A 44,084-nucleotide genomic window follows, 5' to 3' on the forward strand; every position below is an offset into this window, starting at 1 on the left:
GTATTACGTGGGTATAATATTTCTGATGGTACTCCTGAAACGTGTTTAGGAATATTTAGACCAAAAATATCATCTTTAACAAATTCAGAATTTTTGATTTCTCCACTTATTGCACGACGAATCATTGAGCGTGTATGTTTTAAGTCCATTCTAGAACCTACACCATACTCTCCACCAGTCCAGCCAGTGTTCACTAAGTAAACATCTACATCATGTTCGTCAATTAATTTACCAAGTAATTCTGCATATTCTGTCGCATGTAATGGTAAGAATGGAGAGCCGAAACAAGTTGAGAATACAGGTTGTGGACTCGTTACGCCTCTTTCTGTTCCTGCTAATTTAGATGTAAATCCACTTAAGAAGTGATACATCGCTTGTGATTTATCTAATTTTGAAATTGGAGGTAATACACCAAATGCATCTGCTGTTAAGAAGATGATTGTATTTGGATGACCTGCAATTGATGGTGTTACAATATTATCTATAAAATCGATAGGGTATGCTGCTCTAGTATTTTCAGTTAATGAAGTGTCGTTGTAATCAACTGATCCACAAGATTTAACACCTACATTTTCTAATACTGTACCATATCGAATTGCATCATAAATTTGTGGTTCTTTTTCTCGACTAAGGCTTACTGTTTTAGCGTAACAGCCTCCTTCGATATTGAAGACTCCATTCTCATTCCAACCGTGTTCGTCGTCTCCGATAAGTTTTCTATTTGGATCAGCAGATAAAGTTGTTTTACCTGTTCCAGATAGACCGAAGAATAAAGCGACATCTTTGTTATAACCAACATTAGCTGAGCAATGCATGCTCATAATGCCTTTTTTAGGTAACAAGTAGTTCATAACTGAGAATATACCTTTTTTCATTTCACCAGCATATTCAGTACCACCAATTAATATAACGCGATGTTTGAATGAAGTGATAATAAATGTTTCAGAGTTTGTGCCGTCCTTTTCTGGATTTGCTTTAAATCCAGGTGCACTGATAACAGTAAAGTTAGGATTAATATTAAGTGCATCTTCTTTAGTTTCAGGACGTATAAACATATTTTGAGCAAATAGATTATGCCAAGGTAACTCATTAATCACACGTAAATCTAAGCGTGATGATTCATCTGCACCAGCATATCCATTGAAGACATAAAGTTGTGATTTTTGGTTTAAATAGTCAATAACTTGATCATATAAATTTAAGAAGCTATTTTCTGAGATAGGTTGATTGATTGTTCCCCAATCAATATCTTGTTCTGTATCTGCTTCTTTTACAATAAATTTATCTTTAGGTGAACGTCCGGTATATTTCCCTGTTTCCATTCTAATAGCACCAGATTCAGTTAATACCCCTTCACCAGATTCTAGAATATGACTATATAATTCAGTTCTAGAGAGTTGTTTGTGTGTAGTTTCCTTATTAAGAAGGTTAGAAAGTTCGATTGATTCTGTAATTGACTGTATTGCCATAAATGACGACCCCCATGTCTTATATTAGTGTTGTAAGCATTTTCATGGAATTAGTATAACACATTAAAATATATAGTCTATACTAATAGGAAAATTTATTTTAAAAATTTATGACAATTGAATTATATTTCGTTGCATTGACATAATCAGAAAACTCTAGTATTATCGTCTTTGACGGATTCTCTTATCCTGAGTGGTGGAGGGACATGGACCCAATGAAACCCAGCAACCTCTTTCTATTTGAAAGAAAGGTGCCAAACCGTTTGCAGACCAATATTGTCTGAACGATAAGAGCGAATGGACGAGTGTGCCTTCTCTCTATTTTTATTGAGAGAGGGCACTTTTTATTTGCGCAGAGAAAGAGACCGTACAACATTATTTAAAGGAGATTTTTTATGTTAAAGAATAGAAGACTCTTCACATCTGAATCAGTAACAGAAGGGCATCCAGATAAGATTGCGGATCAAATTTCTGACGCAATTTTGGACGAATTATTAAAAGGTGACCCTAAAGCTAGAGTCGCTTGCGAAACAACAGTAACAACAGGTATGGCTTTAATTGCAGGTGAAATTTCAACTTCAACATATGTTGATATACCTAAAGTAGTAAGACAAACTGTAAAAGATATAGGATATACGAGAGCAAAATATGGCTATGATTTTCAAACAATGGCAATTTTAACTGCAATTGATGAACAATCTCCAGATATAGCGCAAGGTGTAGATTGTGCGTTAGAAGATAGAGATGACTTAACAGATAGAGAAATTGAGTCTATTGGTGCAGGAGACCAAGGGCTTATGTTCGGATATGCAACAAATGAAACAGAAACTTATATGCCGTTACCAGGTTATTTAGCACATCAATTAGCTAAACGATTAACAGATGTTCGTAAAGAAGGCACTTTAGATTATTTACGTCCAGATGGTAAGACACAAGTAACAGTTGAATATGACGAGAATGATAAACCTGTAAGAGTTGATACAATTGTTATTTCTTCACAACATCATGAAAAAATTGAACTAGAAAAAATACAACAAGATATTAAAGATCATGTTATTTACCCAATCGTTCCTAAAGAATTATTAGATGATGAAACTAAATTCTTTATTAATCCAACAGGTAGATTTGTAATTGGTGGACCACAAGGTGATGCAGGATTAACTGGAAGAAAAATTATCGTAGATACATACGGTGGTTATGCTAGACATGGCGGTGGATGTTTCAGTGGGAAAGATCCAACTAAAGTGGATAGATCAGGAGCTTATGCAGCGCGTTATGTAGCTAAAAATATTGTCGCTAGTGGACTTGCAGACAAATGTGAAGTTCAGTTAGCATATGCAATAGGCGTGGCTCAGCCAGTTTCAATATCAATAGAAACATTTGGAACTGGTAAAGTTGAAGAAACAACTTTAGTAGAAAAAATTAGAGAAGTATTTGACTTAAGACCTGCAGGCATTATACAAATGCTGAATTTAAGACAACCTATTTATAAAAAAACTGCAGCATATGGACATTTTGGAAGAACAGATGTTCAATTACCTTGGGAAGAATTAGATAAAGTAGACTTATTAAAAGATTTACTTAAATAAACTAAAAAGCACTGTATAAAAAATTACCTTTTTATACAGTGCTTTTTTAATTTCTGCAAACATTGGACTTTGCTTATAGGTTTTGTACATGTTATTTAAAGTGTTTTTATTGGAAATTAAATTAATTTACTATTAAAGTGAGGAATAACTATTCAAATGTACGAAGTATTAAAAAATATAATGGGATAATTAATATATTTTATGATAAATACTGAATTAATTTGAATTTTTTACTATAATAGAAGTAATACTTATGAAAGGGAGCGATCTGCAATTATGAGTCAATTAGAACCGATTCATTATGGATTAATCGCAGCAGTTGTTATTGCGATATTATTTATTATATTATTCTTTGTTTCGTTAAAACAAAAGAAAAAATCTTTGACTAAGATTCAAGAATCTCATAAACAACAAAACGAGTCGCTAAAATCTGAGCACAAAGAGAAGTTAGATCATGAAAGAGTAGAGAATAAAAAGGTTCTAACTAAACAAAAAGAATCACATCAACAAGAAATTTCACAAAAAGAAAGAGAAATTGACTCATTAAAGTTATTTTCCAAGAATGAAGGGGAATATATAACTGATAGACATTTATTAGAATTAAGAGATCAACTTGTAAATGAACGTAGAATTAGACCTGAAGATATGCATATAATGGCTAATATATTTTTACCTAAAGATCCTTTAGGCAAAGTAAGACAAATAGACCATTTAGTATTAACTAGAACAGGCATTTATGTTATTGACTCAAATTTAGTAAGTGGTCACATCTATCACGGTATTACAGAACAGCAGTTTAATGATTTTCCAGTATTAGGACAAGTTTTTGGAACTTTGGATTTAAATCCAAATAAAGAACAAACGTTATTACTAGAAAAACAATCAAATAATAAAACTGCAGCATTTCATTCATATACTGATGAAGTTAAAGAAGTTGATGGTACAACAGAAGAATTACAACGACAACTGGAACTTAAATATACACCAACACCAATCATATACTTCCATCCTAATGAAGTGAGTGAAGCTACTATAAGTAATTACTCACAAGATCCTAACATTAAAGTGTTAGTAGGAGAAAAACAACTACAACATTTCTTTAATAAATTTGTCTTCCATGGTAGATTCCAATATAGTGTGGAAGACCTTGAAAGAATTATGGATGAAATTGAAAAGTTTAATCCTTAGAAACAAAGCGCTGCATATTATGTAGCGCTATTTTTATATAAAAAAGGTGGAATATAAAATGGGAAATGAAGAATTTGATGTTAAGAATCCGGCAACTGGTGAAGTGATTGAAACGCTAAAAAATAATAGTGAAGATGAAATTAATGAAAAAATTAAACGTTCACATGAAGTATTCCAAGATTATAAGAAGAAACCTGCCCACGATAGAAGTGCTTTATTGTATAAATGGTATGAATTGATTTTAAAAAACATAGATGAAATTGCTTTAACTATGACTAAGGAAAGTGGAAAGCCTTTAAAAGAATCTAAAGGTGAGGTTAAATATGCGACTGATTATATATTATGGTTTGCTGAAGAAGCAAAACGTACTTATGGTAGAACAATACCAGAACATGTAGATAATAAGAGATTAATTGTAACGAGAGCGCCTGTTGGAGTCGTCGCTAGTATAACTCCTTGGAATTTCCCAGCAGCAATGATGACTAGAAAGGCAGCTCCGGCATTAGCAGCAGGATGTACATTTATATGTAAACCTGCACAGGATACGCCACTTACGACTATGAAATTAGTTGATTTAGCTCATGAAGCTGGTTTTGAAAAAGATGTAATTCAATATGTAAATGGAACAGGTAAAGATATAGGGAAAATATTTACTAAGCATCCATTGATTTCAAAAATAACATACACTGGATCTACACCAGTTGGTAAGCAATTAATGGAACAATCGAGTTCTACACTTAAAAAAGTGACTTTAGAACTAGGAGGTCACGCGCCACTTATAGTCCATGAAGATGCAGACATTGATAAAGCAGTTAAAGGAACAATTGCTTCAAAATTTAGAAATGCGGGTCAAACTTGTGTCTGTGCAAATAGAATTTATGTTCATGAATCCATTAAAGATTCATTTGAAGAGTCATTAAGATCAGAAGTAAGTAAATTAAAAGTAGGTAATGGCCAAGATGAATCTACAGATATTGGACCGGTTATTAATGCAGATGGATTTGAAAAAATAAAATCTCATATAGACGATGCAACAAGTAAAGGTGCACGAATCGTAACAGGAGGAGATAGCTATAGAGATGGTGGTTATTATATAACACCTACAGTACTTGCAGATGTAACTGACGATATGCAAATTATGGTTGAGGAAACATTTGGACCGGTAGCACCAATTACAACATATAAAGAAATTGATGAAGTTATTCAAAAAGCTAACGATACGCCATTTGGACTTGCAGCATATTTCTTTACAGAGAACTATAGTATTGGTATACAATTGTATGAGAACTTAGATTATGGTGTAATTGGATGGAATGATGGTGGCCCAAGTGCTGCTCATATACCATTCGGAGGCATGAAAGAAAGTGGCTTTGGACGAGAAGGCGGTTCTGAAGGTATAGAACCTTACCTTGAGACTAAAGTCGTTTCAATATTAATCTAAGTATTTAAGGAAACCAGGAGGCAATATAATGACACAGAAATTAGTTGAGTTTTATAACGGTAATAGCATACCAGCGCTAGGATTAGGTACATTTAGAGTGGAAAATAATGATGAATGTCGAGAAGCTGTTAAACATGCAATAATTAGTGGCTATAAACATATTGATACTGCACAAACTTATCAAAACGAAGAAAAAGTAGGTCAAGGTATTAAAGAAGGTTTAGAGGAAGCTGGTTTAAACAGAGAAGATTTGTTTATCACAACTAAACTTTGGATGTCAGATTATGGTAGAGAAAATGTACAATCAGCATATGAAGCTTCATTAAAGAGATTAGGTTTAGATTATGTTGATTTATATTTAATCCATTGGCCAGGTCAAGATAAAGCTTTGATTTCTGAAACATGGAAAGCCATGGAAGATCTATATAATGAAGGGAAAATTAAAAATATAGGTGTAAGTAATTTCCATGTCAATCATTTAGAAGAATTGTTGCAAGAAGCTTCTATAAAACCAGTGATTAATCAAATCGAATGTCACCCTTATTTAATTCAAAAAGATTTGAGAACATACTTAGAAGCTCAAAAAATTGTAGCACAATCATGGTCTCCATTAATGAATGGGCAAATATTAGAAGATGAAGTTGTTAAAGAAATAGCAAATGAATTAGGTAAAACACCTGCACAAGTCATTATAAGATGGAATATTGATGAGAATATCGTTGTTATACCAAAATCAGTGACACCATCTCGAATAGAAGAAAATTTAAATGTATTTGATTTTGAATTATCAGATAGCCAATTATCAAGATTAAATGCTTTAAATAAAGATGAAAGAATTGGTCCAGACCCAGAATCTTTCACAGGTAAATAAAATAAATCAGAGCTTAGGATATATTTGTCCTAGAAAATTTTATAAGAGCAGAAATTCAATTTTAACAATGAATTTCTGCTCTTATTTTTTATGAAAATCATATTGGGAAATTTAGACTTTGTTGATATTTATTTATGCGCATGCTTACACTTCTTTCGACTTGTGTGAATATAGATACCCTTAGTTACACTTCTTTCGACTTGTGTGACTATGGACATCTTTGCTAACACTTCTACTGACTTGTGTTAACATAGGCATCCTTATTTACACTTCTTTCCACTTATGTGACTATGGATATCCTTGCTTACACTTTTCTCAACTTATGTAAATATAGACACTTAAGATTAATTGCCTTTGACATAAATGTCCTAGCATTTTAATGATAATCATTTAGCTAACTCTTAGAAAAACCTGTTTTCTATATAAAATAAATATTTGCAACGATTTTGTAAGTGCGGACGCCTGAGGGAATAGTATGAGTGAGAGACTACAGGCTCGAGCCATACCCCTAGGCAAGCATGTACGTACAAAATCGTAAGATTGTATAAAAAGGTAGGCAAGCATGCACGAACAAAATCGTAAGATTGTATTTAAATATGATAGCCTAAATAACAAGAACCAATCGAAAGTATAATTGTTAATAATAAATAGATTATAAGCTTTTTATATGATTTTAATAAATATTGTTCATAAATTTCTAAAATATGTGTTGAAAAAGTAGTGAATCCTCCACAAAATCCTAACGCAATTATTGCATAACTTAATGAGCTTGAATTTAAATACTGTGCAACAAAACCTATCATTAAACTACCAAGAATGTTAACGACTAAAGTTGCTATAGGAAATGAATAGGCAAAATATTTAGTAAGCGTAACATTAACAAACTGTCTACATACTGCGCCAATACCTGAACTTATCATAATGTATATAAGTGTCATGAATGTTTTGATCCTTTCTTATAACCTAGTGCTATAAAGATAAATCCAAGTAATATGCTAGTGATTAAATATAGACTGGCCAATAGAAAATGACCATTTTCTAATAAAACGACAGTATCTAAACTGAGTGAAGAATATGTAGTGAAAGCACCAATAAATCCAGTTGTTATCATTTTTTTGATATTTGGATGTGCTTTAAAATAATTTATAAAGTAAGTTGAACAAATACCCATTAGAAAAGCACCGATTACATTTATAAGTAGAGTTGAGAAAGGGAATGTAGTATTTGAAATGACCAATGATGCTAAATACCTTAAACCTCCACCAAAAGCACCGCCTATAAATATAGCTAAATAATTCATATAAACCTCCTCATTAAAAAAAGAGAAACATAATGTTTCTCTTAAATTATTCCAAAGAATTTAATTATAACGACAATGTGATAAATAATGACGATGAATAGAACAATTGGTAATAGTTTATTTAATTTAGAAATTGTTTTGTGTTCATCAGTTTGATGCTTTATTGACTTATCAGTAGTAATAACTGCAATAAGTATCAAAATACCGTTTAAAATACTACTTATTAACACAAGTGAAACTAAGGATCCAAACATTGTTTCAATAAGTGGATTCTGCGCACTTAAAAATAAGCTTATAATTATGAGTACAACTGATATATATAAATAGCGTTTAGCTTTATCCATGATGCCCTCCAAAAATTCCATATAATCGTCAATATTAACATACAAGTTATTTTATTGCATCTAATAATTGCATTACTTCTTGAAAATCATCCATCTTTTTACAGTGACTAGGGATAATGAAAAACGGTGGCTCCATCTCTTTTTTTAAATCTATTAACTTAGAGTGAGTTTCAATGAAAAGTTCACCGTTATAAGCATTACGCAATAATCTTTTAGTTGGTAAAACATTTTTTTCAATATTTGAGCGACACCAAGCAGCATCACTACACATAAAAATAATTAAATTTGAAAACTCCAGCATTAATCCGAACTGTCCTGGCATTGCACCTGGTAGATTGTAACTAACAATTGCATCTTGATTAAATACTTTATAACCTTTGCCTAAAATAGGATGTTCAGTCTGTACAAAGTCTTCTATAAATTCAATGCGTTCTTTAAAATCATCAGGCATTACGTGAAAACTTAATTGAAGATTATTATTAGATACTTGTTGAGTAATGAAGTCATGGTAAGCTTCGTTTGAAGTAATGATAGTAGCATTTTTAAAAGCATTTAAATAGCCAATATGGTGGCTAGCAAAGTTAGTAATTATGCAATAATCTATTTCATCAGGGTGCACATGATCCTTTAATAATTGACTAGGCAAGGTTTCGAATATTTTGTAGTCTTGTCTATGAAAAAGCTTTAAAGTTTTTAAGTCTGTACTTGGTTTAACATGTTCAGAAAAGCCAGTATTTATTAATATTTTAAAATCATTTATCTCTAAATAATATGAGAAGATATAGTACCGTTCAACTAGACTTTTATTACTACTATTGATGACTGCTTCGTCACCTAAAAAGGATCCAGTTGTATATAGCTTGAAGTGTTTAATAGTTTCTAAGTTCTCAGCCATCAAAATACACCACCTAAGTAATTGGTTTTATATTACTTACAATTATTTTTAAATTTATATTTATGGTAATTATGACATAAAACGACTTAAAAAACATTTATAATAACTCAAGAAATGTTATTTAAATCAAATAACTTAGTAAGCGATTGCAAAATGTGGTACGATAAATTCACATAAGTTAGAAAGGAATGAATTTCATGAGTAATCTTAAAGTAGAGGTATTTGCAGATGGTGCAGACATCGAGGAAATGAAGCAAGCGTATAAGAATAAAGAAGTAGACGGTTTTACAACTAATCCTAGTTTAATGAAAAAAGCTGGCGTTACAGATTATAAAACATTTGCTGAAGAAGTAGTTAAAGCAATTCCAGATGCTTCAATATCATTTGAAGTATTTGCAGATGATATAGAAACAATGGCTAAAGAAGCTGAAATATTAAAACAATATGGTGAAAATGTATTCGTTAAAATCCCAGTTGTAAATACTCAAGGTGAATCAATGATTCCACTCATTAAACAGCTTTCTGAAAATAACGTAAAAGTAAACGTAACAGCTGTTTATACAATAGAGCAAGTAAAAGAAATAGTAGATGTAATCAAACCAGGTGTTGAAACGTACGTATCAGTATTTGCTGGTAGAATTGCAGACACAGGTGTAGATCCATTACCATTAATGAAAGAATCAGAAAAAGTTTGTCACAGTAAAGAAGGCGTTAAATTGCTATGGGCTAGTTGTAGAGAATTATTCAATGTAGTCCAAGCTGATGAAATCGGTGTAGATATCATCACTTGTCCAAAAGACGTAGTAGCAAAAGTACCAAACATTGGTAGAGATGTTAATGAATTATCAGTGGATACTGTAAAAGGATTCGCTAAAGATATTAAAGCAAGTGGATTAAGCATTCTTTAATCAAGAGATTTAAAAGCAAGTCACTTTTAGTGGCTTGTTTTTTTATTTTTGATTTTTTAAAATAGGTATACCTAAAACATAAATAAGCAAAATAATTTATATTATTTTACTATAACTAATTCATTACTTTGTATTAAATTTTGTTATATAATCAAACTTCAGTGAAAAAATGGAGTGTTGAATATGGCTAACAATTTGAGAATTGCACAAAGAGGGGCATATATAAGTTTAGTAACATATATAATTTTATCAATTTTAAAATACTTTGTAGGTACAACTTATAATTCATCAGCATTAAGAGCGGATAGTTTAAATAATTTAACAGATATTTTTGTTTCAGTTGCAGTTATTATAGGTTTGAAAATTTCAATCAAGCCTGCAGATAAAAACCATCCTTATGGACATATGAAAACTGAAAACATTACAACGTTAATCGTATCATTCATCATCATGTTCGTAGGTATTGAAGTTATATCTACTAATATCCCTAAAATAATACAGGGTGATTATAGTGAGCCAAGTACATTAACAATTTGGGTAAGTATGTTGAGTGGTGTTATTATGTTTTGCGTATATTTGTTTAACTCAAAATTATCTAAAAAAACAAAAAGTACTTCATTAAATTCTGCTGCTAAAGATAATTTATCAGATGCAATAGTCAGTATTGGAACAGGAATAGGGCTAATATTTACTCAATTTGGATTTCCAATAGTCGATGTAATTTTAGCAGTTATACTAGGAGCCATTATTGTTTATACAGGTTTTACAATATTCAAAGAATCTATTTTTACGTTAAGCGACGGCTTTCATGAACAAGATTTAAATAATTATATAGAAGAAATTGAAGATATCCCAGGTGTAATTGGTATTCCATCCATAAAAGGAAGATATCATGGGAATAGTGTATTTTTAGATGTAACAATCGTTGTAGATAAAAATTTAACACTCGATGAAGCCCATGATATATGTGATTTAGTCGAAAATCAATTGCGTGAAGCAGGTGTTTATTCTTCATATGTACATGCTGAACCAAATTTGTAAAATAATATATTTGTAATTTAATTTCATTTTAATATAAATAAGTATGATAATATAAAAGTATTGGTATTGAAAATATCTAAAGGGGATGTTATTCATGCAAATACTAGGTAAAGGCTTTGAAAATGATCATCATTATTTTCATGTGATAACAGATCAAAATCATTTAATTAAAGTACGTGTTCCAGATGATATGGACGATAATGATTTGAAAAATTTGTTAGAAGCGGTATGTAGTGATTATGATGAAAGTAATAACTAAAACTAATCTTCATTTAATGATGATTTTTAAATCCATAAAATGAATGCCTACAAAGTTTGAGCTTTGTAGGCATTTTCTATATTTAATTTCTTATTTTTGAGAAATTTTCTTTTGCTTTTTCCAGATAAAGTATTCAACAATACCGACGACTATTAGTGACGCTCCAAATAAAGGCATTATGATTCCTAAAACTATTAAAAACACTATTAGACCATATGGTATGCTGCCTTTCAATTGTGGTGGTGCACTGAATGAGCTGGCATTTTTTCGTTTCATCCATGTCAGGAATCCAAATATAATTCCTGCAATAAATGTTAGACATACTATTAAATTAATAATTTTATTAGCAGTACCAAATAAATGTCCTTCATGTAATGGTATACCAAAGCTAAACCATTTGCCGACGATTCCATAATCTTCGTAGTCTACTTGACCTAAGCGTTTTCCAGAGTATTGATCGAAGTATGCTGTTGTTTCTTCTTTAGGTGCAACGTCTAAACCAGTCACTCCAGTATTACTGCTTTTAGAAACTGTAAACACACCTTTATCATCTGCTGGATACACGATTGAAAATGGTTTTTTTACTTTAGCATTTTCAGCTTGCGATATAATACTTTCAAGACTTTGCTGTCCTTCTGCTCCTATTACACTGCTAGTTGCTCCATGATGATCTGCATGTGGATCTTTTTTTGATGATGGTTTTTCTTTATTTCTTGTTGCCCAAGGTAGTTCATTATCTTCAGATTCAGGTGGCGTAGCTTTTAACGCTGAATAACCTAATTTAGGATGTTCTTCAGCAAACTGATTTATCTGTTTCCCCATAAATGCTGACCAAGGTAATCCTGTTAAGACGATGATAAAAATAGGAATAGCTATAATCAATCCTATTATGGCATGTATTCGTCTATTAAATAGAAATGAAGTTTTCTTTTTTGTTTTTTTCAATACGTTAGATTTAAAAGTTAAATACACGCCGGATATAATCATGAATATTGTCCAACATGCTGCTAACTCTACTAAGTAATTTACAAAACTTCCTCCAACCATAAGTGAACTATGTGTTTCTCTTAACACATTAGAATATGTAAATTTTGCATTTTGATTAGCAACTCTTTGGTTATGTTCATCTAAGAATATGTATCTTGATTCACCATCTTCATTTCCAATAGTTACTCTATTATTATATGGCTCGTCCATAATACTTATTTTTTGTATTTCATAGCCTTTGTATACATCTCTTATCTCTTGTATAGCATCATCTAATGATTGATGTCCTTTAGTATGACTATCTGAAAAGAACTCATCTTGGTAAATATTATTTTCTACATTTGTATAAAATAAATAACCAATACCTGTAAGAGAGAGTGTTAATAATAATGGTGTAATAAAGAAAGCAGCGTAAAAATGTAATCTTCTTATAGGACTAAAAATTTTATGCATAATTTAAACCTCAATTTCAAATTAATAATGTAACAATTTAAAGGTATAATTTTTTATATTGAATTACAATAAGATATATAAGTTAATTATGAACCTTTGGTGAAAATAGGATAAATATGTAATAAATGACTTGAAAATGTAATATTAAAATACTCAAAAAATTCAGTATAAAATGTTAAAATTGATGAAACAGGATGAGGTGAGTGAGTATGTTAAGTAATTTAAAATTATACAACGATAAAAAAGATCGTAAACAAATAATTAAACAATTCTATAATGGTTTGAATCAAGAAAATTTCCATGAAGCTGTAACAAGTTTAGAAGAGAGAAAACATAAAGTTTTCCCACATGGTGCAGTATATTTTAAAAATGATTTACCCACAGAAAAACAAAACGAACTAAACTTAAGCAAATCAGATGGTTTGTTTATAATTGATAATGATGGAACTCAAGAGGCTGCAATAATTCCATTACAAGTCATAGTGCAATTTCTTGCTTCAAATAGAGAGCAAATAGCGAAAGATAAAGCGCTTAGTCTAATCCAATTAGAAAATATTATCGATCGTTTAGAATTGACACTTAAATCAGAAGAATTATAATTATTATAAAAGGCTGGACAATTTAATCGTCTCAGCCTCTTTATTTTTTAGAACGGAGTGAAGAATATGTACGAAGCAATTATATTTGATTTTGACGGCACAATTATAGATACAGAAATAAACTTATTTAACACTTTAAATAAACATATTATTAATAAAAATAACGAACCAATAAGTTTAGAAGAATACAAAAGTTCTATAGGTTCTGTTTCTAAAGAATTAGATAATAAAATCCTAAATGCACTAGGTTCTGAGTTAGCTTTAGAAGAAATGTTTAAAGATCATTATGAAGGAACAAAATCACTATCTATGAAACCAGTTGTTAAAGACTTGATTGAATATGGACATAAAAACCATTTGAAAATGGGGATAGCAACAAGTAGTTATAAAGAACATATTATGCCAAACGTTTTAAGGTTAGAATTAGATGAATATATTGATGTTGTAAAAGGGCGTGAAGATGTTGCATTTGTAAAACCAAATCCAGAACTATATATTCAAGCAGCACATGATCTTCAAGTTAAACCAAATAAATGCTTAGCAATTGAAGATACAACAAATGGGGCACAAGCGGCTATTGATGCTGGTATGGATGTGATTGTCATTACACATGAAATAACAGAAGATTTGAATTTTGATGATTTAAAGATATTAAATAAAGATATAGAAGCAAAAGAAATTATAGACCTCTATTTATAGAAAGCATACTGTTGTCTAAATGTATGAGGTGTCATATTTCGATGCTTTTTAAATAATTTTGTAAAATGAGCTTGATCACAGAAACCATAATCAATTGCGATATGTGCAATTGATTTTTGTGGATTATTAAGTAATTCAACTGAAGCCTCAAATAGTCTAACAATCATAAAGTCTTTGTGATAGCAACAATGAATATTTTTAGGTTTTAATTTTTGTTCTGTTAAATCCATAACTTCATTTATACTTTTTGACAAAATATTTAATATCGTAATAATACTAAATGAAATTTGAGTGTTTAAACTTGAGGCATTAAAAGGTGATTGTTGAGCTAAAAGGTGTAGATGTTTTTTTGTTGTAGCGTCATTTTTTAAATAAGATAGTTTAGAATAATCTATTGATAATAAACGAGGGTAAATATTATTTGCCAACGTTAAAATCAGAAAATAATTTAATGTGAGAATAATTACAGAACCAGATAAAGCATTGATATAACTATATTCATCAAAAGGTACGATACAACAAAAACCTTTTTTTAAATGAGATATTTTGTTTAATGAGTGATAGAACACTTGAATTTCTCCATCTGTTACGTAAATTATTGATAAATGCTCATAATTATAAATATATATATCCTCATTATGAATTTGATTCACTTCAAATGTAAACATTATATAATTCCCTTCATAGTCTGATTTCTAAAAATTTAACAACGCTTACTTTATTTAATGTTATAATTATAATATTAATGACTTTTTAGAGGTGTACAATGAATAATGAACAATACAAATCCATAGTTTATAAAAAATTATGGTTTATAAATAAAAAAGAAAAAAATATAGCTAAAGAAAAGTTAAATGTTAATGGAGAAGAACGTTTACTTGAAAAGTATGGTAAACCTAGTAAGTTTGTAAATCATTTTGTAGAAGATGAAATAATAGAAAAAGCATCACCACCAAGTAGCTTTTATAAAGTATTCACTTTAGGTGGATTGCTATTTGGCAACGTACTTATGGCAGGTATTCTCATTACTGCTGCATTGTTAGTGTTAGGGACATTTACTTTATACTTTACTAAACCAATAAGTACTGCACTGACTTTGCAATTACTATATCTTGTAATTGGTATCATTTTATTTTTCATTGGATACAAAGGAATTAAATGGGTTAATGCTTATTTTACAAGGCGTTTACTTATAGCTAGAAGGTTTAAAGATTTAATGTAGATTAACTAGGGGGTGTCGTAGATGAGCTTGTTATATTTTGATGAATGGCGTGATACACGTGCTACGATTAGGTATATAGCACAAATAATGGGGAAATGTTGTTTAGCTGTAAAAGAACCTGAACCGTTATATAAACACGTGATGTTAACCGTTAATCAAGTAGGGTTATCTACAAGCGTATTAAAAAAAGATGGGCATGAGTTTGAAATCAATTTAGACTTATTAGATCAGCTATTAATCATTATAATAGATGGAAAAGAAGAATCTATTATTTTAGAATCTGGACAAACTATTAAAGAATATTACGATTTTGTATTTGATACACTGTCTGACAACGGAATAAATATTAAAATTAATACGAAACCATATAATATTCCTTATGAAAAAACATTGGATCAGGATGATAAAGAACGCGTATTTAATCCTAAAACAGCATATCATGCATTAAGACTTATGCAACAAGCTCAGTATGACCATTACCAATTTTTACATTCAAGAAATATTAAAGATGTTAAAACAGGGTTGTTTTGGGATAAATTTGATATCACGTCTATATTTTATATAGAAGGTAATCAAGATTATACAGTTTCTTTATGCTATTATTTTGGAGATAAATATAGAGAATCTCCTTATTATATTATAAAGATTAATCCATTTAAGCAAGATAAAATTAACTTAAAACAAGTAGAGCCTTCTTATGCAGAATATAATGGTAAAGATGGTAGCTTCTTAATATATGAAGAAGATTTACAAAGCATCATAAGAAGAGATGAAGTGTTACTTACTTTCTTTAACAGTGCATATCAAGCATTGTTATCAGGTGTAAGCAGTAAACTAACACATAACGAACAATAAAAAGCAGCCAGACAATGAAACATTCATTATCTGGCTGTTTTTTGTATATAAATTTATTGCTTGAATATGTGATGTTTTTGATATTGTATGAGCCGTAATGATTCTCCCATTTTCTTAGTTATGGTATGAAAATCATGCTTTATAATTTTTGAGGTGTCATTATTAAATAAGAGTCTTGTATAACATTTGTACGCTTCAATATTAGTAATATGCTTACTATTTATCATCATATAATTAATATGATTTTTAGCGCTCGTTGGAAAAAGAACAAAATCTTGAGATGCATAAATCATAACAGGGATGAGTTTTGAAATTTTGAGTATATGTTTTGCATATTGTTCTCTTGATTTCATATTCGCACCCTCAATTTTTAATGCATCGTTTAAAAGTAAATGAATAGAAAGATTCGTATTTAAAATTGAATGATCTATATATTCGATTTGGTATTTATATTTAGGATTTTTTGAGTGTTGAATGACTGTCATATTTGGGTTGATATTCATCATTGTTAAGTCACCTCTATTAGTGATAATACTAATAATGGAAAGTTATTGATTGTATTGTGATGACATATCATTGTACCTAAAATAAAAAATGACATTTCAACTTATTTCTAGCGTTCTTTCTATAATACTTGATTGTCGATTCACTTTTATTGAAATGAATTGCAATCTCTTGAGTTGAAAATCCTTGTAACGTTAGTTTAAACCACAATAGTTCCTCTGGTGATAAAATTTCAAGCATGCTATACATTTCACAATTATAATGTTCAACAAAACTTTGATCTAACATCATATCATGAGAAGTAGGTATGAAGCGGTTCATTTCTTTGCTGTTTTTTCTTATACAATCAATTAAATAGAACTTTAATTTAGTATAGATATATTTATCCATCGTATTTGTTTTTGATTTATCAAACGTTTTTAATAAATCCCATAGCTTTATAAGCAAGAGTTGGAAATAATCATCATAGCAATATTTTATATTGTAACGGTGTAGTAAATGATGAATCATTTTTTCGTATTTTAAGTAATAAGAGTTAAAGTTATAATCTTCCATGTTGTCCTTTGCAGTGGGCATGCACACAGATTTATTTCCGGATAAAAGTATTGTAAATTAAAATAAAATAGCTTTAAAATTTGTAATTAGTGAAATAATTAAAGTAAATTAGCATTAGTTGAAAAAGATATAATTAATATCATAAAAAATGCACATTAAAGTGAAGAATTCATTAAAAAAATAGGTGAGAAATAAAGATTTAAAAGATTTACAATTACCTTATAAACGTGTATATTTGGATATATATGGACATATGTTTTATTGGGGGCAAAGATTAGGAGGCTCATCATATGGATTACGAACATCTAAATTTAGAACATTTTTTTGCACGAAATAATGAATTGAATAATATAAGAGATAATGCTGATTTTGTTATGATTAATAACGTGAATAGATTTATGAATTATAGAAACGGCGAAGAAGAGGGAACAATTAATCTTAGTCATTACAACTATAAAAATAGATCAGCAGCAATGTCATTTATATTTATGGATTACACACCTTATAAATAAGCAAACATACTTTCATAGAATGTTTGCTTTTTTTTTTGAAATATAATAGTAATTAAAATGTAACATATTTATTTTTGAATATTATAGTCTAATCCTATAGAATATAGAGAGTGAACTTTTTAAAATTGTAAAAATTAGGTAATAGATTATGATTAAGTATAGGTTCACAAATTTTTGAGGTGAAACGATGAAAAATGCCAGGCTAGAAACAATTAAAAATGTAGTTGTATTATTATTAGTCTTATCAATTATTGTTGGCCTGTTTTATTATTTGATTTCAGATCATTTGAAGTTTTATGAAGTAGATAAACAAGAAGATAATGTAGAAGTACCATTAACTTTAAGTAAAGCAGTAAATAAACAATATAAAAATGATACTAAAATGCAAGTAGCAACAGAGTCAGGCAATTGGAAAAATGCTTCGAGAAGTGAAATTCATGAAGTAATGAATGTTGAAGAAATACTAAATGATGAAAAGCAAGTTTACCAATTCTTGAATTTATCTGAATATCAAGGTATTGAAGAAAAAAGAATCCATCATATGCTAAGAGAACAAGAAGTACTTGAAAAGTATACAACTGAATTTCTAAAAGCAGCTAAAAAAGAGCATGTGAACGAAGTGTATTTAATATCTCATGCTATTTTAGAAACTGGGAATCATCACAGTGAATTAGCGAATGGTGTATTACTTACAGATAAAGGTAAAGTCACGAAGTCTAAAGAAAAATCTGATGGCAAAAAATATTATAATTTTTATGGTGTAGGTGCATTAGATAATGATCCAATAGGTACTGGTGCAAGGTATGCTAAAAAACGAGATTGGGATACTCCGCAAAAAGCTATTTCAGGTGGAGCTAAGTTCATTCATGACCATTATTTATCCAATCCAGACCAGAATACATTATATAGCATGAGATGGAATCCTAAAAAACCAGGTGTACATCAATATGCAACAGATATAAAATGGGCACAAAGTAATGCGCGTATCATATCAGATTTTTATGAAGAACTTAAGACAGAAGGAAAGTATTATATTGTATATAAATACAAAGATACAGACAAATCCTTGTCAGTAAAATCATTAGACGAAAAGCTAGATAAACAAGAAGAACAAAAAAATAAATAAAGCGTGCTTAGGAGATAAATCCTAACTCAAAATAAATAAGTATATCACTTAACTGATCGTTTCAGTTTTACAGTGATATGCTTATTTTTTATATTACGATTTTGTACGTGCATGCTTGCCTAGGGGTATGGCTCGAGCCTGTAGTCTCTCACCCATACCATTCCCTCGGGCGTCACAACTATACAAAATCGTTGGTAATATCTATTTAAATACGCATTCTTTCTCGGCGGTTAAGCTTATAAGAGGTTCGTTAAAAGCAATTCTAAGTAAAATTGCTGATAAGAGGTTCGTTAAAAGCAATTCTAAGTAAAATTGCTGATAAGGGGTGCGTTAAAAGCAGATCTAGGCAAAATTGCTGATAAGGGGTGCGTTAAAAGCAGTTCCATGTAAAATTGCTGATAATGTGTTCATTAAAAGCAGTTCCATGTAAAATTGCTGATAAGGGGTGCGTTAAAAGCAGTTCCATGTAAAATTGCTGATAAGAGGTTCGTTAAAAGCAATTCTAAGTAAAATTGCTGATAAGGGGTGCGTTAAAAGCAGTTCTATGTAAAATTGCTGATAAGAGGTTCGTTAAAAGCAATTCTAGTGAAGTAAAAAAGACCAACAAAGTCTGAACTTTGTTGGTCTTTTTACTATATCAAATTAACTTATGAAGCTTGGTTTGAACTACTTGATGATGACGAGCTTGAAGAACCGCCTTGTAAATCTTCTATTTTCTTAGCGTCTTTAGCTTCATCTGGAATTTTAATTTCTTTAACTTCATTTATTTTGTCATAAGTGACGTTTGTTTCCATATTTGCTGTTTCGTCATCTTTAGTTAATTTTGCATCTAATTTATATGAATCAATTTCGTTATCTTTATTTACTTTCAATACTGCTTTACCAGATACTTTATCAACTTCAGATTCGAATTGTTTAAGTTGGTCTTTGTTACCTGAAGCATTTGCTAGCTTAGTAAAATCTTCTTTGTTTTTGATGTCATATGTAAGTTCATAGCCATCGTCAACTTTTTTAGCTTTAGAATCTTTGAAGGAATTTAATGTTTTAGCGTATTTTTCATAATTAAGTTGTTCTAATGAGCTATCTATATTCATGTCTTCTACTTGAGAAGATAGGTCTACCCATTGGTCATCAACTTTTGCGATCATTTTTTTACCTTGAACGTAAATTGTCATTTTTTGACCAGCTTGATCCATTGCTAATTTAGCTGTTTCTTTTTCATCAACATCCATGCCGACTTTAACAGTTTGACTTTCTTGGTCTTTAGCAGATACTTTAATTTCATTATCTGTGTGATAACTTTTTACGTCTTTAGCATTGCTTTGTAAGTCTTTAACTACTTGACTTGAACTTTTTTTCTCTTCTTTTTTCTCTGATTTAGTATCAGAATCTGAACTATCAGATCCATTACCACAAGCCGCTAATATTAATGATGAAGATAAAAATAAACTACCTAATACTCTGAATTTCATACTAATTCCTCCTTTATATTTTAAACAATATTAACATTAACCAAATATTAATAGCAAAGATTTATATAATTACTTTTGCTATTAATAAATTTATTTAAGTTTTTTCTTAGGTGAAAGTATGAAAATAACAATTGTAGCAGTAATTACTTTAAATAAAAATTTCATTTTTTATCACTCCGAAAGTGTTTGAGGTTGTGGTCCTTTTTGCCTTCTCTTAGTTGGATCTAGTCTTTTCTCGATATAACCTAATAATAAATCACTTAGTACAGCTAATAAAGCAGTTGGTATTGCACCTGCAAGAATAAGTGAAGTACCATCAGTAGCATTAGTTCCTCTGATTATGATATCACCAAGTGTTGATGATCCAATAAACGAACCAATTGCTGTAACACCAATTGCGATAACGAATGCAATTCTAATTCCACCAATCATTACTGATAATGAGAGTGGAAGTTCAACCATTGTCAAAATTTGTTTAGAAGTCATTCCCATTCCTTTACCTGCATCTTTAATACCTGAATCTACATTTTTAATACCTGTATAAGTATTTTTAATAATTGGAAGCAGGGCATATAAGAAGACTGTCATAACAACAGTGTTAGCACCAAGTCCCATAACAAGCATTAAAATTGCTAGAAGTGCAAGTGCTGGCATAGTTTGAATGATGTTAGCTATGGAAATAATGAAACCTGACAATTTGGAATATCTAGCAATAAAAATTCCAATTGGTATACCTACTATAACCGCAAATAGCACACCATAAACAGAAATGAGTAAATGATCTAGAAATAGTTGAAATATATATCCGCCATTTGTTGCATAATAATCTACTAATTGTGACCATATATTTCCTTCAGCCATTATTACTCACCATCCTTTTTATCATCAAAATAATTGTTCTTTTCTAGAAACTCTTCTGCAACAACAGCAGGTTCTTTAAGATTGTTGTCTGCTTCGTAGTTTAATTTTTGCATTTGTTCTGTAGATATTTTTCCTTTTAATTTGTTCATTGCACGGTCAACATATGGTTTTTCTTTTAATAAAGATTTTGAAACCAAAGGACTTGCATCATAAGGTGGGAAAAATTGTAAATCATCTTCAAGTACAACTAAATCATAACTAGCTATACGTCCATCTGTTGTATAACCTAATACGACATCCATTTTACCTGTATTTAGTGCATCATACACTAAACCAATTTGCATTGGTCTTGTTTTTTTGAAGTCGAAACCGTATTTTTCTTTAAATGCTGGATAACCATCACCTGGTCGTTTCATCCAAGATGAGTCAACACCAGCTTCTAGTTTGTTTGCAACTTTTTTCATATCTGAAACTTTTTTTAGATTATACTTCTTTGCTGTTTCTTTTGTAACCATCATGGCATAAGTATTTTCAAACCCGTAAGAACCATACCATTTTTGGTTGTAATCTTTATCAAATGCATCTCGTACTACTTTCAAAGCTTTTTTTGGATCTGTAATAGGGTCTTTACCTAAAGCGCCAGTTAAGTCAGTACCAGTATATCTTGCACTCGAAATATTAACATCACCATTATTCTGTGCGTTAAATGTAACTGTAGATGAACCTAAGTTATTAATGAGCTGAATATTTTTTTCGTCTACGTTATCTTTTTTTGCTTCATGTTCAATCATAAGTTTATCCATATGTCCCATTATTTGAGATTCACTTGTGTTTTGCATACCAATTTTTACTGAGTTTTTATCACCTGAAGCTCCAAGAAAGGGTAGGGAACATCCAGATAAAATGATAGATAAAGCCATGATCGGCAATAACAATTTAAAATATCTATGCATGTTTCAATTTCCTCCTTATCTTGAAACTTTTAATCCTTTTGGTGTTACCCAATTTTCTATTTTGGATAATACAAAGTCCATAATAAGTGCGATTAATGTAACACTTATCGCACCACCAATTATTAAATCTGGTTGGTACAAGTTTAAACCATTAAATATAAAGTCACCTAAACCACCAGCACCAATGAAACTAGCTAATGTTGCCCAGCTTATTGCATAAACGCTAGATAATCGAACGCCACTCATTATGACTGATATTGCTAATGGTAATTCGACCATAAACATTTCTTGGAATCTAGTCATACCCATACTTGAACCTGCTGCTTTTACATTTTTATCTACGTTTTTAATACCTATAAACGTATTATTTAAAATAGGTAATAAAATATAAATGAAAAGCGCAAGAATTGCAGGAAGTTTACCAACACCTAAGAAAGGTATCATTAAAGCTAATACTGCTAATGAAGGGACTGTTTGAAGAACACTGGCTATAGACAATACAACTTTGGCAATTGTTTTTGTTCTTGTTAACAATATGCCTAGAGGTATAGCTACTATCATAGCTAATAATAGAGCAGATAATGAAATATAGAAGTGTTCTAGTGTTTTTTGGATAAGTTCATTCCCATTAACTTGTAAAAATTCAATCACTATTATTCACTCCTTATTTTATATCACTTTTTTGTGCTTCTTCTTCAGATAATCCCCAAATTGAATCGTAAACGATATCAACTAAACTCGCTCTTGTTATAACACCTTTTATGTAATATTGATGATCTACGACAGGGATTAATCTAACATTTCGTTTTAATATAGTACGTACTGAATCTTGAAGCATTGTACCAGTTTTTACGGTATAAATATCTCGATGCATAATATCAATAATATCTGCACCTTTACGATGTCCTTCGTTTATATCTTCTATATCTATATAACCAACAAGCTTTCCTTTATCATTAGTAACAAATAAAGTATCGACACGTCTATCTCTCATTAAAATTACAGCTTCGTCGATTGTTTTTTCAGAAGTTATAGTAATTGGGCTCTTCATAGCGTCATCTACAACTCTTAAGTTAGGTCTGTCTTGTATTAATCTGTTTTGTCCGATAAATTCACGAACAAAGTCGTTAGCTGGATTTTTTAATATATTGTTCGGTGTATCAAATTGGATGATTTCACCTTGAGACATAATACAAATTCTATCAGCTAATTTAATTGCTTCATCCATATCATGTGTTACAAATATAATCGTTTTTCCTAGTTTTTGTTGTAATGTTTTAACTAGGTCTTGAAGTGTATCTCTTGTAATTGGGTCTAATGCTCCGAAAGGTTCATCCATTAAGATGATATCTTGATCAGCTGCTAAGGCTCTTACAACACCAATACGTTGTTGTTGTCCACCAGATAATTGAGATGGGTATAAATCTAAATAAGACTCAGGTAAGTCGACAAGTTCAATAAGTTCTTTAGCTTTTTTCTCTTTATCTTCCTTCGTCCATTTAAGTAATTTTGGAACTAAAACAATATTTTCACGTATTGTCATATGTGGCATTAATCCGATTTGTTGGATTACGTAACCAATATTCCTTCTCAAATTCACTGGATTCATCTTGCTTAAATCTTTTCCATTTAACATGATAGTTCCACTTGTAGGTTCTATCATACGATTGATCATTCTTAATGCAGTAGTTTTCCCGCTACCACTAGTACCGATAAATGCTATAAATTCACCAGTTTCAATTTCCATATTGATACTGTCTACTGCTTTTTTACCGCCACGATAAACTTTAGTTAAGTCTTCTATAGATAACATAACACTTCTCCTTTATCAAAATTCAAAATATTAACATTCATAATTATAACATATATGTTGCATATTTATAAAAGGTACTGATAGTATGAATTCTATGTTTATCTGAATTAGAAAAAAGGAATATTTAAATGAAAGCGACAAATTGAGAATCATATTATGATAAATTTATATAAAGAGAAAATATGGGGATAAAGTATAGATTTTAAAAGTATGCTAAATTTTTGCATATCATGCAAAATTAAAAACGGAGGCGTTTAATTTGAAAGTTGCAATTATAGGTATGGGTACAGCAGGCGTCAGTACACTTAATCAATTATCTAAGCATAAAAAATTCAAAAATATTACGGTAGATATTTTTGATAATGCTGAAGATATGGGAATGGGGAAACCATTTCAAAATGATAGTGATAGATTATTGATTAATTTACCAGCTAATCAAATGTCACTAGATCCACAAAACGAGAAAGATTTTAAAAAATGGTATAAGAAAAATGACGAATTTGATTATGGTAAAGCAAAATATTTACCAAGATTAGTATTTGGTCATTATATGAAATCCATTTTAAATAAATTGCTACAAAAACATGATAATATTTTTGTTCATAAGCATAAAGTTGATAGTTGTTATGTTGAAGAGATTAAAGATGAACGTGGACAATATAAAATAGATGTTTGCTATATAGAAGATGATGAAGCAGTCTGTCAAAAATATGATTATGTATTTTTAACAATTGGTATGCTACCTTATAAAGATCCTTATCAATTATCGGGATTATCAGGTTATATTGAATCACCTTATCCTACTACTCGAGCTTTACGTAATGTGAAACAAAATGATGATATAGCAATTATAGGTACTGGGCTAAGTTCTGTAGATGTTATTAGATATGTCATGGAAAATCATGAGCGTTTGCCTTTAGTTGTAACATCAAGAAATGCGCAATTTCCTAGTGTGAGAGGGATAAGACATGAAATTGATTTGAAATATATAAATGATAAAGCAATTGAAAAATTCAAAAAATCACATAAAGGTGTAGTGCCTTTAAAAGATGTAGAAAAATTATTTAAAAAAGAATGTGAATATCAAAATATTAACCTACAGAAAATGTTATATCGATTCAAAAAAGATAATGTATATAACATGAAATATGACTTAAGACATGAGGATGAAGTTGGACATTTTCAATCTTTTATTGAAGAAGTTAAACATCATATGATTCCACTTTGGAACGCTATGACTATCGATGATAAGAAAGCATTTTTAGATAAATATGGTCATCACTTTAAACGCAATGCTAATCCTATGCCACAATCGTCTGCAAAGCAGTTAATTGACTGGATTGAGAACGGTGATATTATCGTTAAAGAAGGATTAGAAAATGTACGAAAATATTACGGTAAATTTAGAATAAAATATAAAAATGTAGAAAATGAAGACAGTTATCATTATGTAATTAATGCTACAGGACCTAAAAAACACTTATCTGAGTTGACTGAAGATGAACATTTTATAAAAGGGCTAGAAAACAAACAAATCATAGCAGCTCATCCATTCGGAGGTATTCTTGTACTTCCATATACAAATGAAGTTATTAGTCCTAAGTTTGGAACAATGCCTAATTTAAAAGTGATTGGTCAATTAACAACTGGTGTGAATTTTGATGTAAATGGTGTTTCATTATTAGTTGATCAATCCGTTCGAGCTGTAAAAGACTTGTATATTGAACTAGAAGAAAGAAAAAAAGCTAAAAAGGTTCAATCCAAAAAGAAGTAAATCTATAAGAATATTAATTTGTAATTCTTAGTATTATAGTATAAAATGGCTACATCAGTGATTACTGATGCATATAATTTAATAATATATTCTTTCGGGGCAGGGTGAAATTCCCAACCGGCGGTATAAAGCCCGCGACCCATAAATGAGTTTTTGTTTATGGCTGATTCAGTGTGATTCTGAAGCCGACAGTTAGAGTCTGGATGGGAGAAAGAATAGACGACAGCGTATTCTATACGCTTATTTCGTTATATTAAAATGTTAATGTCTTTAATAATAAAGGCTTATTTCTTGATACATTTTTTACTCCCAACCACCGAAAATTCAATTTTCTGGTGGTTTTTTTAATTTTAGGAGGAACTTAAATGAATCAATATTTAGAATTTGCTATTGATTTAGCAGACCGTTTACAAGGTCAGACTGGGACAAACCCTTCAGTTGGTGCTGTAATCGTTAAGAATAATAGAATTATCGGATTCGGTGCACATTTAAAAAAAGGTGAGTCTCATGCGGAAATTCAAGCTTTAAAGATGGCAGGTACTCAAGCAGAAGATGCTACTATTTACGTTTCGTTAGAACCATGTTCTCATTATGGGCTAACACCGCCATGCTCTAAAGCTATTATAGATAGTGGCATTAAATCAGTTGTATATGCGGTGAAAGACCAATCTTTAAAAAATAGTGGACATGAAATGTTACAAGAAGCTGGAATTGAAGTATCGCATGAGCCTTCTGAAAGAGCTCAAGCTTTATATAATAGTTTTTTTCAACAACAAAACACTAAACTACCATTTGTAACGTTAAAAATTTCTACAAGTATGGATGGAAAAGTTGCAACTGATGCCAAAGAAAGTAAATGGATTACATCTAAAGAAGTGAAACAAGATGTGTTGAACTTAAGAAGTCAGCATGATGCCATTATTACGGGTGGTATGACAGTGCGTGAAGATGATCCATTGTTAACAACTAGAAGCGAAGAATTAAAAGACCCTAAACGAATTATTTTAACTCAACAATCTGATTTTAATGAAGAACTAAAGATTTTTAAGGATGAAAACAATCCTGTAATTGTTATGTCAGATTCTAACCATTTCAAAGTAAATGAAAATCAAAACATCGAAATAGTAAATAAAGAAGGATCAAATTTAAAAAATGTTCTATATCAACTTTATGAAGCAGGTTATGCTCAAATCATGGTAGAAGCAGGTCCGACATTAGTAAGTAAATTTATAGAACAAGATTTAGTAGACCAATTAATTATTTATCAAGCCCCGAAAATGATTGGTGGTCAAGGAAAATATCAATATTATCAAACCAATGATGTTTATCCTTTATCCAATAGTAAGTTATTTAAAATTATATCAACAGAAATCATTGGTGGAGATCTTAAAATAATTTTAAGAAAGAAGTGACAAGATGTTCACAGGAATTATTGAAACAGTTGGTGTAATTAAGAATACAAGCACTCAAAGTGGAGTTAAGACTTTAACAATTGAGGCTCCTGAAATAACTGATGATTTATCTCTTGGTGATTCGGTAGCGATAAATGGTGTTTGTTTAACTGTTACTGAAAAGCAGACATCTATTTTTAAAGTAGAAGTTATTACAGGTACAATCAATGTCACATATTTAGAACACTTAAAAACAAATGACAAAGTAAATCTTGAAAGAGCGATGTTAGCTAATGGAAGGTTTGGTGGTCATTTCGTAAGTGGTCATGTAGATGGAAAAGGTATTATAAAGCATATTTCTAAAAGAAAAGATGAATGGATAATTGAAATATCAGCTGATGCGCAATTATTAAGTCAACTGATTGATAAAGGTTCAATTACGGTAGACGGTATAAGTTTAACAATTTTTAAATTGTATCAGCATAAGTTTGAAATTCATTTAATACCTGAGACTAGAGAGCGTACTATTTTTGTTAACAAGAAACAAGGTGATGAGGTACATATAGAAACGGACTTATTATTTAAATATGTTCAAAAAATTACTCATCAAAATAACTCGAATTTATCGCAAGAGAAGTTACTAAATCTAGGATTTTAGGAGGCATCATAATGTTTGATAAAGTAGAAGAAGCTATTGAAGAATTAAAACTTGGTAAACCCATTATAGTTGTAGATGATGAAGATAGAGAAAATGAGGGTGACCTTATTGCAATATCTGAATATTTAACACCAGAAACGATAAATTTTATGGCAACTCATGCTAGAGGTCTAATATGTGCACCAGTTAGCCGTGAAATAGCAGAACAGCTAGATTTAAATTTAATGACTGAAACTGGTGATAAGTTTAAGACAGCTTTTACTGTAAGTGTTGACCATGTGTCATCAACAACAGGCATTAGTGCTTTTGAAAGAACGGATACTATAAAAGGTCTAATAGAAGAGACTTCTCCGAGTGCTTTTGTAAAACCAGGACATGTATTCCCATTAATTGCTCAAGAAAATGGTGTTCTTGAAAGAGTAGGGCATACTGAAGCTTGTGTTGATTTAGCTAGATTGTCAGGTGCTAAACCTGCTGGTGCTATTTGTGAAATTATGAAAGACGATGGAACGATGGCTAAGAGAGAAGATTTATATCAGTTCAAACTTAAACATCAATTAAAAATGATTACGATAGATGAACTTGTTCAATATAGAAAAAGAAATGATCAAATTATAAAATTTGAATCAAAAATTCAATTACCTACATTATTTGGTGAATTTGATATGTATGGTTTTACATCTAAATTAGATCAAAAAGAATACTTAGCTATTTGTTCGGGCAATATTGAAAATGGAATGAACGTTCGTATACATTCTGAATGTGTCACTGGTGATATTTTCCATAGTGCTAGATGTGATTGTGGAGAACAACTAGAATACTCTATGAAATATATACAAGAGCACGGTGGTATGATTTTATATCTTCCTCAAGAAGGTCGAGGCATAGGCTTAATCAATAAACTTAAAGCATATGAATTGATCGAAAAAGGATATGATACAATTTCTGCAAATAAAGCATTAGGCTTTGAAGCGGATTTAAGAGACTATACTGAAGCAAGTCAAATTCTGAAGTACTTTAATATAGAAGAAATACAACTCATAAGCAATAATCCAGATAAATTTAATCAATTAGAAGAGTTAGGTATTAGAATTACAAATAGAATACCAGTAGTTATACAGCCAAATACAACGAATGAATCATATTTAAATACAAAAAAAGACCAAATGGGTCATTTATTATAAAAAGAATGGGGCAAATAAAAATGAACTTTGAAGGTAAAATGAACGGATCAGAATTAAAAGTAGCAATTGTAGTAAGTAGATTTAACGATTTTATTACAGGTCGTTTATTAGATGGAGCTAAAGATACATTGGTTCGCCATAATGTAGAAGAAGATAATATTCATGTAGCTTATGTTCCAGGTGCATATGAAATTCCATTAGTTGCTAAAAAATTAGCTAAATCAGGAAATTACGATGCAGTAGTAACATTAGGATGTGTCATTAGAGGCGCTACTACACATTATGATTATGTATGTAATGAAGTAGCAAAAGGTGTATCTAAAGTAAATGATGAAACAGAAGTGCCAGTTATCTTTGGTATAGTAACAACAGAAACAATTGAACAAGCAATAGAAAGAGCTGGAACTAAAGCAGGTAATAAAGGTGGAGATGCTGCATTAGCTGCTATTGAAATGGCCAATTTACTTAAAAATATTGAAAGCCAAATATAATAATTAGAGGCTGAGACAATTAATTTGTCTCAGCCTCGCTTTTTTATTACTTTTTCTTTAATAAAGAAATAACACCTAATGTTAAAATAGAGATACCAGTTATGACACTTGCACCAAACGCAATCTTTCCTTTATTTTTCTTATTAAAGATATCTAATAGCATTAAGTTAATATTTTGTGGTCTTTCGGCTAAACGTCTCATAAAGTAACCGAACCAGTCTTCCCCAAATGGAACGTACATACAGAAGTTATAGCCTTCGCTTGCTATTTGATATGCATAGTCTGTTCTGAAACCATATAACATTTGAAACTCATAAGCATTATTATCAATATTATTGTCTTTTACAAATTGTTTTACATGATTAATTATGTGATGATCATGTGTTGCAATTGATGTAAAAGCTTTTGAAGTAAGCAATCTTTTCTCAATTAACTTAATATAGTTTTGATCGATTTCTTCTTTAGTTTGGTAAGCTATATGTGGACCTTCCTTATATGCACCTTTTACTAAACGTAATCTTACATCTGAGTATTTTTCCATAATATTCATTGCGTCGTATAAATAAGCTTGGATAACAGTACCAACATTTTTAAATTCACCTTTAAGTCTATCGACTATTTCAGTGATCCCGACTAAATCTTCATATTTTTCAGCGTCGATGTTAACGAAAGTATTACCGTATTCATGAGCTTTTAATAAAATTTCTCTCGTATTTTGATATGCAAACTCTCTATCTATATTAATACCTAATTGTGTTAGTTTAATTGAAACATGTGCTTCGATGTTTGCATTATAATTTCTTCTTATAATTTCAACAATGTTTTGTTGCGCTTGTAATGCTTCTTGGCGAGATGTTACGAATTCCCCTAAATTATCTAACGTACATGATATTCCCTTCATGTTTAATCTTTCAACTGTATCGATTGTTGAATCAATATCAACGCCCGCTACTACCTTGTTTGCACCTAGTGCAGGACCCATTTTCTTAGCTGATTCATTCATGAACTTATTGTTAGATAACGCAATAAAAAAATCTTTTACGACAGGCATAGCAAGTCCTCCTTAATTAAATATATTACTTTCATACATTTTATCATGGAAACAATAAAATAGTTAAGCGTTTACATTTTGAATATAATGTAAAATTATACAATTAATGAACTCTGACACAAAAAAGAACGTCATTAAACGAAATTTCGGACTTTTAAGAAAATTTCCGTATAGTTAAAAAGATTGTTCAAATTTAAAATGTATTTTGAATGGAAATATGTATAAACAAAACTCAATAAAAGTGCATTCAAAAACGATATATTTAGAAATTCATCAAGTTATTAATAGGGGATAAAAAAAGAACTCCATTTATAGGAGTTTAGTGATTACTTATTTAACTCAGTATAAGAAGGTGAAATAGGCTCTGCAGCTATGCTCATTGCATGTGGGAGAAACGTAAATAAAAGTATTGCTATCATTATTTTTTTAAAGAAATGCATTTTATCATGCTCCTTTAAATAGTGTCGTTGATTACATTTTCAATATAACATCTATATATGAAGTAATTACTAAGTGAGTGTAAATTTTTAAAGGATTTCAATGTTAATTTAATGTTAAGAAAAGCGATAAATCTTTAAAGTATCTTAATAATAATGTAGGTATGAGCGTGATATAATTATATTATTAGAAATGACTATAAAGGAGTTATCGCTATGTTTAGGGATATGGCATTTTATATTTTCGGGAAACCATTAGACAGCTTCGTACAATTATTTATTTTTGAACCTATAGTTATAGGTATTATTGCAATATTGATTGCTATGATCACTAAAAAATCATGGACAGTATTTATCACAATCATTGCATTGAATATTATTGATAATTTCTTACTTGTTAATTATCAATTTGGTGGACAAGGATTTGGAACAATAATTTCACAAAATATTTTATTCTTCTTTGAAAAATTCTTCTCTATGTTCTATGAAATTTTAATTGCATATATTATCGTAAAATTACCAATAATGCATAGTAAATTTAAAATAGCTTAAAATAGAAAAAAGGATGGGGCAAATTAATTGTCCCATCCTTTTATTGTTCGGTGTTGATTATGAGGGTGTTGTAGATTAACTATCTAATTAATCTACAACTTTGCCGAACTCTTAGATTAACTTATGAATTAATCTACAACTTGGCCAATCTCTTAGATTAACTTCCGACTTAATCTACAACTTGGCTAAACTCTTAGATTTACTATCTAATTAATCTATATCTTATCTCATATTTTTTAAAATTATTTCTGCCCTATGCTGTTTTCATTTTATTCTTCTTTATATAGCTTAGCTTTATTTATATATGATTCGTTAATCCTTTTTAACTCATTGTAATCATCTTCTGTTAATTCTCGTACCACTTTAGCTGGTCGTCCGAACGCTAAAGTGTGGGGTGGTATTTTTTTGCCTGGTGGTACGAGAGATCCAGCACCGATAAATGCGTATTCTCCAATTTCAGCGCCATCTAATATTGTGGAGTCCATTCCAATCAAAGCATTTTTACGTATGATACTAGAATGTAAAGTAACTTTATGACCAACTGTCACATTATCTTCTAGTATGAGTGGTTGATCTGGGCTTTGATGTAAGCAACATAAATCTTGTATATTGACACCTTTTCCTATAATCGTCGGTGCGACATCTCCTCTAATGACAGAATTGAACCATACTGAACTATTCTCACCAATTTTTATGTCGCCAATTAGTGTAGCATTTTCAGCTATATAACAACTTGGGTCTATAATTGGGGTTTTGCTATTAAAAGACTTAATCATTAAAGATTCTCCATTCTTTTAAAAAAATTTGTTATACTAAGTTTAACAAAAATGTAGCTATAAAGGTAAAAGGAGTAATATATTATGTGGAAATGGGAAACAGAAAAAGAAGCTAAAGGTATTGTTGTAATTGTACATAATATGCTTGAACATACAGGAAGATATGCATACGTAATTACTAAGCTACGTAGAGAAGGCTACCATGTTATTATGGGAGACCTAAGAGGGCAAGGCCAAACTTCGCGAGTACATAGAGGCCATGTTGATAATTTTGAAGAATATCATGAACAAGTTCTAGAATGGTTAACGATTGCAGAAGAATATCATTTACCTGTGTTTACACTTGGTGTAGGTTTAGGCGGACTGATTTTACTTAACTTGTTAGAAAAAGTAGATCTTAAAGTAGAAGGTGTACTGCTGATTTCACCGTTAGTTGCTTTCCAGCAAAATATATCTACTAGAAGAAACTTTTTAGCTTCCAGTTTCGGTACAGTCGCTAAAGATGCGAAATTTGATACAGGTATTAAAATAGAAAGTTTAACACGTAACAAAGAGGTTATTGATGATACAAATAAAGATGCTTTAATGTTAAATAAAGTAAGTTATCATTGGTATAAGACTATTCTAGAAACGATGAAAAGTACAATGGAGAACATTCATCACATTTCGCCAATTCCAACACTCATTATGTTAGGTACAGAAGATGAAATAGTTGATACAGATTCAATTAGAACAGTTGCTAAGACAATCAATACAAATGAACTTTATTTTAAAGCTTGGCATGGTTTATTTCATGAAGTGCATAATGAGCCAGAGCGTGAAAATGTAATGAAATATCTTATTTCATTTATGAATAATCGCATACATTATGTTGGTTTATTAATTGATGAAGAAGAGTGATCGCTATAAAAATTATTACAAAATGAGCTTAAACGCCTCTAAAATGGGTATATTGTAGATATAGAGAACGTTGGAGGTTGATTTTATGGCAGAAAAAGAAAATAATGTGAGTGACTTAATCCTTTTAGATGATATACAAAAAAATATTAATATAATATTTTATAAAATTGAAGAAAAGTTTGAAATTGAAAAAGAAGAATTTCTTACACTTATCATGTTATGGAATAATGGTTCTATGAGTCTTAAAGAATTAGATGATTATATTGACATAAAGCCTTATAAGAGAACAAGGCTTTATAATAATTTAGTTAAAAAAGGTTGGATTAAAAAAGTTCGTCCTGAAAATGACGAAAGAACTGTAATTGTTGAAGTGAATGAAGATTTTGCTGAGAAAAAAGCAGCGATTGTAGACTTTGCTTGTGAAGAAATAAAGAAAAGAAAAGATCATTTTGAAAAGCAATTTGAATCAATAGTGAATACATGTAACATATAAAAAAGCAAACCTGAAAATTCAGGTTTGCTTTTTTAGTTTCAATACTTATCTTTTTTCGATAGCAACTATATAAGGTGGGTTATTTTTTTGATTAATAAATTGATAATGAAGTACGTGAGCTGTTTTTTGATCTATATTACTTACATATGCTAACACTTCATTTGATTCAATTTGACCTTCTGGGTGACCTGGATAAACAACTAATACAATAATGCCATTTTTGTTAGTAATTTCAAAAAGGCTTTCAATTGCTTGTATTGTAGTTGAAGGGTTTGTTGTAATATTCTTGTCTCCTTTAGGTAAATAGCCTAAATTGAAAATGGTTGCGTCTATATTTTTATTGTATTCTTTTATAATAGAAGCGGCATTTTCATGTCCTGTTTGGTAATAATTAATATGATTAAATGATTTAGTTTTTTCTTTTGTACTATTTATTGCATTTTCTTGTATATCGAATGCATAGACTTCACCATTCGTAACTTGATTTGCGAGGAATAACGTGTCGTTACCATTACCACAAGTAGCATCTACTACGATACTATTCTCTGTGATATGAGAAGATATTAATTTTCTAGCAAAAGGAAGGATACCATCAACTATCATGATTTAATATGCTCCGTCTTTACAAATTTAGATCCTTGCATAGTTCCACGATCTTTTAATTCTTTATCGATAGCATTTAATACTTCCCATTTATTAACACTCCACATAGGTCCAACCATTAAGTCAATAGGTCCATCTCCAGTTATACGATGAATAATCATTTCTTCCGGTAAAATTTCTAATTGATCACAAACAAGTTGAGTATAGTTATCTTGAGTCATAAACTCAAGCATACCTTTTTCGTATTGCTTTACCATTGGTGTTCCTTTTAATAGATGTAGTAAATGAATTTTGATACCTTGAACATCCATCTGAGCAACTTCTTTAGCTGTTTCCATCATCATATCGTAATCTTCACCAGGTAAACCATTAATGATGTGCGTACAAATGTTAATATTGTGCTTTCTAAGCTTAGCAATACCTTCGTAGTAACACTTCATATCGTGAGCTCTATTAATTAAATCAGATGTTTCTTGATGTACGGTTTGTAAGCCTAGCTCAACCCATAAATAGGTTCTTTCATTTAGTTCTGCTAAATATTCAACAACATCGTCTGGTAAGCAATCTGGTCTTGTAGCGATAGAAAGACCAACTACATTTTCTTCTGCTAGGGCAGCTTCATATTTTTCTCTTAAAACTTCAACTGGTGCATGTGTATTGGTAAAAGCTTGAAAATAGGCTATGTATTTTCCTTCAGACCATTTTTCATGCATTTTGTCTTTTATTTCTTTAAATTGTACATGTATTGGTTCTGCTCTATTGCCAGCGAAATCACCACTACCAGCAGCTGAACAGAAAGTACAACCACCGTGCGCTACAGTGCCATCACGGTTTGGGCAATCAAATCCACCATCTATTGCAATTTTAAATATTTTTTCTCCAAATTTATTTCTTAAATGATAATTCCATGTATGATATCTCTTATTATCAAACGCAAAACGGAATTGTTCTGTCATTTTATTTCACATCCTGTTCTACAAACTTATCTAAAGCATTTTAACATATAATATTGAACTTTTGCAGAAAAAGGTTTAGACTATTCAAATTGACAAAATTAGAGAGGGAGGGTGAAATCTTTGAAAATGCCTAAAATTGTAAAAATGTTAATTATTGGTATGGCTATTAATATTACAGGATCCAGCTTTTTATGGCCGCTTAATACAATCTATATGAATGAAGAATTAGGGAAGAGTTTAAGTACTGCTGGCGTCGTATTAATGATTAATGCATTTGGTAGTGTTATCGGGAATTTATTAGGTGGGAGTTTATTTGATAAAATTGGCGGATTTCGCTCTATTATTTTTGCCTCTTTATTAAATATATTAAGTTTAGTAGGTTTGAATTTTTTAAATGATTGGCCATGGTATCCATTTTGGTTAGTAATATTAGGCTTCGGTGGTGGTATTATTGTTCCAGCCATTTATGCTATGGCCGCTGCAAGTTGGCCAAATGGTGGTCGTACAACATTTAATGCTATTTATCTAGCACAAAACTTAGGTGTTTCAATAGGGGCAGCTGCTGGCGGGTTTGTAGCTGATTTTAGTTTTAGTTATATATTTATGGCAAATTTATTATTATATGTTGTATTCATACTTATTGCGTTAAAATATTACAATATTGATTTAGAAGTTCATTTAAAAAATGATGAAGGTATTGCGAGTGTCGCGCAAGTAAAAGACAAAAGTAAATTCACGGCTCTTTTATTATTATGTACAATGTTCAGCTTATGTTGGATTGGATACGTTCAATGGCAGACAACTATCGCAACATATACACAAACAGTAGGTATATCTTTAAAACAGTATAGTTTGTTATGGACAATTAATGGCGTGTTAATCTTAGCTGGTCAACCTCTAATTGCACCTTTCATAAATAGATTTAAAGAAAAAATAAAATTGCAAATGTTTATTGGGCTGACTATTTTTATTATAAGTTACTTAGTTACGAGTGTTGCAGAGCAATTTACAATGTTTATAGTAGGTATGGTTATACTAACGTTTGGTGAAATGTTTGTATGGCCTGCAGTTCCAGCTATAGCAAATCAATTAGCTCCAAAAGGTAGAATGGGTGCTTATCAAGGCATTGTTAACGCATCTTCAACAGTGGGTAAAGCATTTGGGCCAGTTGTTGGTGGTGTTTTAGTCGATGTATTTGATATGAAAGTGATGTTCTATAGTATGATATTGCTTATTCTAATTGGTTATTACTTCTTATACATTTATGATAGAGGAATATCGAAACAAGATTCGACATAATTTTAAATAAAACTTGCAATATATAAAGAAATTGCATAATATTAGGGTGTATATAAGGCGTAGTAGCTTTAATGTGAATCTTTAGAGAGTCAGTGGTGCTGTGAACTGATGATATCCATTAAGTGAACTTATGAACTGTTAATTATTTATTAAAAGCAATCTTAAACCATATAAATGAAGTGCACTTTTTAGTGAATTCTGGGTGGTACCGCGGCATAATTATCCAAGTCGTCCCAACTGTTATTATGGTTGGGATGGCTTTTTTTATTTTATAGGAGGAGCAAATAAATGAATTATAATCATCAAGAAATTGAAAAGAAATGGCAAAATTTTTGGGAAGAGAATAAAACTTTTAAAGCTGACGATAATGTTGGTCAGAAAAAGTTCTATGCATTAGATATGTTTCCTTATCCATCTGGTGCTGGATTACATGTAGGTCATCCAGAAGGTTATACAGCTACTGATATAGTTTCAAGGTATAAAAGAATGCAAGGTTATAACGTGCTTCATCCTATGGGCTGGGATGCATTCGGATTACCAGCAGAACAATATGCTATTGATACAGGTAATGATCCTAAAGAATTTACAGCTAAAAATATTGCAACATTTAAACGTCAAATTCAAGAATTAGGCTTCTCATACGATTGGGATAGAGAAGTAAACACGACTGATCCTGAATATTATAAATGGACACAGTGGATTTTCATTCAATTATATAACAAAGGTTTAGCTTATGTGGACGAAGTAGCAGTTAACTGGTGTCCAGCTTTAGGAACTGTACTTTCTAATGAAGAAATAGTTGATGGTGTTTCTGAGCGTGGAGGACACCCTGTAGTACGTAAACCTATGAGACAATGGGTATTAAAAATCACAGAATATGCTGATCGTCTGTTAGAAGATTTAGAAGACGTGGATTGGCCAGAATCAATTAAAGAAATGCAAAGAAATTGGATTGGTAGATCTGAAGGTGCAGAATTAACTTTTAACATTGATAATACAGACTTATCATTTGATGTATTCACTACTAGACCTGATACAATTTATGGTGCAACATTTGCGGTACTATCTCCAGAACATCCATTAGTGGATCAAATTACCTCAGAAGACGAAAAAGAAGCAGTAGAAGCCTATAAACTAAGTGCATCTCGTAAATCTGATTTAGAGAGAACGGATTTAGCAAAAGATAAAAGTGGTGTATTTACAGGAGCGTTTACTACTAATCCATTCACTGGTAAGAAAATGCCAATTTGGATTGCAGATTATGTATTAATTAGTTACGGTACTGGTGCTGTAATGGCTGTTCCTGCTCATGATGAGAGAGATAATGAGTTCGCTGAAAAATTCAATTTAGACATCATTACTGTTTATAATGAAGATGGCAAAATGATTGATTCTGATGTGTTAAATGGTTTAACACAAGAGGAAGCGGTTCCGAAAGCAATTGAAATGTTAGAAGAAAAAGGCATCGGTCAGAAAAAAGTAAGCTATAAATTGAGAGACTGGTTATTTAGTAGACAACGTTATTGGGGAGAGCCTATTCCTGTAATACATTGGGAAGATGGTACGATGACAACTGTTCCAGAAGAAGAGCTACCATTAATTCTACCTGAAACAAATCAAGTTAAGCCATCAGGTACAGGAGAGTCGCCACTTGCAAACATTGATGAATTTATTAATGTAGTAGATCCTAAAACGGGTATGAAAGGTCGCCGTGAAACAAACACTATGCCACAATGGGCTGGTAGTTGTTGGTATTATTTAAGATATATCGATCCTCATAATGATTCACAACTTGCTGATCCAGAGAAATTGAAACATTGGCTGCCAGTAGATTTATATATTGGTGGGGTAGAACATGCAGTTCTTCATCTATTATATTCAAGATTCTGGCATAAAGTGCTTTATGATATTGGGGTAGTACCAACGAAAGAACCATTCCAAAAGTTATACAATCAAGGTATGATACTTGGTGAAGGTAATGAAAAAATGAGTAAATCAAAAGGGAACGTTGTAAATCCTGATGATATTGTTCTATCTCATGGTGCAGATACATTGCGTTTATATGAAATGTTTATGGGTCCACTTGATGCAGCAATTGCTTGGAGTGAAAATGGATTAGATGGTTCTCGTCGTTTCCTAGACAGAATTTGGCGTTTACTTGTTACTGAAGAAGGGAACATAACGAGTAAGGTCGTAGAAGAACCTACTTCAGCATTAGATAAAGTTTATAATCAAACTGTTAAGAAAGTCACAGAAGACTTTGACACATTAAACTTTAATACTGCTATTAGCCAAATGATGGTATTTATTAATGAATGTTATAAACAAGATCATATCAACAAATCATATATTGAAGGATTTGTAAAAATGTTATCACCAATCGCACCACATATATCTGAAGAATTATGGCAAAAACTAGATCATACTGAAACAGTAACATATGAAGAATGGCCAACATTTGATGCATCTTTATTAGTCGATAATGAAGTGGAAATTGTAGTACAAGTAAATGGTAAGTTAAAAGATAAAATGAAAATATCTAAAGATTTAACTAAGGAAGAAATGGAAACAGTAGCTTTAGAAAATGATAAAATAAAAGAAGCTATAGAAGGTAAAACAATACGTAAAGTGATTGCAGTACCTCGAAAATTAGTTAATATCGTTGCAAATTAAATCATATAGGAGTGTTCTAGTTATGAAAGAAATTAAAGTAACAGAATTAGCAGAAAAAATTACATCAAGTAATCCAATAAACATTATTGATGTAAGAGAAGACGACGAAGTAGCATTAGGTATGATTCCAGGAGCTAAACATATTCCAATGGGTGAAATATCAAATGAATTAAAACACTTCGATAAAGACCAAACATATTATATTGTATGTGCTGGTGGTGTCAGAAGCGCTAAAGTAGTAGAATACTTGAATGACCGCGACATTGATGCAGTTAATATTGAAGGCGGCATGAATGAGTGGGGCGACGACGGTTTAGAAAATAAAAGAGTTTAAATATAATAAATGGAGTGGGACAGATTAATTGTCCCACTCCATTTTTATTATAATTAATTATTCATAAATTGATGCGTTATATCCAGCTACATAACCTGTAACTAATGCACTTGTAATATTATATCCACCTGTATAACCATGAATATCCAAAACTTCTCCTGAGAAAAATAAACCAGGACATAACTTAGATTGCATTGTATTAGGTTCAATTTCTTTAATGTTTATGCCACCACCAGTTACAAATGCTTTGTCGATAGGCAATGTTCCATTAACTGTAAAAGTAAAGGATTTAAGGTTTTGAACAAAAGTTCTAATGGCTTGCTGTGATAAATGATGATAAGTTACATCTATATCAATACTTGACTGTTCTAAAATAAAGTGTAAATATCTTTCTTGGACGAGTCCTTTTAATGCATTTTTTATCGCTTTGTTTGGCTCATCTTTTAATTTTTTTACAATTTGTTGTTCTAATTCATGTGCTTTTATTTCTGGAAATGCATCGATAGACATTTTAACTTCATTTTTCTTTTGTGATTTTTGTTCTTTATAAACGAACTGGCTACATCTTAAAGCAGCTGGTCCTGAAACACCAAAGTGAGTAAACAACATATCCATTTGATGTGTTATTCTAGGTTTGTCATTTTTCTTTAAAACGGAAAGACCGACATTTTGTAAACTTAATCCTTGCAGTTTTTTATTTTTAATAAAAGGCTCGCTAGATTTAATAGGAACTTCTGTAGGGAAGAGTTCAGTTATTGAATGTCCAAGGTTTTCAGCAAATTTGTAACCATCACCAGTAGAACCAGTGTGTGGGACGCTACATCCTCCTGATGCTATAATAACAGTACGTGAAGGGATGAAAGTTCCATCTTGTAATGTAACACCAGAAATTTGTTGATTTTCACTTTCTATTGATGATACTGTTGTCTCTTGACGTATTTCGACACCATTTTCTTTTATGGAATTTACAAGAGCTTCAACAACATCTTGGGCGCGATTAGAAATGGGGAACATTCGACCATGGTCTTCTTCTTTGAGATTTACTTCTCGAGATTCAAAGAAGTTAATGATAGATTCGTTATCAAAAGTAGAAAAAGGACTATATAAAAACTTTCCATTACCAGGAATGTTTTTTATAATTTCTTCATAAGGTAAACGGTTAGTCACGTTACATCTACCGCCACCTGATATACGAAGTTTACGTCCTAATCCTTTTTTCTTTTCGATTAATAAAACGCTGTTGCCTTTAGCACTTGCACTATATGCAGCCATTAAACCACTAGGTCCAGCGCCAATTATTATTGTATGATACATAAGTAACCTCCATAAGTATATGTAATAATATTTTAACGAATAATGAGTCTTAAAAAAAGTAGTAGAATAGAAATAAACCTGTTATTATTAAATTTAAAAGTAAATTAGATAGGGATGAAATTATGTCAGAAAGTAAAGCGCTAGTAAGGGGAACCTTCCTTCTTACTGCTAGTATTTTAATAACGAAAGTCATAGGTATACTTTATTTAATACCTTTTTATGCTATTATTGGCGATGAAAAAAATCTTGCACCATTTACATATGCTTATCAACCATACACAATCATGATAACAATCGCAACTGCTGGTGTTCCACTTGCAGCAGCAAAATATGTATCCAAATATAATGCACTTGGTGCTTATAAAGTGAGTAGAAAACTATATCAATCTAGTTTTATAGTTATGTCCATTTCAGGAGTTATTGGTTTTCTACTTTTATACTTCTTATCACCGACAATTGCTCAATTAACACTAGCAAATAATGGTGATTTAGAAGGCGGATGGCAAATAGATGACATTACAACTGTTATTAGAACGATCAGTTTTGTAGTATTATTTATACCATTGTTGGCCACTTGGAGAGGTATTTTTCAAGGTTTTAATTCTATGGGACCAACTGCTGTTTCTGAAGTTACAGAACAAGTTGCACGTATCGCTTTTATTTTAGGAGGAAGTTACCTCGTATTAAATGTGATGAACGGATCTGTTTTAATGGCCAACCAAGTTGCTACGTTTGCAGCTGGAATAGGTGCTGTTACTGCATTGTTAACATTGCTTTATTATTGGGTGAAAAGAAGACATTTAATTAAAGCTGAAGTTGAACAAGATATAAGTGATATTGATGTTTCTTATTTCAAAATTTACAAAGAAATCATTAAATATAGTATACCGTTTGTAATTGTAAGTTTATGCTTCCCAATTATTAATTTAATTGATCAGTTCACACATAATACTGGTTTAGCAATGGCTGGTGTAAACAGTGAATTACATGATATTTATTTTACTATGTTAAGTATGACTACAAATAAAATTGTTATGATCCCAACTTCATTAGCTGCTGGGTTTGCGGTAAGTTTAGTGCCTTTTATAACAAACACATATAATTCAGGTAGAATTGATGCTATGCATCATCAAATAAGAAAGTCATTAGGCGTATTACTTTATTTAACAGTACCTGCATCATTAGGGATTATGGTGCTTGCTCAACCATTATATAACGTGTTTTATAGCTATAGTCCAATGGGAACTGAAATATTATTCTGGTACGCGCCAGTTAGTATTTTAATCGCATTATTATCAGTTACAGCTTCAATGTTACAAGGAATCGATAAACAAGCTTTAACAGTATGGATAGTTATTGCTTCATTAATTATAAAAGCTATTATCAACTTGCCATTAATAATGGTATTCCATACATTAGGGGCAGTATTAGGTACTGCAATTGCTTTGCTTGTTGCAGTAATATTAAACTGTGTAGTCCTTTGGAAATATGCAGACTTTAAATTTAATATAACGATTTATCAAACATTAAGAATTACGTTCTATACAATTGTAATGGTGTTATTAGTGGAATTAAGCTATTTCATTGTTTCACTCTTTATAGATCCATCATCTAAATTAGGTGCATTAATCGTATTAATTGTAGGTGGTATTGTTGGTGTTATTGTATATGGTTATTTAACAATGCGCTCTCGTTTAGCAGACGAATTTTTAGGGGATATTACTTCTAAAATCAGACGTAAAATTAAGTGGGTGTAAATGATGAGATTAGATAAATTTTTAGCAAATGCAGGTATAGGAACTCGAAAAGAAGTGAAAAAATTTCTTAAGAAAAATTTAGTAAGTGTGAATGAAGAAATTGTTAAAAAGCCTGAAATGCATATCAATCCAGAAGAAGATGTTATAACTTTTGATGATATTCCTATTGAATATGAGCCAGTTGTTTATTTAATGATGAATAAACCAGCAGGTTATATATCAGCAACTGAGGATGATGAGCACGAAACGGTAATTGATATTGTTCCAGAATATATGCATTTAGATTTATTCCCTGTAGGCAGATTAGATAAAGATACTGAAGGATTGTTATTATTAACTAACGATGGCAAATTCTCACATCAATTAATGAGCCCAAAACACAAAGTTCCTAAAAAATATTATGTCGAAGTAGATGGATATATTAGTGAGAATGCAACAGAAATATTTAAAAAAGGTATTGATTTAGGAGACTTTACATCTTCACCAAGTGAATTAGAAATTATTGAGAATGATGAAAGTTCTAAAGCATTTGTTACCATATATGAAGGTAAATTCCATCAAGTTAAAAGAATGTTTCAATCAATAGGTTGTGAAGTTACTTATTTAAAACGAATACAAATTGCTGACTTAGAACTCGATGAATTATTAGAACTTGGTGAGTACAGACATTTGATGGAAGAAGATTTTAAACTTTTGAATTTATAGATTTAAATGTTTATAAACTTTAACTAAGGGTATTATAACTAGTATTAAATTAAATAGAGGTGGATACAAATGGCTAAAAAAGCAGGATTATTTAGAACATTAGTTGTATTAGGAGGAACTGCAGCAGCAGTTGTCTTATCTAAAAAAGAAAATAGAGATAAATTAAAAAACGAATATGGTAAATACAAAGAAGACCCAGATAATTACAAAGAAAATGCAAAACAAAAAGCAAATGACTTAAAAGGTAAAGCTCAAAATGAATATGGTAAATACAAAGAAGATCCAACAACTTACAAAGAATCAGCTAAAGTAAAAGCTAAAAATGAATTCCAAAAAGCAAAAGAAAATCCTAAAGGATATGCTTCTAATGCTAAAAATCGTCTTAAAAAAGATAATCAAGAACCAACAGATTTAAGTGAAGCTAAATTTGATGACGAGGGTGGAACAGCTAACGGTAATTTAAGAGTTGTTACAGAAGAAGACTTAAAAAATAATAAATAAGCAATTATAACTATTAGACCGTCAGTTTGACGGTCTAAAGAGGCTGGGACAAATTAATTGTCTCAGCCTTTTGTTATTCTATAGGCAATAGATGTCTGGGTGTGACACCAGACCCTTTTTTTATAAAGACAGTTATATAAGCATCTCTATTTATCATGATTGCCTTGTCTTGATAAATTCAGCCCGTCTATTTATCATGTTAGCCTCGTCTTGCAATATTCAGCCTCCCTATTTATCATGATTGCCTTGTCTTGATAAATTCAGCCCGTCTATTTATCATGTTAGCCTCGTCTTGCAATATTCAGCCTCTCTATTTATC

General features: G+C 30.8%; 46 protein-coding genes and 2 riboswitches (1 of these 48 only partly in view). Of the genes, 27 read left to right on the forward strand and 19 right to left on the reverse strand.

The window, feature by feature from the left end; all coding sequences use genetic code 11:
• Positions 1–1,469 carry the 5' portion of a phosphoenolpyruvate carboxykinase (ATP) gene (gene pckA, locus LQ609_RS08620; protein ID WP_107509866.1) on the reverse strand. Its footprint begins 130 nt before the window's first position, so only the first 1,469 of its 1,599 coding nucleotides appear in the window; its start codon is at positions 1,467–1,469; its stop codon lies off the left edge, out of view.
• A gap of 181 nt (positions 1,470–1,650) precedes the next feature.
• Positions 1,651–1,763, forward strand: a riboswitch (SAM riboswitch).
• Between the two features lie 101 nt (positions 1,764–1,864).
• Here pckA and metK point away from each other — a divergent pair.
• The 4 genes from metK (at position 1,865) to LQ609_RS08640 (ending at position 6,558) form a co-directional block, all read left to right on the forward strand.
• The gene (metK, locus tag LQ609_RS08625; protein WP_078357600.1) at positions 1,865–3,058 is read left to right on the forward strand and encodes a methionine adenosyltransferase; all 1,194 of its coding nucleotides are present in this window, start codon (positions 1,865–1,867) and stop codon (positions 3,056–3,058) included.
• A 276-nt stretch (positions 3,059–3,334) separates the two neighbouring features.
• The gene (locus tag LQ609_RS08630; protein WP_078357599.1) at positions 3,335–4,246 is read left to right on the forward strand and encodes a nuclease-related domain-containing protein; all 912 of its coding nucleotides are present in this window, start codon (positions 3,335–3,337) and stop codon (positions 4,244–4,246) included.
• A gap of 58 nt (positions 4,247–4,304) precedes the next feature.
• Entirely contained in the window at positions 4,305–5,687 is a 1,383-nt protein-coding gene (locus LQ609_RS08635) for an NAD-dependent succinate-semialdehyde dehydrogenase (RefSeq protein ID WP_078357598.1), read from the forward strand.
• A 28-nt stretch (positions 5,688–5,715) separates the two neighbouring features.
• Entirely contained in the window at positions 5,716–6,558 is an 843-nt protein-coding gene (locus tag LQ609_RS08640) for an aldo/keto reductase (RefSeq protein WP_107510191.1), read from the forward strand.
• 590 nt (positions 6,559–7,148) lie between these two features.
• On the opposite strand, the gene LQ609_RS08645 is transcribed toward LQ609_RS08640, so the two are convergent.
• Genes LQ609_RS08645 through LQ609_RS08660 form a run of 4 tightly spaced genes read right to left on the reverse strand, consistent with a single transcriptional unit; the run spans position 7,149 to position 9,097 of the window.
• Entirely contained in the window at positions 7,149–7,496 is a 348-nt protein-coding gene (locus LQ609_RS08645; RefSeq protein ID WP_078357596.1) for a fluoride efflux transporter FluC, read from the reverse strand.
• Entirely contained in the window at positions 7,493–7,858 is a 366-nt protein-coding gene (gene crcB / locus LQ609_RS08650; RefSeq protein ID WP_239734589.1) for a fluoride efflux transporter CrcB, read from the reverse strand. Before crcB ends, LQ609_RS08645 begins: the two co-directional genes overlap by 4 nt.
• A gap of 41 nt (positions 7,859–7,899) precedes the next feature.
• On the reverse strand, positions 7,900–8,202 hold the full coding sequence (locus LQ609_RS08655) for a hypothetical protein (RefSeq protein WP_119634354.1): 303 nt from the start codon (positions 8,200–8,202) through the stop codon (positions 7,900–7,902).
• A 46-nt stretch (positions 8,203–8,248) separates the two neighbouring features.
• Positions 8,249–9,097, reverse strand: coding sequence for an MBL fold metallo-hydrolase (locus LQ609_RS08660; RefSeq protein ID WP_078357593.1), 849 nt, complete (start codon positions 9,095–9,097; stop codon positions 8,249–8,251).
• A 197-nt stretch (positions 9,098–9,294) separates the two neighbouring features.
• Here LQ609_RS08660 and LQ609_RS08665 point away from each other — a divergent pair, with 197 nt between their 5' ends.
• The 3 genes from LQ609_RS08665 to LQ609_RS08675 all read left to right on the forward strand — a co-directional run bounded on the left by LQ609_RS08665 (position 9,295) and on the right by LQ609_RS08675 (position 11,305).
• Complete coding sequence (locus tag LQ609_RS08665; RefSeq protein ID WP_107510163.1) at positions 9,295–10,005, forward strand: transaldolase; 711 nt, start codon at positions 9,295–9,297, stop codon at positions 10,003–10,005.
• 177 nt (positions 10,006–10,182) lie between these two features.
• Positions 10,183–11,046: a cation diffusion facilitator family transporter gene (locus tag LQ609_RS08670; RefSeq protein ID WP_078357591.1), complete on the forward strand. Its 864-nt coding sequence runs from the start codon at positions 10,183–10,185 to the stop codon at positions 11,044–11,046.
• Between the two features lie 94 nt (positions 11,047–11,140).
• A complete protein-coding gene (locus LQ609_RS08675; RefSeq protein ID WP_170167665.1) occupies positions 11,141–11,305 on the forward strand; it encodes a hypothetical protein in 165 nt (54 codons plus the stop codon).
• Positions 11,306–11,395: 90 nt separating this feature from the next.
• Here LQ609_RS08675 and LQ609_RS08680 read toward each other — a convergent pair whose 3' ends face one another.
• Positions 11,396–12,745, reverse strand: coding sequence for a PepSY-associated TM helix domain-containing protein (locus LQ609_RS08680; protein ID WP_239734590.1), 1,350 nt, complete (start codon positions 12,743–12,745; stop codon positions 11,396–11,398).
• Between the two features lie 209 nt (positions 12,746–12,954).
• On the opposite strand from LQ609_RS08680, the gene LQ609_RS08685 reads away from it, so the two are divergent.
• Both LQ609_RS08685 and LQ609_RS08690 read left to right on the forward strand, forming a co-directional pair.
• Positions 12,955–13,344 carry a hypothetical protein gene (locus LQ609_RS08685; RefSeq protein WP_198644275.1) on the forward strand — a complete coding sequence of 130 codons (390 nt, stop codon included), beginning with the start codon at positions 12,955–12,957 and terminating at the stop codon, positions 13,342–13,344.
• 66 nt (positions 13,345–13,410) lie between these two features.
• Positions 13,411–14,043 (forward strand): HAD-IA family hydrolase, encoded by a 633-nt coding sequence (locus tag LQ609_RS08690; protein WP_078357589.1) that lies wholly within the window; start codon positions 13,411–13,413, stop codon positions 14,041–14,043.
• Here the strand turns inward: LQ609_RS08690 and LQ609_RS08695 are convergent.
• On the reverse strand, positions 14,034–14,711 hold the full coding sequence (locus LQ609_RS08695; RefSeq protein WP_239734591.1) for a helix-turn-helix domain-containing protein: 678 nt from the start codon (positions 14,709–14,711) through the stop codon (positions 14,034–14,036). The genes LQ609_RS08690 and LQ609_RS08695 overlap by 10 nt on opposite strands.
• A gap of 98 nt (positions 14,712–14,809) precedes the next feature.
• On the opposite strand from LQ609_RS08695, the gene LQ609_RS08700 reads away from it, so the two are divergent.
• Positions 14,810–15,265 carry a hypothetical protein gene (locus LQ609_RS08700; RefSeq protein WP_078357587.1) on the forward strand — a complete coding sequence of 152 codons (456 nt, stop codon included), beginning with the start codon at positions 14,810–14,812 and terminating at the stop codon, positions 15,263–15,265.
• A gap of 21 nt (positions 15,266–15,286) precedes the next feature.
• Positions 15,287–16,120 carry a DUF5996 family protein gene (locus LQ609_RS08705; protein ID WP_078357586.1) on the forward strand — a complete coding sequence of 278 codons (834 nt, stop codon included), beginning with the start codon at positions 15,287–15,289 and terminating at the stop codon, positions 16,118–16,120.
• Between the two features lie 53 nt (positions 16,121–16,173).
• Here the strand turns inward: LQ609_RS08705 and LQ609_RS08710 are convergent, their stop codons facing one another.
• Together LQ609_RS08710 and LQ609_RS08715 are read right to left on the reverse strand one after the other, a co-directional pair.
• The gene (locus LQ609_RS08710; protein WP_237687658.1) at positions 16,174–16,626 is read right to left on the reverse strand and encodes a competence protein ComK; all 453 of its coding nucleotides are present in this window, start codon (positions 16,624–16,626) and stop codon (positions 16,174–16,176) included.
• Between the two features lie 76 nt (positions 16,627–16,702).
• Positions 16,703–17,200 (reverse strand): sigma-70 family RNA polymerase sigma factor, encoded by a 498-nt coding sequence (locus LQ609_RS08715; RefSeq protein ID WP_239734592.1) that lies wholly within the window; start codon positions 17,198–17,200, stop codon positions 16,703–16,705.
• 269 nt (positions 17,201–17,469) lie between these two features.
• On the opposite strand from LQ609_RS08715, the gene LQ609_RS08720 reads away from it, so the two are divergent.
• Positions 17,470–17,691 carry a hypothetical protein gene (locus LQ609_RS08720; protein ID WP_017000846.1) on the forward strand — a complete coding sequence of 74 codons (222 nt, stop codon included), beginning with the start codon at positions 17,470–17,472 and terminating at the stop codon, positions 17,689–17,691.
• 187 nt (positions 17,692–17,878) lie between these two features.
• Positions 17,879–18,817 (forward strand): peptidoglycan release complex glucosaminidase SagB, encoded by a 939-nt coding sequence (sagB, locus tag LQ609_RS08725; protein ID WP_078357584.1) that lies wholly within the window; start codon positions 17,879–17,881, stop codon positions 18,815–18,817.
• A gap of 647 nt (positions 18,818–19,464) precedes the next feature.
• On the opposite strand, the gene LQ609_RS08730 is transcribed toward sagB, so the two are convergent.
• The 5 genes from LQ609_RS08730 to LQ609_RS08750 all read right to left on the reverse strand — a co-directional run bounded on the left by LQ609_RS08730 (position 19,465) and on the right by LQ609_RS08750 (position 23,916).
• A complete protein-coding gene (locus LQ609_RS08730; protein ID WP_078357583.1) occupies positions 19,465–20,289 on the reverse strand; it encodes a DUF6612 family protein in 825 nt (274 codons plus the stop codon).
• Positions 20,290–20,460: 171 nt separating this feature from the next.
• Positions 20,461–21,150 (reverse strand): ABC transporter permease, encoded by a 690-nt coding sequence (locus LQ609_RS08735; protein WP_239734593.1) that lies wholly within the window; start codon positions 21,148–21,150, stop codon positions 20,461–20,463.
• A 2-nt stretch (positions 21,151–21,152) separates the two neighbouring features.
• Positions 21,153–22,103, reverse strand: coding sequence for an osmoprotectant ABC transporter substrate-binding protein (locus LQ609_RS08740; RefSeq protein ID WP_078357581.1), 951 nt, complete (start codon positions 22,101–22,103; stop codon positions 21,153–21,155).
• 15 nt (positions 22,104–22,118) lie between these two features.
• Positions 22,119–22,754 (reverse strand): ABC transporter permease, encoded by a 636-nt coding sequence (locus LQ609_RS08745; RefSeq protein WP_107509649.1) that lies wholly within the window; start codon positions 22,752–22,754, stop codon positions 22,119–22,121.
• A gap of 13 nt (positions 22,755–22,767) precedes the next feature.
• Positions 22,768–23,916 (reverse strand): betaine/proline/choline family ABC transporter ATP-binding protein, encoded by a 1,149-nt coding sequence (locus tag LQ609_RS08750; RefSeq protein ID WP_078357579.1) that lies wholly within the window; start codon positions 23,914–23,916, stop codon positions 22,768–22,770.
• Between the two features lie 259 nt (positions 23,917–24,175).
• Here LQ609_RS08750 and LQ609_RS08755 point away from each other — a divergent pair, with 259 nt between their 5' ends.
• The 5 genes from LQ609_RS08755 (at position 24,176) to ribH (ending at position 29,414) form a co-directional block, all read left to right on the forward strand.
• Positions 24,176–25,690: an FAD/NAD(P)-binding protein gene (locus tag LQ609_RS08755; RefSeq protein WP_115337307.1), complete on the forward strand. Its 1,515-nt coding sequence runs from the start codon at positions 24,176–24,178 to the stop codon at positions 25,688–25,690.
• A gap of 86 nt (positions 25,691–25,776) precedes the next feature.
• A riboswitch (FMN riboswitch) is annotated at positions 25,777–25,909 on the forward strand.
• Positions 25,910–26,055: 146 nt separating this feature from the next.
• On the forward strand, positions 26,056–27,102 hold the full coding sequence (ribD, locus tag LQ609_RS08760) for a bifunctional diaminohydroxyphosphoribosylaminopyrimidine deaminase/5-amino-6-(5-phosphoribosylamino)uracil reductase RibD (RefSeq protein WP_078357577.1): 1,047 nt from the start codon (positions 26,056–26,058) through the stop codon (positions 27,100–27,102).
• A gap of 4 nt (positions 27,103–27,106) precedes the next feature.
• Positions 27,107–27,739, forward strand: coding sequence for a riboflavin synthase (locus LQ609_RS08765; RefSeq protein WP_208143728.1), 633 nt, complete (start codon positions 27,107–27,109; stop codon positions 27,737–27,739).
• Between the two features lie 8 nt (positions 27,740–27,747).
• Positions 27,748–28,923 (forward strand): 3,4-dihydroxy-2-butanone-4-phosphate synthase, encoded by a 1,176-nt coding sequence (gene ribB, locus LQ609_RS08770; protein WP_078357575.1) that lies wholly within the window; start codon positions 27,748–27,750, stop codon positions 28,921–28,923.
• 20 nt (positions 28,924–28,943) lie between these two features.
• Positions 28,944–29,414 (forward strand): 6,7-dimethyl-8-ribityllumazine synthase, encoded by a 471-nt coding sequence (gene ribH, locus LQ609_RS08775; RefSeq protein ID WP_078357574.1) that lies wholly within the window; start codon positions 28,944–28,946, stop codon positions 29,412–29,414.
• Between the two features lie 46 nt (positions 29,415–29,460).
• Here the strand turns inward: ribH and LQ609_RS08780 are convergent, their stop codons facing one another.
• The gene (locus LQ609_RS08780) at positions 29,461–30,465 is read right to left on the reverse strand and encodes a proline dehydrogenase family protein (protein WP_078357573.1); all 1,005 of its coding nucleotides are present in this window, start codon (positions 30,463–30,465) and stop codon (positions 29,461–29,463) included.
• Between the two features lie 653 nt (positions 30,466–31,118).
• Here LQ609_RS08780 and LQ609_RS08785 point away from each other — a divergent pair.
• Positions 31,119–31,454, forward strand: a complete 336-nt coding sequence (locus tag LQ609_RS08785; RefSeq protein ID WP_078357572.1) for a hypothetical protein — start codon at positions 31,119–31,121, stop codon at positions 31,452–31,454.
• 269 nt (positions 31,455–31,723) lie between these two features.
• Here LQ609_RS08785 and LQ609_RS08790 read toward each other — a convergent pair whose 3' ends face one another.
• Complete coding sequence (locus tag LQ609_RS08790) at positions 31,724–32,230, reverse strand: gamma carbonic anhydrase (protein ID WP_078357571.1); 507 nt, start codon at positions 32,228–32,230, stop codon at positions 31,724–31,726.
• An 84-nt stretch (positions 32,231–32,314) separates the two neighbouring features.
• Here LQ609_RS08790 and LQ609_RS08795 point away from each other — a divergent pair, with 84 nt between their 5' ends.
• Together LQ609_RS08795 and LQ609_RS08800 are read left to right on the forward strand one after the other, a co-directional pair.
• Complete coding sequence (locus tag LQ609_RS08795) at positions 32,315–33,130, forward strand: alpha/beta fold hydrolase (protein WP_078357570.1); 816 nt, start codon at positions 32,315–32,317, stop codon at positions 33,128–33,130.
• Between the two features lie 85 nt (positions 33,131–33,215).
• Positions 33,216–33,623: a transcriptional regulator, SarA/Rot family gene (locus LQ609_RS08800; RefSeq protein ID WP_078357569.1), complete on the forward strand. Its 408-nt coding sequence runs from the start codon at positions 33,216–33,218 to the stop codon at positions 33,621–33,623.
• A gap of 45 nt (positions 33,624–33,668) precedes the next feature.
• Here LQ609_RS08800 and mnmM read toward each other — a convergent pair whose 3' ends face one another.
• Entirely contained in the window at positions 33,669–34,226 is a 558-nt protein-coding gene (mnmM, locus tag LQ609_RS08805; protein WP_107509643.1) for a tRNA 5-(aminomethyl)-2-thiouridylate-methyltransferase MnmM, read from the reverse strand.
• Complete coding sequence (mnmL, locus tag LQ609_RS08810; protein WP_078357567.1) at positions 34,223–35,182, reverse strand: tRNA modification radical SAM protein MnmL/YtqA; 960 nt, start codon at positions 35,180–35,182, stop codon at positions 34,223–34,225. The genes mnmM and mnmL overlap by 4 nt, the downstream gene beginning before the upstream one ends.
• A 120-nt stretch (positions 35,183–35,302) precedes the next feature.
• Between mnmL and LQ609_RS08815 the strand changes: the two genes are divergently transcribed.
• The 3 genes from LQ609_RS08815 to LQ609_RS08825 all read left to right on the forward strand — a co-directional run bounded on the left by LQ609_RS08815 (position 35,303) and on the right by LQ609_RS08825 (position 39,488).
• Entirely contained in the window at positions 35,303–36,481 is a 1,179-nt protein-coding gene (locus tag LQ609_RS08815; protein WP_078357566.1) for an MDR family MFS transporter, read from the forward strand.
• Positions 36,482–36,769: 288 nt separating this feature from the next.
• Positions 36,770–39,154: a leucine--tRNA ligase gene (leuS, locus tag LQ609_RS08820; RefSeq protein WP_107509642.1), complete on the forward strand. Its 2,385-nt coding sequence runs from the start codon at positions 36,770–36,772 to the stop codon at positions 39,152–39,154.
• Positions 39,155–39,176: 22 nt separating this feature from the next.
• Positions 39,177–39,488: a rhodanese-like domain-containing protein gene (locus tag LQ609_RS08825; RefSeq protein WP_239734594.1), complete on the forward strand. Its 312-nt coding sequence runs from the start codon at positions 39,177–39,179 to the stop codon at positions 39,486–39,488.
• Positions 39,489–39,545: 57 nt separating this feature from the next.
• On the opposite strand, the gene LQ609_RS08830 is transcribed toward LQ609_RS08825, so the two are convergent.
• Complete coding sequence (locus tag LQ609_RS08830; RefSeq protein WP_239734595.1) at positions 39,546–40,802, reverse strand: BaiN/RdsA family NAD(P)/FAD-dependent oxidoreductase; 1,257 nt, start codon at positions 40,800–40,802, stop codon at positions 39,546–39,548.
• A 122-nt stretch (positions 40,803–40,924) separates the two neighbouring features.
• On the opposite strand from LQ609_RS08830, the gene LQ609_RS08835 reads away from it, so the two are divergent.
• The 3 genes from LQ609_RS08835 to LQ609_RS08845 all read left to right on the forward strand — a co-directional run bounded on the left by LQ609_RS08835 (position 40,925) and on the right by LQ609_RS08845 (position 43,765).
• Complete coding sequence (locus LQ609_RS08835; RefSeq protein ID WP_078357562.1) at positions 40,925–42,559, forward strand: putative polysaccharide biosynthesis protein; 1,635 nt, start codon at positions 40,925–40,927, stop codon at positions 42,557–42,559.
• A gap of 3 nt (positions 42,560–42,562) precedes the next feature.
• Complete coding sequence (locus LQ609_RS08840) at positions 42,563–43,264, forward strand: pseudouridine synthase (protein ID WP_078357649.1); 702 nt, start codon at positions 42,563–42,565, stop codon at positions 43,262–43,264.
• A gap of 69 nt (positions 43,265–43,333) precedes the next feature.
• Positions 43,334–43,765 carry a YtxH domain-containing protein gene (locus tag LQ609_RS08845; RefSeq protein WP_078357561.1) on the forward strand — a complete coding sequence of 144 codons (432 nt, stop codon included), beginning with the start codon at positions 43,334–43,336 and terminating at the stop codon, positions 43,763–43,765.
• The last annotated feature ends 319 nt before the right edge of the window (positions 43,766–44,084 follow it).

This window comes from Mammaliicoccus sp. G-M28 (genome assembly GCF_022386595.1).
Taxonomy (GTDB): Bacteria; Bacillota; Bacilli; order Staphylococcales; family Staphylococcaceae; genus Mammaliicoccus; species Mammaliicoccus fleurettii.

Bases quoted from the DNA above. Each gene is read 5' to 3' on its own strand.
- LQ609_RS08635 (WP_078357598.1), top strand. From the start codon at position 4,305: ATGGGAAATGAAGAATTTGATGTTAAGAATCCGGCAACTGGTGAAGTG.
- LQ609_RS08845 (WP_078357561.1), top strand. From the start codon at position 43,334: ATGGCTAAAAAAGCAGGATTATTTAGAACATTAGTTGTATTAGGAGGA.
- LQ609_RS08730 (WP_078357583.1), bottom strand. From the start codon at position 20,289: ATGAAATTCAGAGTATTAGGTAGTTTATTTTTATCTTCATCATTAATA.
- LQ609_RS08840 (WP_078357649.1), top strand. From the start codon at position 42,563: ATGAGATTAGATAAATTTTTAGCAAATGCAGGTATAGGAACTCGAAAA.
- LQ609_RS08655 (WP_119634354.1), bottom strand. From the start codon at position 8,202: ATGGATAAAGCTAAACGCTATTTATATATATCAGTTGTACTCATAATT.
- LQ609_RS08660 (WP_078357593.1), bottom strand. From the start codon at position 9,097: ATGGCTGAGAACTTAGAAACTATTAAACACTTCAAGCTATATACAACT.
- ribH (WP_078357574.1), top strand. From the start codon at position 28,944: ATGAACTTTGAAGGTAAAATGAACGGATCAGAATTAAAAGTAGCAATT.
- LQ609_RS08630 (WP_078357599.1), top strand. From the start codon at position 3,335: ATGAGTCAATTAGAACCGATTCATTATGGATTAATCGCAGCAGTTGTT.
- LQ609_RS08780 (WP_078357573.1), bottom strand. From the start codon at position 30,465: ATGCCTGTCGTAAAAGATTTTTTTATTGCGTTATCTAACAATAAGTTC.
- LQ609_RS08785 (WP_078357572.1), top strand. From the start codon at position 31,119: ATGTTTAGGGATATGGCATTTTATATTTTCGGGAAACCATTAGACAGC.
- LQ609_RS08710 (WP_237687658.1), bottom strand. From the start codon at position 16,626: ATGATGAATATCAACCCAAATATGACAGTCATTCAACACTCAAAAAAT.
- LQ609_RS08740 (WP_078357581.1), bottom strand. From the start codon at position 22,103: ATGCATAGATATTTTAAATTGTTATTGCCGATCATGGCTTTATCTATC.
- LQ609_RS08700 (WP_078357587.1), top strand. From the start codon at position 14,810: ATGAATAATGAACAATACAAATCCATAGTTTATAAAAAATTATGGTTT.
- LQ609_RS08735 (WP_239734593.1), bottom strand. From the start codon at position 21,150: ATGGCTGAAGGAAATATATGGTCACAATTAGTAGATTATTATGCAACA.
- leuS (WP_107509642.1), top strand. From the start codon at position 36,770: ATGAATTATAATCATCAAGAAATTGAAAAGAAATGGCAAAATTTTTGG.
- LQ609_RS08835 (WP_078357562.1), top strand. From the start codon at position 40,925: ATGTCAGAAAGTAAAGCGCTAGTAAGGGGAACCTTCCTTCTTACTGCT.
- LQ609_RS08680 (WP_239734590.1), bottom strand. From the start codon at position 12,745: ATGCATAAAATTTTTAGTCCTATAAGAAGATTACATTTTTACGCTGCT.
- LQ609_RS08795 (WP_078357570.1), top strand. From the start codon at position 32,315: ATGTGGAAATGGGAAACAGAAAAAGAAGCTAAAGGTATTGTTGTAATT.
- LQ609_RS08685 (WP_198644275.1), top strand. From the start codon at position 12,955: ATGTTAAGTAATTTAAAATTATACAACGATAAAAAAGATCGTAAACAA.
- metK (WP_078357600.1), top strand. From the start codon at position 1,865: ATGTTAAAGAATAGAAGACTCTTCACATCTGAATCAGTAACAGAAGGG.
- crcB (WP_239734589.1), bottom strand. From the start codon at position 7,858: ATGAATTATTTAGCTATATTTATAGGCGGTGCTTTTGGTGGAGGTTTA.
- LQ609_RS08830 (WP_239734595.1), bottom strand. From the start codon at position 40,802: ATGTATCATACAATAATAATTGGCGCTGGACCTAGTGGTTTAATGGCT.
- ribD (WP_078357577.1), top strand. From the start codon at position 26,056: ATGAATCAATATTTAGAATTTGCTATTGATTTAGCAGACCGTTTACAA.
- mnmM (WP_107509643.1), bottom strand. From the start codon at position 34,226: ATGATAGTTGATGGTATCCTTCCTTTTGCTAGAAAATTAATATCTTCT.
- LQ609_RS08715 (WP_239734592.1), bottom strand. From the start codon at position 17,200: ATGCCCACTGCAAAGGACAACATGGAAGATTATAACTTTAACTCTTAT.
- LQ609_RS08765 (WP_208143728.1), top strand. From the start codon at position 27,107: ATGTTCACAGGAATTATTGAAACAGTTGGTGTAATTAAGAATACAAGC.
- mnmL (WP_078357567.1), bottom strand. From the start codon at position 35,182: ATGACAGAACAATTCCGTTTTGCGTTTGATAATAAGAGATATCATACA.
- LQ609_RS08800 (WP_078357569.1), top strand. From the start codon at position 33,216: ATGGCAGAAAAAGAAAATAATGTGAGTGACTTAATCCTTTTAGATGAT.
- LQ609_RS08675 (WP_170167665.1), top strand. From the start codon at position 11,141: ATGCAAATACTAGGTAAAGGCTTTGAAAATGATCATCATTATTTTCAT.
- sagB (WP_078357584.1), top strand. From the start codon at position 17,879: ATGAAAAATGCCAGGCTAGAAACAATTAAAAATGTAGTTGTATTATTA.
- LQ609_RS08690 (WP_078357589.1), top strand. From the start codon at position 13,411: ATGTACGAAGCAATTATATTTGATTTTGACGGCACAATTATAGATACA.
- LQ609_RS08665 (WP_107510163.1), top strand. From the start codon at position 9,295: ATGAGTAATCTTAAAGTAGAGGTATTTGCAGATGGTGCAGACATCGAG.
- LQ609_RS08825 (WP_239734594.1), top strand. From the start codon at position 39,177: ATGAAAGAAATTAAAGTAACAGAATTAGCAGAAAAAATTACATCAAGT.
- LQ609_RS08640 (WP_107510191.1), top strand. From the start codon at position 5,716: ATGACACAGAAATTAGTTGAGTTTTATAACGGTAATAGCATACCAGCG.
- LQ609_RS08705 (WP_078357586.1), top strand. From the start codon at position 15,287: ATGAGCTTGTTATATTTTGATGAATGGCGTGATACACGTGCTACGATT.
- LQ609_RS08790 (WP_078357571.1), bottom strand. From the start codon at position 32,230: ATGATTAAGTCTTTTAATAGCAAAACCCCAATTATAGACCCAAGTTGT.
- LQ609_RS08695 (WP_239734591.1), bottom strand. From the start codon at position 14,711: ATGTTTACATTTGAAGTGAATCAAATTCATAATGAGGATATATATATT.
- LQ609_RS08720 (WP_017000846.1), top strand. From the start codon at position 17,470: ATGGATTACGAACATCTAAATTTAGAACATTTTTTTGCACGAAATAAT.
- LQ609_RS08750 (WP_078357579.1), bottom strand. From the start codon at position 23,916: ATGTTATCTATAGAAGACTTAACTAAAGTTTATCGTGGCGGTAAAAAA.
- LQ609_RS08645 (WP_078357596.1), bottom strand. From the start codon at position 7,496: ATGACACTTATATACATTATGATAAGTTCAGGTATTGGCGCAGTATGT.